Origin of the sequence: Paenibacillus sp. FSL R7-0198, from assembly GCF_038000415.1 — a bacterium.
In the GTDB taxonomy this organism is placed as follows: Bacteria; Bacillota; Bacilli; order Paenibacillales; family Paenibacillaceae; genus Paenibacillus.
Genome location: NZ_JBBOCB010000001.1, coordinates 3,056,587 through 3,114,257, shown reverse-complemented (window position 1 = coordinate 3,114,257; position 57,671 = coordinate 3,056,587). Strand labels below are relative to the sequence as shown.

Annotated in this window: 46 protein-coding genes (2 of these 46 only partly in view); 32 read left to right on the top strand and 14 right to left on the bottom strand. The window is 46.8% G+C overall.

Translation table 11 applies throughout. From position 1 onward, the window contains the following. The 4 genes from MKY87_RS13400 to MKY87_RS13385 form a co-directional block, all read left to right on the top strand. A protein-coding gene (locus MKY87_RS13400; RefSeq protein ID WP_340964851.1) for an ABC transporter substrate-binding protein crosses the window boundary here: on the top strand, positions 1-728 show its final stretch. The gene continues 922 nt to the left of window position 1, outside the view; 728 of the gene's 1,650 nt are visible here — the last part of the coding sequence; its start codon lies off the left edge, out of view; its stop codon occupies positions 726-728. Positions 729-820: 92 nt separating this feature from the next. Further along, complete coding sequence (locus tag MKY87_RS13395; protein WP_340964849.1) at positions 821-2,596, top strand: sensor histidine kinase; 1,776 nt, start codon at positions 821-823, stop codon at positions 2,594-2,596. Further along, a complete protein-coding gene (locus MKY87_RS13390) occupies positions 2,575-3,867 on the top strand; it encodes an ABC transporter substrate-binding protein (RefSeq protein ID WP_340964847.1) in 1,293 nt (430 codons plus the stop codon). Before MKY87_RS13395 ends, MKY87_RS13390 begins: the two co-directional genes overlap by 22 nt. Positions 3,868-4,063: 196 nt before the next feature. Continuing rightward, a complete protein-coding gene (locus MKY87_RS13385) occupies positions 4,064-5,644 on the top strand; it encodes a hypothetical protein (RefSeq protein ID WP_339788324.1) in 1,581 nt (526 codons plus the stop codon). Between the two features lie 52 nt (positions 5,645-5,696). On the opposite strand, the gene MKY87_RS13380 is transcribed toward MKY87_RS13385, so the two are convergent. The 3 genes from MKY87_RS13380 to MKY87_RS13370 form a co-directional block, all read right to left on the bottom strand. Beyond that, positions 5,697-7,409, bottom strand: a complete 1,713-nt coding sequence (locus MKY87_RS13380) for an ABC transporter ATP-binding protein (protein WP_340964844.1) — start codon at positions 7,407-7,409, stop codon at positions 5,697-5,699. 78 nt (positions 7,410-7,487) lie between these two features. After that, positions 7,488-8,516 carry an iron-hydroxamate ABC transporter substrate-binding protein gene (locus MKY87_RS13375; RefSeq protein WP_340964842.1) on the bottom strand — a complete coding sequence of 343 codons (1,029 nt, stop codon included), beginning with the start codon at positions 8,514-8,516 and terminating at the stop codon, positions 7,488-7,490. A 109-nt stretch (positions 8,517-8,625) separates the two neighbouring features. After that, positions 8,626-10,272, bottom strand: a complete 1,647-nt coding sequence (locus tag MKY87_RS13370; RefSeq protein ID WP_340964838.1) for an AraC family transcriptional regulator — start codon at positions 10,270-10,272, stop codon at positions 8,626-8,628. A gap of 720 nt (positions 10,273-10,992) precedes the next feature. Between MKY87_RS13370 and MKY87_RS13365 the strand changes: the two genes are divergently transcribed. Beyond that, entirely contained in the window at positions 10,993-11,982 is a 990-nt protein-coding gene (locus MKY87_RS13365) for a LacI family DNA-binding transcriptional regulator (RefSeq protein WP_340964836.1), read from the top strand. A 162-nt stretch (positions 11,983-12,144) separates the two neighbouring features. Beyond that, positions 12,145-15,537 (top strand): GH36-type glycosyl hydrolase domain-containing protein, encoded by a 3,393-nt coding sequence (locus MKY87_RS13360; RefSeq protein ID WP_340964834.1) that lies wholly within the window; start codon positions 12,145-12,147, stop codon positions 15,535-15,537. A gap of 82 nt (positions 15,538-15,619) precedes the next feature. Here MKY87_RS13360 and MKY87_RS13355 read toward each other — a convergent pair whose 3' ends face one another. Continuing rightward, positions 15,620-16,819 carry a methyltransferase domain-containing protein gene (locus MKY87_RS13355; protein ID WP_340964831.1) on the bottom strand — a complete coding sequence of 400 codons (1,200 nt, stop codon included), beginning with the start codon at positions 16,817-16,819 and terminating at the stop codon, positions 15,620-15,622. A 266-nt stretch (positions 16,820-17,085) separates the two neighbouring features. On the opposite strand from MKY87_RS13355, the gene MKY87_RS13350 reads away from it, so the two are divergent. After that, positions 17,086-17,577 (top strand): GNAT family N-acetyltransferase, encoded by a 492-nt coding sequence (locus MKY87_RS13350; RefSeq protein WP_338588820.1) that lies wholly within the window; start codon positions 17,086-17,088, stop codon positions 17,575-17,577. Between the two features lie 32 nt (positions 17,578-17,609). After that, positions 17,610-18,398: an SDR family oxidoreductase gene (locus MKY87_RS13345; protein WP_340964828.1), complete on the top strand. Its 789-nt coding sequence runs from the start codon at positions 17,610-17,612 to the stop codon at positions 18,396-18,398. 219 nt (positions 18,399-18,617) lie between these two features. Here MKY87_RS13345 and MKY87_RS13340 read toward each other — a convergent pair whose 3' ends face one another. The 3 genes from MKY87_RS13340 to MKY87_RS13330 all read right to left on the bottom strand — a co-directional run bounded on the left by MKY87_RS13340 (position 18,618) and on the right by MKY87_RS13330 (position 20,585). Beyond that, positions 18,618-19,532 carry a hypothetical protein gene (locus MKY87_RS13340; RefSeq protein WP_340964826.1) on the bottom strand — a complete coding sequence of 305 codons (915 nt, stop codon included), beginning with the start codon at positions 19,530-19,532 and terminating at the stop codon, positions 18,618-18,620. A 214-nt stretch (positions 19,533-19,746) separates the two neighbouring features. Then, positions 19,747-20,295 carry a GNAT family N-acetyltransferase gene (locus tag MKY87_RS13335; RefSeq protein ID WP_036612698.1) on the bottom strand — a complete coding sequence of 183 codons (549 nt, stop codon included), beginning with the start codon at positions 20,293-20,295 and terminating at the stop codon, positions 19,747-19,749. Positions 20,296-20,342: 47 nt separating this feature from the next. Beyond that, the gene (locus MKY87_RS13330; protein WP_340967438.1) at positions 20,343-20,585 is read right to left on the bottom strand and encodes a DUF2164 domain-containing protein; all 243 of its coding nucleotides are present in this window, start codon (positions 20,583-20,585) and stop codon (positions 20,343-20,345) included. Between the two features lie 280 nt (positions 20,586-20,865). Between MKY87_RS13330 and MKY87_RS13325 the strand changes: the two genes are divergently transcribed. Then, positions 20,866-22,599 (top strand): glutamine--tRNA ligase/YqeY domain fusion protein, encoded by a 1,734-nt coding sequence (locus MKY87_RS13325; protein ID WP_338588811.1) that lies wholly within the window; start codon positions 20,866-20,868, stop codon positions 22,597-22,599. Positions 22,600-22,721: 122 nt separating this feature from the next. Here the strand turns inward: MKY87_RS13325 and MKY87_RS13320 are convergent, their stop codons facing one another. Continuing rightward, entirely contained in the window at positions 22,722-23,444 is a 723-nt protein-coding gene (locus MKY87_RS13320) for a LytR/AlgR family response regulator transcription factor (protein ID WP_339788340.1), read from the bottom strand. Between the two features lie 496 nt (positions 23,445-23,940). On the opposite strand from MKY87_RS13320, the gene MKY87_RS13315 reads away from it, so the two are divergent. From MKY87_RS13315 to MKY87_RS13285, 8 genes are read left to right on the top strand one after another with little or no spacing between them, the layout of a single operon-like run. Beyond that, on the top strand, positions 23,941-24,372 hold the full coding sequence (locus tag MKY87_RS13315; protein ID WP_340964822.1) for a hypothetical protein: 432 nt from the start codon (positions 23,941-23,943) through the stop codon (positions 24,370-24,372). A gap of 5 nt (positions 24,373-24,377) precedes the next feature. Beyond that, positions 24,378-26,171: an ABC transporter ATP-binding protein gene (locus MKY87_RS13310; protein WP_339788345.1), complete on the top strand. Its 1,794-nt coding sequence runs from the start codon at positions 24,378-24,380 to the stop codon at positions 26,169-26,171. Next, on the top strand, positions 26,164-26,580 hold the full coding sequence (locus MKY87_RS13305) for a hypothetical protein (RefSeq protein WP_340964820.1): 417 nt from the start codon (positions 26,164-26,166) through the stop codon (positions 26,578-26,580). The genes MKY87_RS13310 and MKY87_RS13305 overlap by 8 nt, the downstream gene beginning before the upstream one ends. Further along, positions 26,577-26,975 (top strand): DUF6941 family protein, encoded by a 399-nt coding sequence (locus MKY87_RS30750; protein ID WP_445259862.1) that lies wholly within the window; start codon positions 26,577-26,579, stop codon positions 26,973-26,975. The genes MKY87_RS13305 and MKY87_RS30750 overlap by 4 nt, the downstream gene beginning before the upstream one ends. A 50-nt stretch (positions 26,976-27,025) precedes the next feature. Then, the gene (locus MKY87_RS13300; RefSeq protein WP_340964818.1) at positions 27,026-28,063 is read left to right on the top strand and encodes an ABC transporter permease; all 1,038 of its coding nucleotides are present in this window, start codon (positions 27,026-27,028) and stop codon (positions 28,061-28,063) included. Positions 28,064-28,065: 2 nt separating this feature from the next. Next, positions 28,066-29,058: a hypothetical protein gene (locus tag MKY87_RS13295; RefSeq protein ID WP_339788352.1), complete on the top strand. Its 993-nt coding sequence runs from the start codon at positions 28,066-28,068 to the stop codon at positions 29,056-29,058. Between the two features lie 9 nt (positions 29,059-29,067). Next, positions 29,068-29,772, top strand: coding sequence for an ABC transporter ATP-binding protein (locus MKY87_RS13290; RefSeq protein ID WP_211083982.1), 705 nt, complete (start codon positions 29,068-29,070; stop codon positions 29,770-29,772). Beyond that, complete coding sequence (locus MKY87_RS13285; RefSeq protein ID WP_340964815.1) at positions 29,753-30,928, top strand: cysteine desulfurase family protein; 1,176 nt, start codon at positions 29,753-29,755, stop codon at positions 30,926-30,928. The genes MKY87_RS13290 and MKY87_RS13285 overlap by 20 nt, the downstream gene beginning before the upstream one ends. Before the next feature lie 215 nt (positions 30,929-31,143). Here MKY87_RS13285 and MKY87_RS13280 read toward each other — a convergent pair whose 3' ends face one another. Further along, positions 31,144-32,370, bottom strand: a complete 1,227-nt coding sequence (locus tag MKY87_RS13280) for an MFS transporter (RefSeq protein WP_339788358.1) — start codon at positions 32,368-32,370, stop codon at positions 31,144-31,146. Positions 32,371-32,496: 126 nt separating this feature from the next. On the opposite strand from MKY87_RS13280, the gene mobA reads away from it, so the two are divergent. Then, the gene (gene mobA / locus MKY87_RS13275; protein ID WP_340964812.1) at positions 32,497-33,126 is read left to right on the top strand and encodes a molybdenum cofactor guanylyltransferase; all 630 of its coding nucleotides are present in this window, start codon (positions 32,497-32,499) and stop codon (positions 33,124-33,126) included. Here the strand turns inward: mobA and MKY87_RS13270 are convergent. After that, positions 33,096-34,070 (bottom strand): AraC family transcriptional regulator, encoded by a 975-nt coding sequence (locus MKY87_RS13270; RefSeq protein ID WP_340967436.1) that lies wholly within the window; start codon positions 34,068-34,070, stop codon positions 33,096-33,098. The two genes, mobA and MKY87_RS13270, sit on opposite strands and share 31 nt — an antisense overlap. Before the next feature lie 242 nt (positions 34,071-34,312). On the opposite strand from MKY87_RS13270, the gene MKY87_RS13265 reads away from it, so the two are divergent. From MKY87_RS13265 to MKY87_RS13240, 6 genes are all read left to right on the top strand, one after another. Next, positions 34,313-36,316 carry a beta-galactosidase gene (locus tag MKY87_RS13265; protein WP_340964810.1) on the top strand — a complete coding sequence of 668 codons (2,004 nt, stop codon included), beginning with the start codon at positions 34,313-34,315 and terminating at the stop codon, positions 36,314-36,316. Positions 36,317-36,625: 309 nt separating this feature from the next. Next, the gene (locus tag MKY87_RS13260; protein WP_340964807.1) at positions 36,626-38,416 is read left to right on the top strand and encodes a sensor histidine kinase; all 1,791 of its coding nucleotides are present in this window, start codon (positions 36,626-36,628) and stop codon (positions 38,414-38,416) included. Next, a complete protein-coding gene (locus MKY87_RS13255) occupies positions 38,413-39,495 on the top strand; it encodes a response regulator (RefSeq protein ID WP_340964805.1) in 1,083 nt (360 codons plus the stop codon). The genes MKY87_RS13260 and MKY87_RS13255 overlap by 4 nt, the downstream gene beginning before the upstream one ends. 174 nt (positions 39,496-39,669) lie before the next feature. Then, positions 39,670-40,950, top strand: coding sequence for an ABC transporter substrate-binding protein (locus MKY87_RS13250; protein WP_340964802.1), 1,281 nt, complete (start codon positions 39,670-39,672; stop codon positions 40,948-40,950). Positions 40,951-41,131: 181 nt separating this feature from the next. Beyond that, on the top strand, positions 41,132-42,016 hold the full coding sequence (locus tag MKY87_RS13245; protein WP_340964800.1) for a carbohydrate ABC transporter permease: 885 nt from the start codon (positions 41,132-41,134) through the stop codon (positions 42,014-42,016). Next, positions 42,013-42,840 (top strand): carbohydrate ABC transporter permease, encoded by an 828-nt coding sequence (locus MKY87_RS13240; RefSeq protein WP_133386124.1) that lies wholly within the window; start codon positions 42,013-42,015, stop codon positions 42,838-42,840. Before MKY87_RS13245 ends, MKY87_RS13240 begins: the two co-directional genes overlap by 4 nt. A gap of 134 nt (positions 42,841-42,974) precedes the next feature. On the opposite strand, the gene MKY87_RS13235 is transcribed toward MKY87_RS13240, so the two are convergent. Continuing rightward, positions 42,975-44,468 carry an aminotransferase-like domain-containing protein gene (locus tag MKY87_RS13235; protein ID WP_340964798.1) on the bottom strand — a complete coding sequence of 498 codons (1,494 nt, stop codon included), beginning with the start codon at positions 44,466-44,468 and terminating at the stop codon, positions 42,975-42,977. 135 nt (positions 44,469-44,603) lie between these two features. On the opposite strand from MKY87_RS13235, the gene MKY87_RS13230 reads away from it, so the two are divergent. Then, a complete protein-coding gene (locus MKY87_RS13230) occupies positions 44,604-45,212 on the top strand; it encodes a LysE/ArgO family amino acid transporter (protein WP_340964795.1) in 609 nt (202 codons plus the stop codon). Between the two features lie 210 nt (positions 45,213-45,422). Here the strand turns inward: MKY87_RS13230 and MKY87_RS13225 are convergent, their stop codons facing one another. The 3 genes from MKY87_RS13225 to MKY87_RS13215 all read right to left on the bottom strand — a co-directional run bounded on the left by MKY87_RS13225 (position 45,423) and on the right by MKY87_RS13215 (position 49,985). Continuing rightward, positions 45,423-46,259 (bottom strand): methyl-accepting chemotaxis protein, encoded by an 837-nt coding sequence (locus MKY87_RS13225; protein WP_124116569.1) that lies wholly within the window; start codon positions 46,257-46,259, stop codon positions 45,423-45,425. A 379-nt stretch (positions 46,260-46,638) separates the two neighbouring features. Next, positions 46,639-47,640: a GTP 3',8-cyclase MoaA gene (gene moaA, locus MKY87_RS13220; protein ID WP_339788389.1), complete on the bottom strand. Its 1,002-nt coding sequence runs from the start codon at positions 47,638-47,640 to the stop codon at positions 46,639-46,641. 119 nt (positions 47,641-47,759) lie between these two features. Continuing rightward, the gene (locus tag MKY87_RS13215) at positions 47,760-49,985 is read right to left on the bottom strand and encodes a methyl-accepting chemotaxis protein (RefSeq protein WP_339788391.1); all 2,226 of its coding nucleotides are present in this window, start codon (positions 49,983-49,985) and stop codon (positions 47,760-47,762) included. A 525-nt stretch (positions 49,986-50,510) separates the two neighbouring features. Here MKY87_RS13215 and MKY87_RS13210 point away from each other — a divergent pair. From MKY87_RS13210 to MKY87_RS13180, 7 genes are all read left to right on the top strand, one after another. Next, positions 50,511-51,335: an ABC transporter ATP-binding protein gene (locus MKY87_RS13210; protein WP_339788394.1), complete on the top strand. Its 825-nt coding sequence runs from the start codon at positions 50,511-50,513 to the stop codon at positions 51,333-51,335. Then, positions 51,316-52,128, top strand: coding sequence for an ABC transporter permease (locus MKY87_RS13205; RefSeq protein WP_340964792.1), 813 nt, complete (start codon positions 51,316-51,318; stop codon positions 52,126-52,128). The genes MKY87_RS13210 and MKY87_RS13205 overlap by 20 nt, the downstream gene beginning before the upstream one ends. Then, complete coding sequence (locus MKY87_RS13200) at positions 52,125-53,063, top strand: ABC transporter permease (protein ID WP_340964790.1); 939 nt, start codon at positions 52,125-52,127, stop codon at positions 53,061-53,063. Before MKY87_RS13205 ends, MKY87_RS13200 begins: the two co-directional genes overlap by 4 nt. 100 nt (positions 53,064-53,163) lie before the next feature. Next, positions 53,164-54,228: an ABC transporter substrate-binding protein gene (locus tag MKY87_RS13195; protein ID WP_339788403.1), complete on the top strand. Its 1,065-nt coding sequence runs from the start codon at positions 53,164-53,166 to the stop codon at positions 54,226-54,228. A gap of 199 nt (positions 54,229-54,427) precedes the next feature. Continuing rightward, positions 54,428-55,801, top strand: a complete 1,374-nt coding sequence (locus MKY87_RS13190; RefSeq protein ID WP_340964788.1) for an aspartate aminotransferase family protein — start codon at positions 54,428-54,430, stop codon at positions 55,799-55,801. Positions 55,802-55,899: 98 nt separating this feature from the next. Continuing rightward, positions 55,900-57,189, top strand: coding sequence for a M20 family metallo-hydrolase (locus MKY87_RS13185; RefSeq protein WP_340964786.1), 1,290 nt, complete (start codon positions 55,900-55,902; stop codon positions 57,187-57,189). Positions 57,190-57,193: 4 nt separating this feature from the next. Then, positions 57,194-57,671, top strand: partial view of a nitrilase-related carbon-nitrogen hydrolase gene (locus MKY87_RS13180; RefSeq protein ID WP_076332522.1) — the 5' portion only. It continues 404 nt past the right edge of the window; the window shows 478 of its 882 coding nt (coding positions 1-478); it begins with the start codon at positions 57,194-57,196; its stop codon lies beyond the right edge, outside the window.

Genomic DNA, 57,671 nt, shown 5'->3' with positions numbered 1-57,671 from the left:
ATAAGGTCACCAGCAATCTGGCAGGCGCATATCAGGGTGGTGTGTTCAGTGGCATGGGGAAATACTTCAATCTGATGAGAGATACGGATCCGAACTTTAATGTAACCGGCGTACCGTGGCCTGTATCTCCGGATGGAACTTCGTATGCGACATTTAATTTGGATGCTAAAGTGTTGACTTATGGTGAGGCCATTACGGCTTCCGCGGACGAAGACAAACTGAAATATATTGTACAGTGGATGGACTACAACTATAGCGAAGAGGGTAGTGATCTGTTCAACTTTGGTATCGAAAATGACAGTTATGTTCGTGACGGGGAAGGTGTCAAATTTACAGATACCATCATTAATAATCCGAACGGTCTGACGTATGATCAGGCACTGGCTTCTTATGCCTTATCCATTATGGACGGTCCGATCAATCAGGATAGTCGTTATTTGGATGCCTTACTATTTGACGACGGACAACGTGCCGCGAATGCGGAATGGATGAAAGCAAGCTCAGCTTTAACGCTTCCCCCAATTCGTTTGTCAACAGATGAGGTGACCACAAGTACGTCCATCATGAGCCAGGTAAATACGTATTTGAATGAAACGATGACTGCCATCATTAGCGGACAGAAGCCGATCACCGAATTTGACAAGATGGCCGAAACAATCAAGAGCATGGGCATTGACCGGGCGATTGAGGTTCATCAGGCGGCCTATGACCGATATCAGTCCAAATAATACGTGAGAAATCGAGCGCTAAAACTTTGGGAAAACCTTCCTGTATGTGATATACCTAGTAGTATCACGTGGTTCAAAGGAGCGCTTTGGTCATGACAGCCTACTGCAAACTCAGCATCAAAATGAAAATGTTTCTGATGATTATGTTCATGATGGCATTTATCATCATCCTGGCGTTTGGGTCCTTGTATTACACGTACTCCGTGTATGACAAACAGCTGTTTGATAAGTCTTCCCGACTTCTGAACCTTTCTTCGTCTACAGTGGATGTTGAACTTCAGAAGTTGGAAGCGTTATCATTAAACATGATCTCCGATACGCAGATTCAAAGAGCCTTGAAGTCGTTGCTGGATGACGATAGCGCATATTCAAGCTTTATTGAAAGGAAGAAGATCACCGATCGGCTTTGGGAGCATATTAGTGGGGCTGCACGTTATGTGCAGTCCGTTCATCTGATTGATTCCAGGGGAAGAGTGAATAAATATGGCGAGACGCTCACCGTATCCAAGGAAAAGTATGATCGGATGATTGCGGCTGCGGAGCAGGCCAATGGTGCAGTACGCTGGTTATACCCGGATGACGATGACCCGATGCTGGTTATGGTCCGTCAGGTGCGAGCCTACGAACCGATGACCCTGGAACCGGTAGGCATACTGTTTCTGCGTATTAATATCGAGCGACTCGTTGAGGAGTATGCGGGCATTGATAGCCAGGACAGTGACATTATTTTAAAAGCAGGCAGTGAGGTGGTTTATCCTTATCGTCAGCTTCCAGAAGCGGTGTCCGCGGGGCTGAATCCACTTCCAGGTAGTGGGGGATATGAGATCAAGAATCTGGATGGGAGGGAGATATTTCTTTCCCAGAAGAAATCCGCCTACACCGGCTGGGTTTACTATAATATGGCCTCTTATGATGAAATTTTTGAACGTATTATATGGTTGAAAAATAGTTTGATTGTCGTTTATCTTATCGCCATTCTGGTCGTTCTCGCGCTTGGTATGGTGTTCGCACGCAGTCTGACAAGGCCGATCAGGCAGCTCATCAGTCAGATGAAGGAGGTTCAGTATGGGGATCTGGAGAACATAGACGCCAATCTGTCCATTCCAACACATCAGCACATGGATGAACTGGGGTTATTACAGCGTACGTATCGACTGATGATTACACATATTAATACATTGATCAAAGAAAATTATGCAAGCCAGTTGGTCATTAAGGAAACAGAGTTCAAAGCGCTACAGGCGCAGATCAATCCTCACTTTCTGTATAATGCGCTGGATTCGATCCATTGGCTCGCCAAAAAGAACAGGCAGGAGCAAATCTCCAGTATGGTGTTATCACTCGGATATTTGCTGCGTTCCTCTATCAGCTTCAAGCAAAATATCATTACCATTGCCGAAGAACTGGAGATCGTCAATCATTACATCACCATTCAAACCTACCGTTTCCGGCAACGGCTGGATTTCCGTATGGATGTGCCTGCTTCTTATCTGGGTTGTGCCATTCCAAAGTTGACCCTACAGCCGCTACTGGAGAATGCCATTCAATACGGTTTGGAACCACAGGTTGGATCATGTCTGATTCGAGTGTATGCCGAGATATCAGGTGGCAAGCTGGCCCTTATCGTGGAGGATCACGGTCCCGGCATGGAACCCGAATATGTGGAACAGGTGCTGCGCGGTGAAGTGAAAACCAGAGGCACAGGTATTGGTCTGCTGAATATCAGGGAGCGGGTACGTCTGGCATTTGGCGAAGAATATGATGTTCTGCTGGAGAGCAAGCCGGGGCATGGAACGAGAGTAACGGTGCTGCTGCCACCCCCATCACCAGGTAAGGAGGAGAAGCTATGGGAAGATGGATGCGAATGATAGGTATGCTCTGTCTTATGCTGACTCTTCCTGGCTGCGTGAACCAGTTGGATCAAAGGCCAGGCATGATTGTGGAAGAAGAGCCGATAACACTGCGAATGGCTTGGTGGGGTGGGGAGTTCCGCAACAATGCAACGATAGCTGTTATCGACCTGTATGAGAAGTTGAATCCACATGTGAACATTGAATACGAATATAGCAGTTTCAACGAATACTGGAGAAAACTTGCCCCACATGCAGCAGGCAATGCGTTGCCCGACATTATCCAGATGGACATCTCCTATCTGTCCCAGTACAGCTCGTTGCAACTGTTGGAGGACATGACGCCGTACATGCAGAGCGGACTGATCGACACGACAGATATTGAGAAGGAACAGCTGGAGAGTGGTAGCCTGAATGGAAAGACCTATGGTCTCAGTTTGGGGGTTAACGCCATGCTCAGCATCTATGATCCGGAAGTGTTAAAGGCCAATGATATTGAATTGCCAACGGATACGTGGACATGGGCGGATTTTGACCGTATGGGCGAGCAATTGCTCGGGAAAGGCATCTATCTGGGAACCTATTTTACGCCGGAACAGTTTTTCGCGTACTACTTGAGACAGTATGGTTCCAAGCTGTACGCCGAGGATGGCAAAAGGTTGGGGTATGAGGATGATGGGTTGTTTATTGAGTACTTTGGCAGGATGCAGCAACTCGCAGAGAAGAAGCTTATTTTTGCACCGGATATCTGGACATCAGATATTGGCCAGCCTGATAACGACCCGTTTTATCTGGGAGAGGCTTTGTTTAGCTGGGGGTATTCCAACCAATTTATCAGCACCGCTCAGCGTTATGGCAAACCTTTAACCATCTCCCCGATGCCTGGGCCAAACAGCCAAGATGGATTGTTCTTGAAGCCAGGCATGTTTTTCTCCATGGCGGGCAATTCCAGACATAAGGAGGAGGCGGCCAAGTTCATCAGCTTTTTTGTGAATGATTTGGATGCCAATCTGCTTCTCAAAGGGGAGCGGGGGGTGCCCGTCTCATCCAGTGTCAAAGAGCGGATGAAGCTGGTGGTGGAACCGGAGCTGGCGCAAGTGTTTGACTATATTGATTGGGTTGCGGATAACAGCACTCAGATGGACCCGCCTGATCCTGTAGGTGCACCTGAGGTCACTGCGGTGCTACGTGAGTTGTATGATCTCCTGCTGTTTGGCAAAATTACGCCTGAGCAGGCGGCGGTGGAATTCCGTGAGCGGGCAAACACAATTTTGAATGGGAAGTTATAAGAATGGACTAGATCATATATGTATATAATGGGCTTGGGGCTGTTGTCGTTCACAAGCTCAACCTTCATTCTACTCGGGTGAGGGTTTTTGTTATGGAATGGTGTATATTTCCTCTAGTATAATAAAAATGGGTAGTCGTCTATCTGTAGATCAGATAGATTCTATCCATATATTATTGGATGAGGAGTGTCAGGACATGTCCATACATCAGATAGGTCACAAGGTGTCTTTTGCTGATATCAAAACGAAGTTGCCTCAGGAAAGTTGGATGTACACTCAGAATGAAGCGCACAACGGTGAATTTGAAGCCGAGGAAGTATGGTTACATTCTGGTGACCTTCATATCAGTGAACTGTTGTTGGATGAAGGACCTTTTTTGATCTTGGTTGAAGGAAATCTGACAGTGGATCGTTATATTGGAAATACAAGTTCCGACGCGGCCAGTTCAAATCTGGTTGTACTTGGGAATCTCATAACACCCTATATGATCGTGGGTGGGCAGGAAATATATATTACAGGTAATCTCTATGTGGAGGATATGTTCTGGGGGGATTATAACCATGGAGAATTGACAGTGAGAGGGAATGTAGAAGGTGGATTGCTGGTAAGTACCGAGCAATATATGATTCAGGTTCAAGGACAGCGTAATGTGAAGCGTCAGCTTGAAGAATGGGAGGATCTCGGACCATGGCGGGGCTTTGACATGTTGGCGTTATTGGTTCCTGAATGTGTGATTGATGAAGATACAGAGCCGTTTCCTTGGCGAGAAGAAATGTTAAAGAGGCTGCAGCAAGGACGACCTGTAATCAACCGAAAGTACATTCATGCTGATGAATCAGATCCAGATGTGCCGGATTGGTTCGAAGATCATCGTATTACCGCTGAGAATATAGAGCGTCTTACTCATCCATCTTTGTTGCCTGTAAGAGAGGAGGATGAGTTACTCAACAGCTATGAATTTTGGTTGAACGAGCAATTTTGCCGAGTATCGGTCTATGGAGATGAGCATACGGAGGGGTATTTCCGCAGTCTTTATTTTCAGGATGACCATAACTGTGCATTGTTGCTTAAGATGGAGCCATCAGATCAAGGTTTCAACTCTCCTGATAAACATATCCTACAACCGGGTAAACCTGTCTGGATGATCTCAGGTGCATATCGTTATCTGCACAATGAGAATTCGGAATGGAACGTATTTTCGGAGAACTCACCTGCTGATATTCAGCAGTTAAGCGAGCAAGGATGGAGCACCTTGTTGCAGTCTGTATCGAATTATCAGTATGCCCGTTCCTTAATTTCGCATCAACTGATCCGTGATTTATTAGCTTTGCCGATCGTGGAGCCATATGACGATTATTATGATGACGACCGGCATGGGCTGTGGATTGGAGACTTGTATTATGCATTTCGACAAGCAGGTCAGCTGAGTGATGGTGTTCCCCAGCCAGCTATGCTACGTATTGGAAGAGAGTATAAGGATACTCAAGGGGAGACGCAGGTGGAGAAATACTATTATACCCTGCACCAACATGAGGACGGCACGGAAAGTGTGTTGATCGAATATTCGGCTCAGAAGGACGCGGATGAGGAAGAAGAACCGGTGTTGCTTGAACTTCATTATATAGGCGGCTCTCAATTACTACATGCCGTTCAATTGCTCGAACGTGGACGCCAAGTGCTCATTCAAGCAAATGAGGACTTACTGAATGGGGAGCCGCCGTACGCTGCTGAATCATTTGCGAAGCGATTCTGGAAATCAAAAGGATACCTGAAATGAATAAAACAACCTTCACCTCTAGTTTTGAGGGAAGGTTGTTTTGTCGTTGTATTTACCCAAACTGGGCTTGATGTAGTCGGCTGTACGAGCCTTTACGTGCGAGCAGTTCTTCATGGCTTCCTTGTTCAGCGACACTGCCGTTCTCCACCACCACGATACGATCGGCGTGTCTTATGGTTGCCAGTCGATGGGCAATTACTAATGTCGTACGTCCTTGAGCGAGTTCGGATAAGGCCAGCTGGATGGCTGCTTCCGTTTCGGTATCAAGTGCGGAGGTGGCTTCATCCAGAATGAGAATTGGCGGATTTTTCAGGATCATTCTTGCGATGGAAAGACGTTGCTTCTGTCCGCCAGACAATTTCACGCCGCGTTCACCGATCATGGTATCGAGTCCATCTGGCTGGGACTGTACTAGCTCTTCCAATTGGGCCCGGCGAATGGCTTGCCAGATTTCTTCATCGGAAGCATTCAGTTTGCCGTATGCAATATTTTCACGAATCGTTCCGTCAAACAGGAAAATATCCTGCTGCACAATCCCGATATGGGAGCGCAGTGATTCCAGCGTCATGTCCTTCACCGGAATGCCATCAATGGAGATATGTCCCGCATCCACATCGTAGAAACGAGGGATCAGACTGCATAACGTCGTTTTACCTCCGCCCGAAGGTCCAACCAGAGCAACCGTCTGGCCTGCCTGAATATCCAGATTGACCTGAGACAGCGTAGGTTTGTGTTCTCCATAAGAAAAGGTAACGTTATGGAAGGTAATATCGCCTTTGACATTCGTAATCGGTTTCGCCTGAGGAGTATCTTCTACATCCGGTACAGCTTCAAGAAGCTCCAGGTAACGTCTGAATCCGGCGATGCCTTTGGGATACGTCTCGATGACGGAGTTAATCTTCTCAATTGGTCCAAGGAATACATTGGACAGCATCACAAAAGCGATGAATTCCCCGTAAGTCATACTGCCTTGAATGACAAACCAGGTTCCACACACCAGTACAAACAGTGATACAAATTTCATCAGGATAAAACTGAGTGAAGAGTTCCAGGCCATAATACGGTAGGTGATTAGTTTGGTGAGTCTGAAACGTTCGTTGTTCTCAACGAAACGTCCCACTTCATGTTTTTCATTGGCAAAAGCTTGTACCACACGGATGCCGCTCACATTGTTCTCAACCCGTGCATTATAATCGGCGATATCCGCAAACATGCGCTTGAACGCCTTGGACATTTTGCGACTGAAATACAGTGACAGGTAAATCATCAGCGGCACAATGATGAACGTCATCACAGCGAGTTGCCAGTTGATCCCCAGCATAATACCGAAAGCTCCGGCCAGTGTCATGAAGGCGATGAATAAGTCCTCGGGTCCGTGATGCGCGATCTCACCAATATCCATCAGATCGTTGGTCATGCGGGAGACCAGATGCCCGGTCTTATTGTTATCGAAGAAGCGGAAGGACTGCTTCTGTACTCGCTGGAACAGTTCACGCCGCATATCGGATTCGATGTTAATGCCGAGCTTGTGGCCCCAATAGGTGACTGCATAATGGAAAAAGGAACTGAGCAGGTAGATGCCGAGCAATCCGACACACGCTGCTAAGATCATGGACCAATTGCCAGCCGGAAGCAGTTGATCGACCACCCGGTTCACGGCGAGTGGAAAGGCCAGCTCCAGCAGAGCGGCAGCGATGGCACAGGAAAAGTCCAATATAAAGAGCCTTTTGTAAGGGCGATAATAAGACATAAAACGGCGAAGCATATGTAAGTCCTCCTCGATATGACATAAATGCCCGAGCAGGCTAATTAGCCTGTCCGGACACCTGTTTTCATGCTTATGTTATTTGCGGTTTTGCTCGGCACGTTCTACGATCATATCGGCGAATTCCTCAGCCTGACCTTGAATCGCAATCGGGTCGAAGTACCAGTAACGGTCTTCCAGCAACTCATACACCTGATTGTTTTTCACAGCCGGCAGGGATTGCCAGATGGCATCACCTTGGTAATTTTTATTGTTCTCTCCAACGGTTAAGAAAATATGATCCCCTGCATAATCACCAACAACTTCACGTGAAATTTCTTTCCATTGGGTATCACCCATCAGTTCTTTTTTGGTGATTTCGAGTGGGGCAAGTTGCAAAGCACTGTAGACCGCTTGTCCTCCTCGACCAAAATTGTCTCCATATCCATAATAACTCTTGTCGGATACTTCAAGGATGGAGAAGGTTTCCTCCGGTTTAATGACTGTTTTCACCTTAGCGCGAGCGGCTTCAATTCGCTCATCGTACGTTTTCAGCCAAGCTTCGGCTGCTTCGGATTTGTTCATCAACTCTCCGAATCCCCGGATTTCGTCATGTACATTGGTGAATGTACCATACGGAATGACCACGGTAGGTGCGATTTTTTGGTAACTCTCAATTTCGCTGGCCTGGTCGGAGTAAGTAATGATCAGATCCGGGTTCAAGGCAATAACCTTCTCCATGGATACAGCCGCCCGATCACCGATACCCTCTATGCCCGCCACCTGATCGGCATAGAACGGGTTTTCCAAATAATATTGAACGGCCCCAACGGGTTTCACACCCAGTGCGAGCAGATCACTTACGTACATATCCGTAACGATCCGTTTCGGTTCAGCCGGAATCTCAACATCCCCGCTTAATGATTTGTAGATTCGTGTAGCATTTGAATTATCCGAACCGGACGATGTGTCTGTGTTCGTCTCGGTAGAGCCGGTTGTCGCTTCGGTTCCCGTTGCCGATGTCTGTTCAGTGGCAGTCGAGCCTGTTCCGCTGCTGCAAGCAGCCAGAATCATAATAATGGCGAGCATAAGTAACAAGCCGGAAAAGCGTTTTTTTGCAGCAAACATATTTTGTTCCCCCTATGTATAATCAATAATGATTATTATTCTCATTAATAACATAGAGGAAGACGTGATATTTGTACATGGACAACTATGATCACTACTGCATGGACAATTATGATGTGAGGTGACGCATGATATGCTGCAACTGCTCTATAACGGACAAAGGATCAAATCCATAGAACATGTCGGCATCAATTTCATATACGCGTCCTTCACGAACGGCGGAGAGGTTGCCCCAAGATTCCTGATTCAGCAGGTTATCCAACACTTCTCGTTCGGCAGGTTCCTCAGGGTAGGCGACAAACATGTGATCTGCTGCATACAAGTGAATCTCAGACAACGGAACATGAACGTACCCCGTGAGTAATTGCCCATCCTGCTCCATGCGTGACGGCGGAGTGAAGCCCAGCGATTGATACAGCACATAAGAAGCTCTGCCCCAGCCATGACCATAGATATAAGCGCCGTCCTCTCCAATCATAAACATGCAAACGGCGGAACCACGTGTCCCTTCCATCCACTGATCTAATGTATGATTGGCCTCTTGCTCAAGTTGATGATATCGATTTAACAACGCCTGTGCATTGGACTCAAGCCCGGTAATTCGGCCGAGATGAAGAAGCTGCTCCTGCCAATCGAGTTCCTCAAAGGGCATCAGAATGGTCGGTGCGATCAGACGTAGTTCATCGGAAGCGGGATGCGGTGCATACCCGATAATGACATCGGGCTGAGCGTGTGCAATCAGATCCGTATGTTTAACCAGCTCATATTCGGAATGTTGCTCAAATGGTTCATGACCATCATGACCATGTTCCCCCAGTTTTTCTTCCATCCAGCTGGCAACGGCGCCCATGTGGGGAGTGAGGCCCAATGCCAGAAGTGAGGCCGTATAGTTGTAAGTCAAAGATACAATCTTCTTGGGCATTTTCCGGTAGTGTGTTGGTGCTGATCCAACCATCTGTTTGAATTTGCGGCTCAGATAGAAGGTGTCCCTGTAGCCTGTCAGTTGTGCAATCTCCTGTAGCGTAGGGTTCGCGAACAACAGATGTTCTTGAGCCATTCTGATTCTGAGACGAGTTACATATTCAACAAACGTAAGACCTGTATGTTTCTTGAACTCCCGTGAAAAATGCTCAGGACTCACATTTGCATCCCGTGCCAATTGTTCGCGGGTTAACGGATGGGTATACATCTGATGGATATGTCTGAGCACGGCATCGAGCCAGGAGTGATCTTCATGAGCAGAATGAGCCGCATGATCCCGCAAAATATCCAGTAACTCATAGAAAAGCATATGTGGCCTGAACGGACTGGAAACATGACCCTTTGAACTTGCTTGAACCAGCTCTACTGCCCTATCGGTGAGAGTACGACTCGCAATGGGACCTGGTATCCCGAACGGCCAGAACAGCTGTTCATTTTCAGTGGAATCAAAAGCAATAGCAATGCCCTGTACTGGCGACAGGGAGCCACGCTTGTTCTCGTGCTGAAGCAGGCTTCCAGCTTGTCGAACGACTGCACAGCCTGCATTTAGTGTCAGTTTACCCTCTGCACTGATCAACCTGGCCTGGCCAGCAGTAATGACGTATAGCACATGAAAAGTGCTCCACATCTCATCTATGCGGGAGAATGCCTCGCGGTCGTGAAGCTGCACCAGATGGCGCAGCTTGAACAGGGCATCGGGGATGGACTGAATTTTCTGCAAGGAAACGGGGCGGGACAGCGACTTTTTATGATAAATGGTCTTGGATATATTCATTGGATAACTGTCTCCTTACATAAGTCAGCAGGGGCATTATTCGTCTCATGCCCTTTGTATACTGGCGTAATTCTCGGATCTCGACTATTATGCAGTATATACTATAATTGAAGTGACGTGGATGGACAGATTGAACAAATCAACTTTTTCTATGAAAAATAGATAAAGTGGTTGAAATCGCTATCAACACCGACTATAATGAAAATGTCGAAACGTTTCAATCTAGCGTTTACTGCCAGTTTCACTGTATTAGGCACGAACTGTTTATAGAGCGCCAGATTGAAAGACGTGTCATGACCATCACTTATGGTATGGATTGGAACGGGACGCATTCAACCGTAGCCCCATAAGGATGGGAACGAGGATTTTTTTTGAGAACACCTCGAAACGTTTCGATTGACATCCATCGCTAGGATATGTATAAAGATTAATAAACGATAATACAGGATTTAGTGGTTGTTCTAACCATGTATCGTATAGAATGTAGATAACCTTGAATTTGTTCTTTATAAATTGAACTAACATTTACACAAAACGGAGAGGGCAGAAAGAACCTGAAGAAGCAAGGCGTTCGCCTTTATCCCCGGATTTTCACCCTTATAAAAGGGAAACAAAAAATCTGGGGATAACAGCGTTCGGAAGGTTGTTCTGTCATCGGAGTGGTCAGTGTAAATATTCTGTAGTTCAATTTATATATAGTTTAGAAGGAGCGAACGTGGAATGGCAACGATTAAGGATGTGGCAAAGCTGGCAGGTGTAGCACTCTCGACTGCTTCCTATGCGCTGAGCGGGGATAGCAAGGTTAGTGCCAAGACCAAGGCTAAAGTGCTTGAGGCAGCACGAGAACTGAATTACCGCAAGAACGGCTTTGCCATGGACCTGAAACGGAGCCGGACAAACACGATCGCTTTGATTCTGACCGATCTGTCGGGCCCGTATTACTCGGAGCTGATCCGTAGTGTACAGGATGTAGCCCTCGCGAACGGGTATGATCTGATTGCTTGCAGTTCCATGGGTGGACGGGATTCAACGGCAGTGCGATTTTTGCGTGAAAAAAGAGTAGATGGAGCCATCATCCTGGCCCATAACATCCATGATGATATTCTGGTAGAATCTGCCGGTCATCGTTTTCCGATTATTGTGATGGATCGTCAGCTGTCGAGTGACCATTTGGTCAACGTTCTGGTGGATGGAGAGCAGGGTGGTTACCTCGCTACCCGCCACCTGATTCAGGCAGGACATCAGAAGATTGCATATATTAGCGGTCCATCCAACTCGTACGACAATGCGCTGCGTTACCAAGGGTATCTGCGGGCGATGCGGGAAGCGGGACTTGAAGAAAAGTCCAAATGGCGTCTGAACGGTAACTTTGTGCGTGAGGGCGGATACAGTGCAACCAAGATGATGATCATGCAAGGTGATCTTCCCTCAGCTGTATTTTACGGTAACGATGAGATGGCGATTGGTGGCCTGAAAGCATTGGAAGAGCGTGGTGTATCGGTGCCGGATGACATTTCCGTGATCGGTTTTGACGATATTCAGTTGTCGGAATATGTTCGTCCACCACTGACAACGATACGCCAGCCGAAGCATGAAGCCGGGTCGCTCGCCGGACATCTGTTATTCCAGATGCTCAATGGCGAAGCGGTTGACCCTTCATATACGTTAACGATTAATATGATCGAGCGTAGCTCTGTACGTTCGGTTTAGGCCGAGTCTGACCAACCAAGAAATGCCTGCATGCTGAAGTGAAAGTTCAATGATGGGGTTATCGTCCGGACGGGCTGTAAAAAGTCGGTTTGAAGAGGCCCCTATTCTTTTTCAGATTAATCGAAACGTTTCGATTTTATACTAATTCAAGGAGTGAACCTTATGACAACGATGATTAATGCACCGATCCGGTTGAGCGCCGGGGAGTTATCTTTTACCTTTTTGAACAGTGGAGACCTGTATCAGGCCACATCCGGCACAACGATGTTGAACCAGTTGCTCAGCAACCAGATTGATGGATCTCTGAATAACCTGTACCTGCGTGTACACGAGGGAGAGAATATCAGCTCGTTCCCGTTGCTCGGTGTACGTTCGAACAGCAAGGTGATTACAAGCAAAGCACAGTCCAGCAACCAGTTGATCTGGGAGGGTACAGTCCAGCTGGAAGGCAAAGAACAAGGCATTGGCTACCAGGTTGTATTTACGGCTACACCGCAAGGTGTCTGGTTCTGGGATGTGAAGCTCACAGGACAACAAGATAACGTAGACGTGGTGTACGGACAGGATGTAGGGCTTGCTGATCCAGGTGCGGTACGCAGCAATGAAGCTTATCTGTCACAATACATTGACCATACGGTGTTTGAAGATGAAGCGAAAGGTTATGTCGTTTGTTCCCGTCAAAACCAGCCTCAGGGCGGTGCATTTCCATATATGCAACAAGGTTCCCTGACGAAAGCAATTGGTTACTCCACAGATGGATTCCAATTCTTCGGTCTGTCGTACAAGGAAACGAATCAACCAGAGAGCTTGAATCGCCCAACGCTGGCGAATGAGACGTATCAGTATGAATTTGCTTACACTGCATTGCAATCTGAACTGCTGAATCTGAACGGAGAAGCTCAGGTGGTCTTTTATGGACTGGCGAAGCCTAATCATGCCGAAGGAATCTCTGCACTGGAATTCGGAGATGAAGTTACCGCAGCATGGAATGAAGTACAGGCTCTGGCTGTGGAAAATGGTGACACGTTGGAACAGGTAAAACTATCCTCCTTCTTGGGTGAACCGCTGATTACGCTTGATCTGACGCAAGATGAGATTCATGATCTGTTCCCTGATCGTCATCAGGAAGAGCATAGCGGTGAGGAACTGTTATCCTTCTTCACAGGCAGCTATGAACATATCGTTCTGAAAGCAAAAGAATTGCTCGTAGAGCGTCCGCACGGGCACATTCTGATGAGTGGTGGCAATGTGCAGCTTGGGGCACAGGTTATTACGACGACATCGTATATGTACGGTATTTTCAACTCACAACTCGTTATTGGTAACACCAATTTTAATAAAATGATCAGTAATGCTCGCAATGCATTAAACGTGCCGAAAACGGCGGGACAACGCATCTATGTGGAAATGGACGGACAATATCGTCTACTGACGATGCCTTCCCTGTTCGAGATTGGCTTCAACTATGTACGTTGGATCTACAAAACGGAATCCGATACGTTCATCGTGACGAACTATACAGGGGCACATACTACCGAAGTGAGCATGAACGTACGCTCCACAAGTGGCACAGCATACCGTTACCTGGTAACAAACCAGATTACGATGAATGTGAATGAATACGAGTATCCACTGCATATGACGCAGGATGGCGATACTTTGATCTTCAAGGCTGATCCACAAGCGATTAGTGCAGGGACGTACCCAGATCTGCAATACCGCATGTCGGTGGACGGCGCAGCTGTGAATGTAGGGGATGAAACGTTGCTGGCAAGTGGTATCCGCAGTGGTTCCGCATCACTGGTTACGCTTAGTCTGGAAGCAAGTGCTGAATGGACGCTGAAGGTACAAGGGGTATTGGAAGGCCAAGCGGATAGCGCAGTGGCAGCAGGTTCAAGCCTGACGTTTGAAGAGGAAGTGCAGGCATACCGCGAGTTCTTCGCAGGTGTGATGAACGGGTTCCGTTTGTCCCGTGGAGAAGGTCAGAGTGCAGAGGATCTGTTCAAAGTAAATGCGCTGGCTTGGTGGTACACCCACAACATGCTGGTTCACTACTCCGTGCCTCACGGTTTGGAGCAGTATGGCGGTGCGGCTTGGGGTACACGGGATGTGTGCCAAGGTCCGGTGGAGTACTTTATGGCAACGCAAAAATATGAGCAAGTTCGCGATATCATCAAAATGGTTTATACCCACCAATATGAAGATGATGGCAACTGGCCGCAATGGTTCATGTTTGATAAATACTTTGCGATCCAACAGGAAGAGAGCCATGGCGACATCATTGTATGGCCGCTGAAAGTTCTGGCGGATTACCTGACAGCGACTCGCGACTATGCAATCCTGGATGAGAAAGTACCTTATACGGTTAAACATAGCTTCGGGTTCACGGAAGAAACGGCAACGGTACTGGATCACGCGAAAAAAGAAATCGAATATATCCGTTCGCACTTCCTGCACGATACGTTCCTGTCTTCCTACGGAGATGGCGACTGGGATGATACGCTCCAACCAGCCAATGCACAGCTGAAGCAATACATGGTGAGCAGTTGGACGGTGGCATTGACGTATCAGTCCGTGAATGTGCTCTCGCAAGCGCTGAAATTCAAGGATGCAGACTTTGCACAGGAGCTTGATGTGCTGGCTCAAGGCATTCGTGAGGACTTTAACCGTTACATGCTGGGCACAGATGTGATTCCAGGCTTTGTATACATGGAAGAAGCGGACCAAGCGAAGCTGATGCTTCATCCAACGGATACAGAGACAGGCATTCAATATCGCCTGTTGCCAATGACGCGCAGCATGATTGGTGAGTTGCTGAATGCGGAGCAAGCAGAGTCTCATTACGCATTGATCCGTGAACAGTTCCTGTGCCCGGATGGCGTGCGTCTGATGAATCGTCCGGCTCAATATGCTGGCGGAGTAAGCACACACTTCAAACGTGCAGAGCAAGCATCCAACTTCGGACGTGAGATTGGTTTGCAATATGTGCACGCACATATCCGTTACGTGGAAGCGATGGCGAAGCTGGGTAAGACAGATCAGGTATGGAATGGTCTCGCGATGATCAACCCGGTTGGTATCGGCGAGGTTGTACCTAACGCGGAGATTCGCCAAGCGAACTCATACTTCAGTAGTTCGGACGGCAAGTTTAATACACGTTACGAGGCACAGGAGCATTTTGACCAGCTTCGTAAAGGGACTGTACAAGTGAAAGGCGGATGGAGAATCTACTCCAGCGGCCCTGGAATCTATATGAACCAGCTGATCTCCAATGCACTTGGCATTCGTCAAGAGGGCGGCGATCTGGTCATTGACCCGGTATTGCCAGCTGAGCTGAACGGCATGCAATTCGAATTCGAGTATGCGGGTGAGCCAGTGACGTTCATTTATCACTTGAACGAAGGTGCTGTGAGCCGTGTAGCGGTGAATGGCAAGGACATTCCTACCGAGCGTACAGCGAACCGTTACCGTCAGGGCGGTGTAAGCATCTCGCTTGATGAGTTCAGACAAGCACGCAGTGCAACTGAGCGTACGGTTGTTGATATCTATATGTAATCTAATAGCATGATGTACACCAAGGTCATCCTCCTTTATTCAAAGGCGGGATGGCCTTTTTGCCATATGCTCTTACGATTGCTTACCGCAGTGGAACTGCCAGCAACGTATGCAACAGCTCATTATGCCGCACATGCTTGGTTACATAGCCCTGTTGCTCCAGCCAGCTGCATAGCTCACTGAGCAGAGGGAAGTGACGCTCGCGCAAGGCGCGCAGCTGTTCCTCGTGTCCTGTGGTTTCTGCCTGCCGAATATAGGAATCACGGTGAGTCACATCAACAAACATCAGATCGGTTAGGCCGATACGTCCGCGTGAGGTTAATACCCGTTGCATCTCCTGTAATGCCAATAGTTGCTGATCTGGACTCAGATGATGGAAAGCAAAGCTGGATACAACAAAGTCGAAGGAATGATCGGCAAAAGGCAGCGCCAGAAAATTACCAAGCTTCACATGCATCTCGGGATATTTGGTACGACATCTGCGTAGCATCTCCCGGGATTGGTCGATTGCAGTCATGTTTGCGCCGCGCTGTAGCAGTTTCCCAGCCAGATTACCTGTGCCTGTACCAATATCGAGTCCTTTCTCACCAAGGGCGGGAGAGATCCAATGAGCTGTCTGTTCGAGCGCTTCGTCATAGTTGTGATACAGATAAAAGGAAGACTGTACCGTATCATTGGAATCGCCTGGCGCGGAATGATCTGCATCCTGGTGTGGATGTGGAACTTCATTCTTGTCGCTTATAGGCGAGGCGTTGGTCGAATGATGCCTGCCCTCTGAAATGGGGTGTTCAGTACTGACTCTGCCTTCTGCCTGCACTCGTTGATCGTGGATGGCTGCCTGAGTGTCATAATTCCACCGATCATGCCAGTTCTGCCGTGCTTCGCGCAGGCGACGCGCACTGTCCGCGAGATCGTGTAGATGGCTGACATCCAGCGGACCGTCCTGACGATTCAGGTCAATCATGCGCTGGGTTGTATCCATCATACGTTTGAGCTCAATCCACTGGGCATACATGACGGCCTGTTGCAGTTCCAGATATTCTTCCAGCCGCTGCTGATTCCCTTGATCAATCTCTCCGAGCGCGTGTGTAATATCCTGTAGCGACATGCCAATCTCACGCAGCGCAGCAATGGTCTGAAGCCGCCAGATATCATTCTCGGTGTATGTGCGATAGCCGTTACTAGACTGTTTGGCGGGGAGAATTAATCCTTTTTCCTCATAAAAACGAATGGCTCTCGCCGATATACCAAGCCTGCTTGCTGCCTCTTTGATATTCATCATGCATCCCCTCCTTATCGAATCAGTATAAACCATGACGTTACGGCAAGGTTAAGTGTTTATTTCATTTATCGAAAAGGTTCAATACTGAGTGGAATTTTAGTCAAAGCTGAGGCTATGCTACAATATATAGAACAAAAAAACTTAAATAGTGAAGTAAAGAACAATGTCTTCCTATTCCTAAGTTTCTCAACGTTCTTAACTCTCTTAACTTTCCCGACGTTGTAGCGCACAGCGTTGTCGACTATAGCACGAAAGGTTGAATCATTATGCTTACCAGCCATACATTTACGATTCGTCCATCCGAAATTAAGGATGCAACACAGCTAATGGAGTTGGACACCCTGGTATGGGACCAATACACCTCTCCTGCACCGATGCATTGGCGCTCCAGACAGCAATACCTGCAGCATTGTCCGCCAGGCAGTCAATTGATTGCGGTGCAGGGAGAGCGGGTATGTGGTTATGTGGGCTTCCAGCCAGCCACAGGTATGCCTGTTAACCGTCATGTCTACGAGATCCATATTGCAGTTCATCCTCATGATCGGCGTTGTGGCATTGCCACAGCTTTGATGGATGCTATCAAGCAGCATGCGCTTGAACAAGGCGTTCGCAAGCTCAGGCTGCGCGTTCTCTCCAGCAATCCGGGAGCCATCACGTTTTATACACAGTGTGGATTTGTGACGGAAGGCAGGCTGGTGTCCGAGTTTTATATCGGAGGCAAGTATGTGGACGATATTCTTATGGGTTATTTTATCTAGACCAAATAGAAACTAGTTGAGGAGGAACAACGATGGATATGGGGCTTCAGGGTAAAAAAGCACTGGTTCTGGCTTCCAGTCGCGGGCTGGGCAAAGCGGTAGCCGCTCAATTGGCAGCAGAAGGTGCTGACGTCATGCTTGCCAGCCGGAGCGAAGAAAAGCTCGCAGCAGTGAAGCAGGAGCTTCTGGCGCTTGGTGGTGGCGGACGTGTGGAATATTGTGCAACCGATGTGACACGCAAGGAAGATATTGAGGTTCTGATTCACAAGACAGCAGAAATGTTCGGGCAGATTGATATTCTGGTGAACAATTCGGGTGGCCCGCCATCGGGTTCATTTGAGTCACTGACGGATGAGGATTGGGAGCGTGCATTTGAATTAAATGTTCTCAGTTATGTAAGGCTCATTCGTGGTGCCCTTCCTTATATGAAAGAAAGTGGAGGACACATTGTGAATATCGCTTCAACTTCAGTGAAGCAGCCCATTCCAGGTCTGGTTCTGTCCAACACGTTCCGTACTGGCGTGTTTGGATTGGCGAAGACGTTATCCCAGGAGCTGGCTCCATACGGAATTTTGATCAACACGGTGGCTCCGGGTCGTATTGCAACAGACCGCATCCGTGAGCTGGATGCCGCACGGGCAGAGCAGAACGGAGTAAGTGAGGACGAAGTCTCTGAACAGTTCCGCAAGGAGATTCCACTCGGCCGTTATGGTCAACCAGAGGAGTTTGCCAAAGCGGTGGTGTTCCTGTTATCCGGGGCCAATACGTACATTACCGGAACCTCATTGATCGTGGATGGTGGCATGGTCCGAGCCCTATAAGGGAGGAGTTTGATCAACAGATTCAAAGTTATAAGGAAACGGATTACGATATTATTAAAATTAAGCCCCTCCTTAATGTCCACTTGTTGTGGAGAAGGAGGGGCTTAATTTTGATTCATGCATTGTGTGGAAAAACGAGCTCCCTAACAACGTTAACAACAATAATACCGGGTGTATAGATAAACCGAGCTTGCCCAACGTTCTGGGCCTATTGCTTTGTTAAGATAAGTCTTTGCCGCTGTCATTAGTTGACGTGTCGACTTTGCTGGAATCCGGTTTCGGCATTGGCTTAGCCTCGCCGTCACGTTTTGCTCCATGACCATGGACGTGACCTGCTGGACCTTCTGGCAGTTTACCATTGACGAGGTCGGTAACTCGTTGAGTGATGTCTGCTTCACGCTCATCGAATTGGCTTTGTGTGATTTTGCCATCGGTCAACTCCTGTTGTAGTTCTGTTTTCTGGGCAGTAACGATTGTATCAATAACTGTCTGCACGTCCACGTTCTTGGTGGCTGCAATCTCGGCAATTGTACTGCCTGCTTCACGCGCTTCCTTTAGTTCATCTGTTGTAACCCCGAGGATGGCGGCCAGTTCCTTGGCATACCGTTCTGCTCCTGGTCCACCGAATCCACCCGGACCACGTCCACCTGCCCCAACTTCCTTCATATTACCGTTTACCAGGTCAGTCACACGTTGTGTAAGTGTAGCTGCACGCTCATCGTACTGGGTTTGCGTGATTTTGCCATCGGTCAACTGCTGTTGTAGTTCTGTTTTCTCCGCTGTGACCAGTTTATCAATGACGGTCTGCACGTCCACATTTTGGGTAGCTGCAATCTCGGCAATGGTGCTGCCTGCTTTGCGCGCTTCTTTCAGCTCATCGGCAGACACGCCAAGTACGGAGGTCAGTTCGTCCGAATGGCGCTGCAGCCCGGGTCCCCAACCTCTAACTCCGTCTTCTGGTTTTATTTTATGTGAATTTAATGTAGAAGAGCTGTCCGATTTGGTCTGGCCTGAAGGAGTAGCTGCCGGATCTGCATTAGCCACTGAATGTGCAAATATACCTCCGCCGAGTGCAATCGTCAAAGCCATTGCGCTGGTAACCACTACTGTTCTTGATGTTTTGGTTCTCTTCATCCTGGATCATCCTTCTTTCTTCTGTAGGTTGGTATGGGTGTACGCCCACAACGTTATATTAGAGAGCAAGAATGAAGGTAGGCTGAGTGGAACCTTAATTGGCAGTAAAAAATGGTGCTCTTACCAACAATGCCCCTCACCTATGTTTGAAATTCTCACAGGAAAGGGGCATATGGACGGTTTCAGTTAGATGTAACTCAATTATGTAAGCGAATTAGCGCAAAAGTTCCCATTCATGCTGAAGCATGCCGTATACTGCATGGTTCACGTAACCTTTAGGCAGCTTTTCTGCCTGGCGAATGACACCTTCGAGAACAAACCCGAGTCTTTCAGGGATGGCGCGACTCCGTTTGTTGTTTGTTGCCGAGCGAATCTCGACGCGATTCAGATCCAGGGTCACCAGTGCATAGTCTACCAGAACGCGACAAGCGCTTGTCATCAAGCCTTGACCCTCAAAACCTTTGCCAAGCCAGTATCCGATGCTTACGGAGCGGTTGGTCCAGTTAATCTCGTGGAATCCGATGACGCCAGCGAGATCCCCTTTTGACCATACTCCGGCGGTGAATCCGCCATTCTCGGCACCTTGTTTTAACGCGTTGGTAATGAAGTTTGAGGTGTGTTCCACTTCTGTGACATGATCCACCCACGGCAACCAATGTCGCAGTTGATCCCGCGAACGATCCGTCAGTTCGAACAGCGGTTTGGTATGTTCCATGGCCAGTGGCCGGAGTTCGGTATATTCATCCAATGAATAGGTAAACATGAATGCAACCTTCTTTCTTTTTATAGTATGGGTTTAGTTTTGGTGGATTAACGTGAGGTCTTGGGTAACTTTTGCTCCAGTGCAAACAGGTCTTCTTCCATTGAGGCCATGCGTTGACTGACTGTTGTGCGTGCGTCACGGAGTGCCTGATTATATATGTAGGGAGCGAGCTGTGTCATGAACAGGTCGAGGACACCCCAAGCGGCCAGATCGCCGAGTTCTTCGCCACGTTCCTCTTCGAAATACGACTGTATGGTGCGAATGGCTTCATCCTGTTGTTCTTTGGTCAGTTTAAGCGAGTTCGATGGAATGGGAAACCCTCCCTTTAATTTGTTTTTACTATCATGCTACATGATTCGAGCGAACCCGTCAAAATGGTTTTGGGCCTATTTATGCACGGCTGATCCTGACTTTGGTGCCGTTCTTTATTGAACTCCTCCCCCGTTAAAGGTATATTTAAATGAAACGCGTACGAAACTTTCCAAGAAAATAGATTTTTTCAGGAAATGACTTCGTTATTAAGGAATTATAGCCGGAATTGCTGCAATTCCCGAAGGCTCCAATCCATTCATGAAAGGTTTGATACCTGTGGACAATCGTACAACCCCACCTAACTTTATCAAAAATATTATTACCGAAGATCTCCGGTCTGGGAAAGTCCAGGAAGTTATTACCCGTTTTCCTCCGGAACCGAACGGTTATCTGCATATCGGCCATGCCAAGGCGATCTGGATTAACTTTACGCTGGGCGGCGAATTTGGCGGCAAAACGAATCTGCGCTTTGATGACACGAATCCGGTCAAGGAAGATGTAGAGTACGTTCAATCGATTCAGGAAGACGTGAAATGGCTCGGATACGAGTGGAACGAGAAACGTTTTGCCTCGGATTATTTTGACGAGATGTACAACCGTGCTGTCTTGTTGATTAAAAAGGGTAAAGCCTACATCGACGACCAAAGCGCCGACGAAATCCGTGCAATGCGCGGAACGCTGACGGAGCCGGGCAAGAACAGCCCGTACCGTGATCGTTCGGTGGAAGAGAATCTCGACCTGTTCACACGTATGCGTGCAGGTGAATTCAAGAACGGAGAGAAAGTGCTGCGTGCCAAGATCGATATGTCTGCACCGAATATCAATCTGCGCGATCCGGTGATTTACCGGATTTCACATGCACACCATCATAACACGGGCGACAAATGGTGTATCTATCCGATGTACGCCTTTGCTCACCCGCTCGAAGATGCAATTGAAGGTGTAACGCATTCCCTCTGTTCCCTGGAATTCGAGGATCAACGCCCGTTCTACGATTGGGTTATTGCCGAATGTGAGATGGAGAGCCAACCACGTCAATACGAATTTGGTCGCCTGAACTTGTCCCAGATGGTGACAAGCAAGCGGAAGTTGAAACTGCTCGTGGACGAAGGCCATGTGGATGGATGGGATGATCCACGTATGCCAACGATTTCGGGTCTGCGTCGCCGGGGATATACACCGGAAGCCATTCGTGATTTTGTATTCGAAACAGGCATTTCCAAGAGTCAAGGGGTTATCGACCTGCAAACGCTGGAGCACTTTGTACGTGAAGACTTGAAACTGAAAGCTCCGCGCACGATGGCTGTCCTGCACCCACTCAAAGTGGTTATTACCAACTATCCTGAAGGACAAGTGGAATGGCTTGAAGCAGAGAACAATGTGGAGAACCCAGAGATGGGTAATCGCCAAATTCCGTTTTCCCGTGAGATATATATTGAACAAGACGATTTCATGGAAAATCCGCCGAACAAATATTTCCGTTTGTTCCCTGGCAACGAAGTTCGTCTGAAACATGCATACTTCATCAAATGTAACGATGTGATTAAGGACGCAGAAGGCAATGTAACTGAGATTCATTGTACCTATGATGTAGAGACGAAGAGCGGCAGTGGATTCACTGGCCGTAAAGTCAAAGGAACAATCCACTGGGTAGAAGCGACTCAAGCGGTACCTGCTGAATTCCGTCTGTATGAGCCTTTGATCCTGGATGAAGCACCGGAAGCAGAGGTGGAAGTGGCAGTAGCTGGAGCTGAAACTGAGGTTGTGGAAGAGCAACCGGAGAAAACGTTCCTGGATCAACTGAACCCGAACTCCCTTGAGATTGTCCACGGGTATGTGGAGCAAGAGATGAAGGAAGCGAATGCTCAGGATAAATTCCAATTCTTCCGTCACGGTTACTTCAGTGTAGATCCAAAACATTCCGAGCCAGGACGTCCGGTATTTAACCGGGTCGTATCCCTGAAAAGCTCATTCCAACTGCCGAAGGCATAAGTATAGATTATATATTGTAAAAGGGCGTCCCCTGCGCAGCACTAGCTGTGAAGGGGACGCCCTTTTATTGTATTGCAAGATTTAAGTCAGTTAAATTTAAGGTAAATCTACTATTGCAGAGGTTAGGAGTAAGACAATGCAAGCTTTACTGTCTTGGATTTTGACTTTCCTATAGGAATCTCTTCGCCATTGTTCATTACTACATAGTTGGATCTAATTTTTAGTGCATGATTTATATTAATAATAAATGAACGATGAATGAGATAAAAGGGGTGTTGAAGTTCGGCTATACACTTCAGTAATGTACCTGTGAATAAAATAGTGCCTGACTTCGTTGTGATTTCAATATTGTTTGAGGAATTTTGGCATTTAATTGTTCTGATATAAATGATATCTGCGCACCTAACAAAAAGATAATCGCCATCAACTTTTACTGGAAAGAAAATAGACTTCAAGGAGCTTATATGCTTGCAAATGAGAAGCATTTTTTGTTCGAAAAAGGAGTAGTTTATTGGTTTTAGCCAGTATTGAAACGCTTGTACATCAAAGCTTCGCATTATGTATTCAATATAATTAGTATGGAAAACAATCAGAACTTCTTGATCATAGCATTTGCGAATCTTGGAAGCGATATCAATTCCATTACAGGCAGATAGCTTGATGTTCATTATAATGACTTGTGGTTTAATTTTGTCAGGATTCTTATAATGAGTAATCAGATCATCCTCTGAGGAAAAATTAATTAATTTAAAGCTGTAAGGCCCCTTATTCTCTAATCTTATAAAAAATTCATGTAGTTTTTTTAGATCTGTTTTATTTTCCTCATAAATACCTATCTGGAACAATTTAACTCAATCCCTTTCTTTTGAATTATAATAAGCCAATCTACTTTCCCTATATAGTACCATTAACATCAATAATTAAACAATAAACTCACTAATATCACAAAATTTTCCGTTTGACGCCATTTTTCCTCCATTCAACATGAATTTAAATTCAAATAAACGATAATATGTTACTCTACGGTTGTAGTTAATCAAACGAAAAGGTGGTGAGTCAACATGGCATGTCCAGGTGGAACAAGTTCTGTTGGTGTAGCTTACGGAACTGATTTCTGTACGCCAAATGGTTATTGTACTTGGGTACCTTGGGATAATAAATCTTCCCGAGTTCAGCATGTGTACGATGTCTGCAGAGACAGTTCAGGAAACACATCGCAATATTATACTCGTACTGATGACTTAGGATGTTGCTAGGCGGCAGTTCAAATGTGAATGGGACGGGTTCTTTCCGTCCCTTTTCTATTGTATCTCAGCATAAAGGAGAGAAGAGAAAATGAACATGGAGCACCGCAAGTTTTTCAAACATAATCATCGAACTTCATTAAGCATTGGGTCATACATAGACGATAACTTCATGTTAACCGAGACTTCAAGGGAGATGACATCTTTACCTAATGTGCTGTTTGTTGTGAGTTCAACTTGTTCATCGTGCAATATGGGTGCAATCGAAGAATTTATTCAAGATCAACAAGACCAATTCAAATTTACGCTGGTTACGGATAATTTGGAATCAACGTATATAAAAGAGCAGGAAAACATTCATATTTTAAAAAGAAATATTTTCGATTTTATTGACTCTATAGGCATACCTGGTGTTCCCTTTGTTGTTGGAATTAATAGAGTAAATCAAATTATAAGTGCAGGTCCTTCATCCACAATATCTGCCATTTACGATGTATTATCACCTTTTTTTGAGGTGGAGGAGAAATGAGGAGAATGCTGAACAGTAACTTAGAGTTGTTAAAAGTTGCTGATATAGTAAGAAAACACAATTGGAAAATTATAGTCATACACTTGGTGATGATGATTTTTCTTTCATTACAGGCCAACTTTAATGTGTATTTATCAGGGAAACTTCTGGATTTCTTAAACGAATCTGTTTTTAGTCAGGCCATTTTTATAATTATTTTAATTACGGTTTTTAATTTTCTTAAACAGTTTTTAAGCGAAGCGACGTCACTAATGGATGAAGAAGCGATGAATGAAATTATGATCAAACATGAGATGAAGATCTTGGACAAGATGCGATCATGCAATCTTATAGATCAAGAAAAGTCTGAATTCAAGAGCTCAATTAACATGGCCACCATGGGGATGGGAAAAATCTTCCCGCTGTTTTCCAATTCCTTTGGGGTACTTCAAAACGGTATAACCGCTATGATCGCGTTCTGGTATTTGGGTGTATCCTCCCTGTGGCTAGTCCTTTTTGTTGTTATTATTACGTGCAGCAAAACGTTTTTAATCTTTTATTTTACTCAGAAGAGAATTAGTACTAACCGGATTATTCAATCGAAATTAAGAGTGCCTCAGTATTTTTATAATGTATTAATAGATACCCAGACTCAAAAGGAATTGAAGGTATATGGTTCTTCGGATATACTTGTTAAAAAATGGAAAGATAGTTCGGAAGAAATCCAGAAAATCAGAAATTCTTTAAAAAAATACAGTATTAATTTTAATTTATTTAACTTTTCACTTTCCAATCTTGGTTTGGCTTTAGTTACCATACTTATTATCAATTATATGTCAAAAGGCCAACTATCTATTGGAGAGTATTTTGGATTGACTCTCTCACTTAATCTTGCAGACAACAGTATTTCCACATTATTAAGAAATATTTTTATGATCAAAGAAGACAAGAACTATGTTAAAAGTTACTTTTCATTCGTAGATGATAATCCAGATAGACAGGAAGCTGATCTAGGAGAGAATGAGAAAGTGGAATTTGTATTTGAGAATCAATTAACCATTAATAATTTGAGTTTTCGTTATACAAATTCGGAACGTTATGCGCTCCGAAATATCAATTTGTCTATTAACAAGGGGGATAAAGTTGTTATCTTCGGGGAAAACGGTTCGGGAAAAACGACATTTTTGAAACTTTTGTTGAAACTGTATGATTCTCCGGAGAAGACGATCGCTTTTGATAATATACCTTTGGAACAGATTCGCACGTCCTCACTTCATCAGGCTATGGTTGTTGTGTTTCAGGATTTCGTGAAATATATGATGACTATTCGTGAGAATGTGATCGTTTCCAATTCTAACAGAAGTGAAATAACGGATGCTCAGATCATTAAAGCATTAGGGGAATCGAGATTCCCAAAATTGGATAGATTCAGTAATCATATGGACACCAATCTTGGATATTTGACAGAACAATCTGTTTTTTTATCAGGTGGAGAGTGGCAGAAGCTTGCTCTTTCAAGGGTATATATTCGGGATGCAGAGCTACTTGTTTTTGATGAGCCGACCTCTGCACTTGATCCCAAGAGTGAGATTGAATTTTTTTCTTCCATTCTGACAGAGAAGGAAAAAACGGTTATTGTCGTTACTCATGATATAAACATTGCTGAACTGGCCGATACAATTGTTGTATTTAAAGATGGTGAAATTGCGGAAGTGGGTAATGCACAAGAACTTTACAAACGTGAAAATAGTGAATACAGAAACATCATTAATAAAAGAAATGAAATATTTAGTATGGAAAGGAAGTATGTATATGGATAATATTCCGGTAACAAAGGAGTACTTGAACTGGAATGGGGATCATGTTAGCTTTGAACCACAAGGGTCTAGGCTGTGTCTAATCTTCCTATCGCTTTATTGTCTTCGTTGCGTTGATCTGTTACCGCACATTGGAGATATTGTAACCACGCAATCCATGGATACCCGTTTTGTATTACTTGTTGACGGCGACTATGAAACGAATAAGGAAATGGTGGAATACTTTAATTGGAAAATGCCAGTAGTTCAAGTAGAATCTCAAGAGATGGGTACCCAGTTTGCAGTTTATGAAACACCTACTGTGCAAATTTATAGTGCAGATGGAATTCGGATTTCTTCGGGCATTGCAGATGAAGCCAAGGATGTACACTTTTATTTAGAAAGAGCCAGACTGGAGGGTGGAGTACTGTGATTACATCTCTAATCGTATGTGACACCATCCGGTTTAATCCAACAGAGCGATGCCATCACTTAGGCAAGTTAATCAATGAAACAGAAGTTCCAACGTTTCCGGCTATTTTGGAGTTACATATACTTGCGAGATTGTCCAAATCTGAAGTTAATCAACCGTACGAGCTTGAATTACAGTTTCTCGATGATAAAGGGCATATAAGGGGACTTACTGAAAAAAAGGTAGTCTATAATCACAGATCAGCCGAAAGGGTTCCAGGGGCAGACATCAATTTTATTATGAAAGGATTGGTTGTCAGAGGAGGGAATTACCAGGTTCGGCTATATATTAACGGCCATGCCAGTTACGATTATCCTATCCATGTGGCAATTACGGATATGAAAAGGAGTGGTTAACCATTTATTTCTATTTTAATATTGTAAAAAAATCAATTCAGAAAAACACAATGTTAACGGGGATACTTATTCTTAATCTGGCTATATCTTTGGCACTAGTTACTGTGATTTTCTCTTTTCTAAATACGGGTTATCAAAATATATCAGCAGGAGTAGAGCAATCCAAAAATCGGATTGTCGTGGATCTCAGAACACCGGTTTCTGTAAAGTCTCTTCCTGACTTGGAGAAAAAATGGAACGAAGTTCCTTCCCTTCAATGGACCTATCTCCTATCGAATGAAGATTATGTACAGACCAATGGGGCATCCGGACTGTATCACGTTTTTGGCGTTAACAAGGATTTTAAGTTACAAAAAGAACTTCCCGTGGATCAAATAGGACAAGATGAAGTGGTGATCTCCCGCAATGCTGCTGACAAGATGTTTTTAGGATTACAGGAAGAGGACATTATCGGACAAACGATTCAAATTGCTGATAAGCAATTGATGATTACTGCTATTGATCAATCCAGTTTGGTGGAGAACGTATATATTTCTATTGAAAACTTTTTTGAATTATATGGTAATAAAACGAATGTGGTTATGGGTGTTTTTATTTTTGGTCAAACGAGTGTAGAGACAGTTCAAGCAAAAGTTCTACCCACTCTTACTTCGTATAAGCCTAGTATTTCTAAACAGTCGCCAGAGGCAGAGAGACTTGGACAATTCTATAGCTTACTAATTTTGGCTATTGTTATCACAGCAGGTCTCATGCTTTATGTCGTGTTGAACTTTATTTATATTTTTTCCTTCAAAATAAGCAAAGACAAAAATAAGTGGGATATTTTGATGAAGTTAGGAGCTTCAAGAAAAGTATTGAAACGTGCAATATACGCTGAATCTGGGTTTGTAGTAATAGTGGCTTCATTACTGTCTGCTGTATTCACCTTTCTGGTATCCAAATATGTCGATATCGAAGGATTTCAACTAAAATTGAATTTACCCGTATTTATCATTCTAATTTTCACGGTCATATGCATCATTGTAATTACCGTTGAACAAACCTTGAAAAAAATATGGAACAATTTGTTTAAAGGAGCTGGAACCTGACGATGAGATACTTATTTGGTACAGCTTGGCGGATGGCAAGGAGAAGTTTAAAAACGACCCTGCTGATTAATATTCAATTTGTTTTCATATTTCTGTTCTTAATGATACTGATTGGCATGATTAGGGAACAGCAAAATGATTTGGATCAACTGGATCATGTCGTTGGTAAAAATACTTGGCTTATCCAGCCTACTGTTAGTAATGAGAAGGAAATTCCAAGTTGGAACATGGTGCAGGTGAGATGGCTTGAGGAACAATTTCCAGGGAAGATTGGTTTCTTAAATGCAGATTATTCAGAGATGGATAACGGAAGGATGACATATACAACGAATCAGTTATTATGGAATCTCATCAGCGATAATGAAGATTCGACTGAACTGCACCTAAATGCCGGAATTGCCGAGGAGATGGTGAAAATTATCAATCCTCCAAGTTGGCAAAATGCAAATGATGTTGTTTTCTTGAAGAGTACGGAACCAGTAGAGTCGACTCAATTGTCCGTATATTTATTCGATGTGAGTGATGAAGAAATTAGTGCTCATTCATTATCAACAAGGCTTTCCGAAATGGCTGACGGACAACACTTCAGAGTGGCACGTTTAATTGGAACAGAGAGACAAAATGTTGTCATAGAATCCATCTATACAAGTATCATTTTAGTGTTTGTTTCGTTATCTTCCATTCTTATTTTGACTTCTATGATGTCTTTTATCCTGGTCCGTTTCCTGAGCCAGTCAAGGAGTCTGACTATTTTTTATCTGTACGGTGCCACCCGGTGGGATTTGGCCATTATGGTGCTATTCTCTAATCTAATACTTATAGGACCTGCATTTTTAGTGGCTCTGTCAGTCCTATTATTGAGCTACTCCATTATACCAATAGCAGTAACTTCATCCTTAATTAGTGGCCTCCTATTATTTATATTTATCCTATTTTTCCTAACAGCTCCAGTTGTTCGGACAAATAGTAATTCGTTGAAAATAAATGAGATTTGAGGTGTTGATATGAAAGCTCTTATTGAAATGCAGAATGTCAGTAAAAGTTTTGTTGACCGGAATATAGATTCCCCTGTGTTCGAGAATGTAAATTTGACCCTTAATCATCGTGATTTTGTCTCTATATATGGAAGGTCCGGTTCTGGAAAAAGTACCCTCTTACATTTGGCAGGCTTGGTTGAGCATCCAACAAGTGGGATTATCAAATTAAATGGTCGCCAGATTAATGAGCTCAAGGAAAGTGAGTATGCACGAATACGCAATGAGAACATCGGGTTTGTATATCAGGATTTTAAATTGATAAACGATATGACGGTGCTGGAGAATGTTGAAATTCCACTTGCGTTATCTAAAGCAAAGCTTACTAAATCTCAGCGTAGAGAGCGCTGTCTTAGTATAATCAAGGAAGTTGAACTTTTGGGAAAAGAAAACGCCTACCCCTCTCAGTTGTCAGGTGGCCAAAAACAAAGAACGGCAATAGCCCGGGCTTTGGTGAATAATCCGACTCTGCTCTTGGCTGATGAGCCTACTGGTAATCTGGATTTTCAATCTGCCGAGAATATAATGAAACTTCTAAGTAAAATGTATGAAAAAGGGAATATGACTATTGTTATAGCAACACATGATGATTATGTGCAGCAATATACCACAAAGACAATTCGAATGGAAAATCTCGTTAGGGAGGGTGGTCCTTTTGAAGAATCTGTACTTTGACTATTGTTCTTCGACACCACTGTTTCCGTCAGTCCAAGAGGTTATACTTGATACGTATCAAAGAGTATATGCCAATTCTTCCTCAATGCATCTCCCTGGTAAAGAAGCTAATACATTAGTGAATGAATGCAGAGAGAGAATCGCGAAAATTTTAGGTGTAAAACAAAGAGAAGTGATTTTTACATCCGGAGCCACAGAGAGTAATAATCTTGCTTTGTTTGGTGTTGCCAATGTTGCTAAGAATAAGTTGTCCCATCCCATACACATCATTACGTCTTCTATCGAACATTCCTCCATATTTGAAAGTGCTGTTCATCTCAGTTCGGAAGGGGTGGAGGTGACTTTTCTACCAGTGAATAAATCAGGGATCGTGGAAGTGACAGACGTTCAGAGGGCGATTAAGAAAAATACTGTATTAGTTAGTATCATTCATGTAAACAACGAAACGGGTGCTATCCAGCCTGTCGAGGAAATCGGTTCTATGTTGAAATCAGAAGCACCTGGTGTATATTTTCATGTAGACGGGGTCCAGGCATTTGGAAAGTTAGATGTAAATCTAGAGAATATGGATTTGTATACTTTGTCTGGTCATAAAATAGGGGGACCAAAAGGAATAGGCATTCTCATGGTTAAAGACCATGTGGATATAGCTCCTATTCAGTATGGTGGAAAGCAGGAGTCAGGATTACGACCCGGAACAGTTAATGTGCCGGGTGTTACCGCAATTACAGAAGCAATGATCGTTACGATTTCCAAGCAAGCAAGCAGTATCGAAAAGTTAAAAAAGTTTCAAAATGAACTTCGTCATCATTTGAGTGATAACAGTGACATTATTATAAACAGTCCAGCAGGAGCGTTGTGCGCTCCCCATATTTTGAATTTGTCGTATCCAAAGTCTACTTCTGCCTTAATGTTGAATTTTTTAGGCAAAAACGGAATTCATCTTTCATCTCAATCCGCCTGTTCTTCAAAAGGAAATAAAATAAGTAGGGTGATCATGGAAATGTGTCAAGATCAACAAATTTCTTCCAGTAGCATAAGAATTAGCCTAAGTGCAGATCATTCGGAAGAGGACATTCAATATTTGCTTCAGTGTATTCTCGGAATGGTAAAAAGCATGTCAGAAAATAAAAAGTTCCCTACGATTCCTGTATAATTTAACTATATTTCATAAGACATCTCTACGCTGAGTCATCCTCTAGCAAAACAGCTTTTTAATGCGCAGTTCCCCAATCATCTGGATGATCTAGATTAAAATGAAGAGCGTATCCAAGGAATGACCGATTACGTGTAGCCAGTAACTGTGGCCTGTACATAAATCGGTCATTTGTCTAATGGATGACAAGTAGGGTGTGTCACAGTCTTACTCCGTTATTCCTCATCCATATTACCCATCTCCGTCAACACAACCGGCTGATAGCCGTTACGTCGATTCGACAACCACATGATACCGAATCCAACAGCGCCGATAAGCGAGAAGAATACGCCGATGCTATACATGATTTCCGCACCGAAGCTCTGGAACAACCAGCCGCCGAACAGACCGGCAATAACGCCCGAGAGACCGCCCCAGGCCATCGTATAGACCGCTTGACCGGAGGAACGGTAAGGCCTTGGAATGAACAGCATGGTCAGCTGCGTACCCACATAGAAGTACCCACCGAACGTAATGGAGTGCATCAGCTGAATGAATACAATCTCCATCGGGTTGATGGCCAGTGCCATGAGCTGCCAGCGCAGTGCAAACAGCAGACTGATCAAAATGAGAGATGCCAAGAGCATGCTCATCTTGCGTTTGAGTAGGCGGTCGAGCAGCAGGAATACGCCGACTTCAAGAATGGATGAGGTGAAGATGGCCCAGCCGACCATCTGTTTGTCGCCACCCATTTCTACAATATATAGTGACATAAAAGTACTGTTCATCGCATTAGGCACCGATACGAGTACACCCAGGCCGATAAATGCCATAAAATACGGATTGAACATGACTTTGCCAAACCGCCGAAAAGTAACCACGGGTGTATCCGAAGCAATCGGCTGTCTGGGTAAAAATACGGATAATACAAAGGCGGTGGCAATCATACACGCAAATATAATGGATACACTGCCGATGCCAAAACGGTCAATGAGCGGTCCGGCCGCGACGGCAGTCAGTGCCCAACCGAGTGAACCCCAGAGCCGGAATGACCCAAATTTCTGGGTTGTACCATCAATATATCCGAGAATCAGGCTATTGGTTTGAGCAAATAATGGACTTTGAAAAAAATAAAAGAAAATCATGGCTACATAGATCCATGTATACGTGGGCGCATAGAACACACCCTGGGCGAGCACAAATGTGCCTCCCATCATAATCATCAGAATGATGCGAATGTTGCGAGATTTATCGCTCCAGAAACCCCAGAACGGGTTGGCAAACAAGGATACAAAGGGTCCAATCGCCATCAGACTGCCAATCTCCAGTTTGGTCATGCCAATTTCTTGCAGATACAGCTGCAGGAATCCCGCAAAGATGGAGATGGCTCCATATATGAAAAAGTTATATAGTTTCAGAGAAACTAATGAGGTATTGCCTCTTGAAGGTACAGGTCTGTCCAATTAAGCCATTCCTTTCAAATGCATATTGTTCAATGTATCATTTGTTGAAAGGGGATTCAATCTATAGAAAATGTTGATCGATTGATATAACAAGCCCACATCGTTACCAGGAGGGAGCAAGACATCATGAACACAAGGGAATGGACAGGCATCATATTGGCAGGAGGTTTATCCAGCCGCATGGGGACCAACAAGGCCATGCTGGAACTGAACGGTTCCCTCGTACTACAACATGTCACGAAGGCCATGAGACCCGCCGTATCCCGTATCATCGTGGCTGCCGGACCCAATGTGACAACCTATGGTGCAATGGGCTACAACTGCGTTCAGGATCTCTATCCGGGGAAGGGGCCACTCGCCGGTCTTCACGCGGCACTGGAAGCTTCCGATACAGACTGGAATCTGGTATGCGCCTGCGATATGCCGCTCCTGCAAACGTCTTTCTTTGATGGAATAAAAAAACTGGTCGAATCGCATAACTCTTATTCTGCTATCGTTCCACGCGTGGATGGACATGTCCACCCTCTTGCAGGGGCTTACCACAAACGAGTGCTTCCTGATCTCGAGCAGCGTCTGATACAGGATCATCTTCGAGTTATGAGATGGCTTGAAGAGATCGGTTGCTGTTATGTCGAAGCGGAAGAGCTTGAGAGAGCTGGCGTTCATAAACTAGCGATGCAAATGAGTAATATGAACACGCCGGAAGAGTACGAACGTATCCGTAATCAAGATTCTGGACTCGATTCCGATCTGTAGGATACAGGATCACCTGATGCATCTGCATGATGATTGCGATATTGAAGCGGGCTTTGGCCTGTCCAACGTTTGAATTGTCTGCTGAAATGGGACAGATGGGTGTAACCGAGCTTCCACGCAATTTCCCCGAGCGACAGCTCTGGCTGTTCGATCAGTACTTTGGCCTCCTGCAACTTCAGGCTGGAAAGGTAAGCCCTGGGTGATCGCCCGTACACCTTGCGAAAGACCTGTAAACCATATCCCGGGCTGATGCCAAACGAGGATATAATCTGCTCTACTTTGACCGTGGATACACTGCTTTCCTTGGTACGAAGCTGGGCATGGAATGCCTGCTTGATCGCCTCCGCTATAGCTCCCGCATAATGCATGGCTGTTGGAGCTGGTGCATGTGAAGCAGCAACGGAAGTGGTGGTCTCCGGTTCATTGTCAGCGGCTTGGGACAACAGGGCGAACAGTTCAAACATGCGGGCCTGCATGATCATTTTGTCAGTGGACGTGTAGGCTTCAGATACGTTAATCATCCCCATCCAACTCTCCAGTACAACGCGCATCTTCTTATTATCAGCTGTATCTGCTGCGTAGATTTGACTATGCTGTGACATCAGCTTTAGGGTGAAGACGGGATCATCCACATTAAAATGAGCGCTAAAATAAGTCATGCCTTCCGTGGATACACATTGATTCGTATGTTTGAACCCGGGAGGAATGAGAAGAATGGAACCTGCCTCCACAGTATAGATATAACCATGAATCACACTCTCCTGCGTACCTTCGATGATCAACATAATCTCAAAGCCCGGATGTGATTCTTCCGGCATCGCCCATCCATAGGGTACTTGTTGGCTGTGCGCACCATAAAATTTGATGTTACAGTCGATAATAGGTAGCCAGTGGGCCAGCGTATGGTGAGGCATTTCTCGGAGCTGTGATCGGATATCCATCATATTCACCTCGGAAAAGGGTAAAAACAACTTGCCTTATACAATCGGCACTCGTAGTATACTTCATTATAATCAGTTTAACGCGGGCATGGATATTCCATGGAACACATCAGCGTTTGAAGTGGCTGAACAATCGAAGTTCTTCAACCGATAATAATGTAAACGCTACCATTGTGGATTGGAATATGTCAACTCTTGCACACGTCAAGATCATTAAATTTTCCACCTAAAAAGGAGATTAAATCATGGACAAATTATTATATGGTGTAGCCTACTATGATGAATATATGCCTTACGAAAGATTGGACAAGGACATTCAGATGATGAAGGATGCAGGGATCAATGTGGTCCGCATTGCAGAATCAACCTGGAGTACCCATGAACCGCAGAATGGCGTATTTGACTTCTCTTCCGTAGACCGTGTGCTGGATGCCATGCATGAGGCGGGGATTCAGGTCATCGTTGGCACACCAACGTATGCTGTTCCAACGTGGATGGTAAAGGAACACCCGGACGTTCTGGCTACAACCTCACAGGGACCTGGTAAATACGGCGCAAGACAGATCATGGATATTACCCATCCAACCTATCTATTCTATGCCGAGCGGATCATCCGCAAGCTGATCTCTCGGGTAAGCACACATCCAGCGGTAATTGGATATCAGACAGATAACGAGACGAAGCATTACAATACGGCCGGAGATAATGTACAACTGCAATTCGTCAAATATATGCGGAACAAGTTCAGTTCTCTGGATGAACTCAACAAGGAATTTGGCCTCGACTACTGGAGCAATCGAATCAATAGCTGGGAAGACTTCCCGTCTGTTGTAGGAACGATCAACGGTAGTCTGGGCGCTGAATTTGCCAAGTTCCAGCGACAGCTGGTAACCAACTTTTTGGCTTGGCAAGTGGGGATCGTGAATGAATACAAACAGGAAGGACAGTTTGTTACCCAGAACTTTGACTTCGATTGGCGTGGATATTCCTACGGTATTCAAGGGGATGTGGATCATTTTGCAGCATCGAAACCTTTTGACATCACTAGTGTGGACATCTACCATCCTTCCCAGGATGATCTGACGGGCATCGAGATTTCATTCGGCGGCGATGTGGCGCGTTCAACCAAACAATCGAACTATCTGGTACTGGAGACCGAAGCGCAGGCGTTCTGGCATTGGGTTCCGTATCCGGGACAGCTGCGTTTGCAGGCTTTCAGTCATCTGGCATCAGGAGCGAACATGGTCGCTTACTGGCACTGGCATTCGTTGCACAATTCGTTTGAGACGTATTGGAAGGGATTGCTCAGTCATGACTTTGAACCGAATCCGGTGTACAACGAAGCAAAGACGATTGGTAGGGATTTTGCCCGACTCAGTCCTAAGCTCGTGAATCTGAAGAAAAAGAATCGGGTGGCTGTGCTGTTCAGCAATGAGGCGCTGACATCAATTAAGTGGTTTGGGTTTAACTTCACCAGTGACAAGAACTACAATGACGTGGTGCGCTGGATGTACGATGAATTGTATAAAATGAATATTGGCTGTGACCTCATCGACCCATCGGTTGAGAGTTATGCGGAATATGATGTGCTCGTTGTACCTGCTTTGTATGCTGCTTCGGATGCATTGCTGGAAAAATTAAATCAATTCGTACAGGATGGCGGACATATCGTCTACTCGTTCAAAAGCGGATTCACAAATGAGCATATCAAGGTACGCTCTACCCGCCAGCCTGGCCTGATCAGTGAGGCATGTGGAATTAGCTACAACCTTTTTGTAGAACCAAAACATGTGTCACTGCGGGAGAATCCATTTGGAGTTGGTGAAGAGCAGAACCAGATTCATACCTGGATGGAACTGATTACACCAACAACGGCTGAAGTACTTGCTTGGTATGATCATCCACATTGGGGTGAATATGCGGCAATTACCCAGAATGCCTATGGAAAAGGCAAAGCAACCTATGTCGGCTGTTATACCAGTTCTGCGGTGATCCGTAAGGTATTGGAACGTGTCATGAAGGAAGCGGGCGTGTGGGGAGCTGATCAGGAGCTGGCTTTTCCTATCATTGTGAAGACAGGTGTGAACGATCAAGGGAACACAATTCGCTACTATTTCAATTATGCGGATGAGGCAACATCCTTTGTGAATGCTTATGGAGAAGGAACTGAACTTCTGGCAGGAACTCCGATTGCTGAAGGAGAGAAGATCGAACTGGAGCCATGGGGCATACGGATCATTGAACAATAATAGGAAATAATAAATATAGGTATATAAGTTGGATTTAACATGTGCACGTTAACGGAGAGGGCAGAAATAACCTGAGGAAGCGACGCGTTCGCCTTTATCAACGGATTTTTCCCTTAGAAAAAGGGAATCAAAAAAATCCGGTGATAACAGCGATCAGAAGGTTGTTCTGACCACGTAGTGATCTCGTGTAACCATTCAATCTATTGTATAACGTGATATTTTAACATTTCCAAACGAATATAAAGACCAAAGCGCCCTCGGCTTCCATGCTGGGGCGTTTGTCTATTTTAGCTCAGGAGTGGATGCGCTGTGTTTACCGAATGTTATCGGAAGCTGATAGATCCTTTTAAACGCAGCATTCGCAATAAATTAATTCTTACCATGACGCTGCTGGCTGTTCTGCCCGTCATTGCCATGACCGCTATGGCAGCCGAGAATACCCGCTCTTCCATGGAAGAGGAGATTATGGAGACCAACCGAGCCAATATGAATTGGGCCTCCATCTATCTGGGTGAACAGTTCGCCCGCATGAACAATATTATCTATTCGATTCAGATCAGTGACGAATTGCATCAATATCTGGCGTTGAACCAGGAAGCACCGGCAGCCAGCCGATTCGATGAACAGAAGGCCATGTTCAATATGCTGAACAGTGTATACTATTCTGCTGGCAATTATGTATTTGGCGTTGAATTGTATCTGAAGGAATTGGACACCTTGTTCACCTTCAACTCCATGGATTCTCGCATCAAGGCGGTATCGGAAATACCGGAAGGGTATCATGAGCTTTTTGCACAACATAAAGATTTTACGATTATCAATGATCCGGACGATCCGCAGAAGTTTCACATGACCCGCAGTATGAACCGCTTTGAGGATCAGGCACAGATCGGCGCCATCAGTTTGGAGGTCAAGTGGGCTGAGTTCAACCAGACCCTGGAGCTGCTGGATAGCCGGGGAGACTATGCGGTATACATTGCTGATAGCGCGGGTAGTCCGGTCTATCAGCCAAATCAAGAGATTCAGCCTTCTGCAGAAGCACTAGAGAAATTGGCAGGTACAAAAGAAAGTTCGGGGTTTATCCGTACAGCCAAGGAATACGTATTCTTTCATTCCATTGAGCCGTCAGGACTGCGTGTGATCAAGATTGTACCTGCCCATGTCATTAATGAAAGTGCCTTGGAAACGATGAAATACGGATTGGTTGTGGGTGGCCTGGCAACCGTCATTTCTGTGGGTCTGGCTGTATTCGTGGCCTGGCGCACATCAAAGCCCATTGTCAGACTGGCGAATTCCATGAAGGGTATTCAGCTGATCAAGGACAGGGAAGTGGTACGAAGCGGCCGGGTAGATGAGATTGGTCTGCTGGAGAAAAATCTGCACGGCATGGCTAGTCGTATTCGGGAACATATTCGCGACAACTACCTAATGAATCTTGAGAAGCAGACGGCCGAGCTCAAAGCACTGCAATCCCAGATCCATCCGCATTTCCTGCAAAATACGTTGCAGATGATTGGCGGCATGGTCTACTCGCAAAAACCGGCAGACAGTTACAAAGTCATTCGAGCCTTAAGCGAGATGTTTCGTTATATTGTGCGCGCGCCGGATGGACTTGTCCCTCTACAGTCTGAACTCGATCAGTTGGAGCATTATATGCTGATTCAGAAGCAACGTTTTGCCGGCAGGCTTGAATATACCCTGGAGATTACCGGGGAACTTCGGGCATGTTATATTCCCAAGTTGTCTTTGCAACCCATTGTGGAGAACGCATTTTTACATGGATTGGAGAAGAAACCGGGCGAGTGGAAGCTGGGCATTGAAGTCGTCTGTGAACCTACAGATGTAACCATTCGAATTCGTGATAACGGCGTGGGTATGGATGCTGAGAAACTAACGGAGATGCAATCCAGACTGGAGCGGCTTACCTTGCAGGCAGATCGGGTGTGGAGTTCAGGTACAAGTATTGGACTGGTCAATGCTGCCTCACGAATTATAATGCATTTTGGACCTGAATATGGGATGAGCATGGAAAGTGAATACGGACAGGGGACAAGCGTTACGGTACGAATCCCCTGCAATACAGGAGGCGAAGCCTTGTGAACAAAGAACTGTACAGAGTGCTGTTAGTGGACGATGAACCGTGGAACCGGGATATTTTGCGCAACCTGGGAGATTGGAATGAACTCGGCATGACCGTTGCAGGTGAGGCAGAGGATGGTGAGCAGGCCATACAACTGGTCAAGCAGCATCAGCCTCACATTATCATTACGGATATGCGCATGCCCGGTACAGACGGTGTGGAGCTGCTACAGACGCTGAGCGGACAGTACCCACAGATCAAGGTGATCGTGGTGAGTGGATATGACGACTTCAATTATGCAAAACATGCGATCCGCCATCGGGCTGCAGATTATCTGCTCAAACCGGTGAATCCGGATGAACTGAATGGTGTACTTGCCAAATGTGCAAAAGAGTTGGAAAAGGTTGAATCAGCGCCTGAATCATGGGAATCGTATCCTTCTACGTTCGCAGGTGAGTTCTCCCTGTTTCAGCAGCAGGCTCGCTTGCGGTTTAATGACCTGAACGTTCAGAGTCTGCGTGAGTGGTTCCAACAATTGCAGCAGAAGCTGGAACGATGCGAGATTAACAGACCTCGGCAGCTTGGAAGGGTGGCTAATGAACTACAGGCTTTGTTGGATGAACTGTGCGTCTCCAATGGCTTGTACGAGCGGCCCGAAGCAACGGCGCTACCTCCTTCAACAGCGCTGGCTTCCATCGAATCCACGATCACATGGATTTCGGCTCCGTACTATCAGGCTTTGGAGCAGCTGATTGCACAGCGTAAATTCAAAAACAAGCTGAACCTGAATGAGGTGAAGCAATACATTGAGCAGCACTGTATGGAGATGATCACGCTGGAGCAACTCGCCCAGATCTTTTTTGTCAGTAAGGAATATCTCAGCAAGGTGTTCAAGAAAGAGTACGATGTGAACGTGACCGACTATGTTGTCCAATTACGTATGACGCGAGCGAAGGAATGGGTGATGGACGAACAGATTCCGTTCAAGCATATTGCCGAGATGGCGGGTTATGAAGATGTGTCCTACTTCTATCGAGTGTTTAAGAAGCATTTCGGAGTTTCACCGGGAGAGATGCGGAAGGGACAACCTCGCATGTGAGGCAATTCAGGCAGTAGCACGGAATGAGCCGTTTGAGAGAGCATTTGCGGCTGGATTAAGGTTTAAAATAATCCAATACACAAGTCTAATTTTGTCCAATGAAGCGCTTTCATTTCTTGATATATAATGAGCCTATGAAAGACAAACCAGTTACACACCGGGAGGTCATAAGAGATGAAAGTATGGAAAAGCGTAGCAAGTGCGGTACTGGTCAGTGTTCTGCTCGCAGGTTGCGGTTCCAATGCAGGAACGGACAATGGGCAGGAGGAATCGGCGTCAGGCAGCACGGTATCACTCAAAGTATTCGTTGCACAACCTCGGCTGAAAGAACATTACGATAAATATATAGAACAGTTCAAAGCCAAGGAGAAAGCAGAGAAAAACATTGAGGTGAACGTGCAACTGGAGATGCCGCCAGCGGACAATGCCCCTCAGATTCTGAAGACTCGCCTCGCCTCCAATGATGCACCGGATGTGTTCGCCCTGCATGCAGTCAATGAGATTCCACCATTCAGCAAAGCTGGTTATCTGGAAGACCTGTCGGGCCAACCTTTTGTCGATAAGCTGCTGGATTCGGTTAAACCTTCCATAACGGATGCGGAGGGCAAAATCGTAGCTGTTCCATTGGAAACAGTATCATGGGGCTATCTGTACAATAAAGATATTTTTAAAGAGCAAGGGCTGGAAGTGCCAACGACTTTAACGGAAATGAAAGCGGTCGTGGAGAAACTCAAAGCAGCCAACATTACACCGTTTGAACTGTCCTACAAAGAAGCCTGGATTCCGCAATTATTCCTGCCACTTACCGTGGGTGCATTAACTCAGTCTGAGCACAAAGACTTCGTGGAGAAGATGAATCAGGATCAGGGCTCCTTCTCCGATATGAAAGCATTGTTCGATATCTTCGATCTCGTCAATGCCAATGGAACGGACAAAGCGCTGGAAGTGGGCGGAGATGATGGTTCAGCAGCCTTTGCATCAGGAAGCGCCGCGATGTGGATTCAGGGACCATGGTTTGCCGAAACGATTCTGAAGTCCAACCCGGACTTTAACTTTGGTGTAGCACCAATGCCGATCAATGACAATCCGGATGATACCAAAATCAATCTGAGCACCTCCACTTCACTGGCAGTATCGTCATCTAGCAAAAACAAAGAAGTGGCACTGGATTTCGTGAACTACATTCTCGATGACAAGGATTCAAGCGCATTCTACGAAGCACTCAAGTTTAATCCGATTGCCAAGATCCATGACTTCAAGAGCTTCCCGTGGGTAGACGATGCCCAGAAATATGTGAGTGAAGGTAAAGCTTATGAGGACCCATCTCTTCCTCAAGCGGTGAAAGACGAGTCAGGCAAAGCGTTGCAAGGCTACTACTCTGGGCAATTAAATCAACAGCAGGTTATCGATGCGCTCGACAAGGCGTGGAAATCCTACAATAAAGTCAACAAGTAAGGAGTTGCGAGAAATTTAGTACCTGCTTTTGTTGGCAAAATCTCAACGGTTTTGGGAGTTTTGTCAACAAATTAGCGGTACTTTATTTCGTCGCAGTCTCCAAGCAGATGATATGGCAGGCAGAACGTTCTTCGTTCCCTCGTTTACAATCATCCGCTTCGAGTGAAAAGGGGGAGAACCTATGGCTACGAATGTGTTCAAGAAGTATCTGTCACTGCTCGCGTTCACTGCGCCTGCCTTTGTCATCTATGCGATTTTCCTGCTGTATCCCACGTTTAGTGGCATGTTCTATAGTCTGACGGATTGGAACGGACTCAATCGGGATTACAGCTTTATCGGTCTGGGCAACTTTGTGGAATTGTTCAAAGAAGATCCCGACTTTCTGAACTCCCTGTGGTTCACGATGAAATATGTAGTATTTATGCTGATTCTGCAAAATGGAATTGCCTTGTTACTCGCCGTGTTGATTGAGTCACGGACGCGCAGCAAAGGGCTTTTCCGGACGCTGTTCTTCATGCCTAACATGATCAGTACAATCATCAGTGCTTTCATGTGGACATTCATCTTCTCTCAGGTGTTGCCACAGCTCGCACAGAAATTGGCTTTTTCGTTCCTGGATCAGCAATGGCTGGGTGATCCGAAGTTTTCATTTTACTCCATTCTGATCGTATCGCTCTGGAACGGTGTAGGGTATATGATGATCATCTATCTGGCCGCTCTTCAGGGTGTGCCAAAAAGTCTCAAGGAAGCGGCTGTTATTGATGGGGCCAACGCATTCCAGGTACTGCGCAATGTGGTGTTGCCGATGATTACTCATGCCGTGACCATCTGTTTCTTCCTGACGTTGAACGGAGCATTTAAAGTGTTCGAAGTGGTGTATGGACTGACTGGTGGTGGACCGGGCCGGGCCACGCAGGTTATTACGATGAACATCTATGAAGAAGCATTCTCCAACAACTTCAGATACGGCTATGCGAGTGCCAAATCGGTTGTATTGTTCATCATCGTACTCATCTTTACACTCATCCAGATCACCGTCATGAAGAAGAAAGAGGTGGAAGCATGAGGATGCAACGACTGAACAGTTATCTGATTCGACTGCTGCTGATTCTGGGTTCTCTTGTGGCCATGCTGCCGATCTACATGGCGGTGGTGAACTCTTTCAAAACACAGGGTGAGATGTTCGAATCTTTTATCGCGCTGCCGACAACGCTTCACTGGGAGAATTATTCGGACGCTTTCAACAAAATCAATCTGTTGGGCAGTTCGATGAACTCGGCAATTGTATCTTTTCTGGGGATCGGTGGTATCGTCTTCTGTGCATCACTTGCGGGATACAAGTTGTCACGTACCTCAGGCCGCTTGAGCAACCTGATCTTTTTCCTGTTTGTTGCTTCCATGCTGGTACCGTTTCACTCGATTATGATTCCGCTGACACGGGTAGCAAAAGGCATGGGTGTACAAGGAAGCACATACGGATTGGCCCTGATCTATATCGGACTTGGTGTGAACATGGCGATCTTCCTCTATCACGGGTTTGTGAAGTCCATTCCGCGTGAATTGGAGGAGTCGGCTCAGATTGACGGATGTAATGAGTTCCAGACGTTCTTCCAGATTATCTTCCCGCTGCTGCTTCCGATCACAGTCACCATCGCAATTCTGGACTTCCTGTGGATCTGGAATGACTTCTTGCTGCCACTGCTCATGTTGACCGATGTGAATCGTTATACGCTGATTCTGTCCACGAACATGCTGTTTGGTGAATATAACAAGGAATGGCCGTTGATTCTGTCCTCCCTGGTACTGACTGCGATTCCGGTTATTCTGATCTACGCGTTCTTCCAAAAGTTCATCATGGAGGGGATTGCGGAGGGTGCTGTAAAGGGGTAAAACATTCGAAGGAATTCTTAATTTCGCCGGTAGCTACGCGCTTCTGGTATTCGAACACACTTAGGAAACTTAAGCAAATAGCCTTGATCTGAAGGACATGGTCCTTTCAGGTCAAGGCTATGTGCGTTGTGAACTCAAGAGCCGAAAGTCAGGAGCTTACGGGCAGCTTCTGCGAGGCATTGTATTCCACGTTCCATCTCATCAGGTGAAGCATACGCATATGAGAGCCGAATGTGACTCGCGTCCAGCCGGTCATACAGATAGCCCGGGTGGATTAGTACATTCTGCTCCAGACAGGTATGGAACAATTGGCGGATGGAGAGAGGGGATACAGTGAATTGCAGCCAGATGTAAAATCCACCAGCGGGTATGTTCCACTCCGCCATGCCGTGAAAGTGACGTTGCAACAGATCCAGCATGAAGTCTCTGCGTCTGCGTAACTCAGGGCGAAGGCGTTCCATATGTCCTGCATGATGACCTTCGGCGAACCATAGGGCAGCAGCTTCTTGCGCAAGTGAGCTGGTACCATAATCGGTCTGCATCTTGATATCTGCGAGTCGGCGTATAACCGGTTCTGGCCCGACCAGCCATCCGAGGCGCAGACCGGGGCTGACCGCCTTTGACAGGGTGCCCATATGCAGCACCCGTCCTTCCTGGTCACGCGCCTTCAGCGATGACGGAGGAGGAGTATCTAGCCACAGATCACTGTAGGCAGCATCCTCCAGTATGGAGATGCCTAATGTCCGAGCGGTTGTCATCAGTTCTTCCCGGCGGTGATCACTCATCACAGAGCCGGTGGGATTATGAAAGCTCGGGATCGTGTAGAGAAGCGAGATGTGATCTTGATCTTTGACATGCTGCGCAGCATCCTCCAGACGTGCAATGTGTAGGCCTTCGTCATCCATCGGGATACCACTCATTTTCAACCCTGCCGATTGAAAGGCGTGAATGGAATAGAGGTACGACGGTTTTTCCAGCAGAACCGCTGATCCGCGAGGGAGCAGTCCGACCGAAATCAAGTGCAGCGCCTGAAGAGAGCCGGATACGATCAGTATGGAATCTGGAGAGGCCTGAATGCCATTCGTCTGCAAATGGGCGGATAAAGCCTTACGAAGCTCCAGGCTTCCCTGAGGTTCCAGGTAGTTCAGTGTACGAGAACGATGGGACAGTTCATACAGAATGTCGTTAAAAGCATCCTGAGGCATCAGCTCCGGGGCAAGCTCCCCTGTACCAAGCCGTATGATGCCAGGTCGGAATTCAGCCTGATTAATCTGCTGAATCTCTGGCAGGTTGGGATAATACCAACCCTCCTCGATGGCTTCATTCCAGTTGGGTATCGCTCCATGAGCCATGCCATGCCAACCGGAGCCGGAAATATAAGTTCCCCCGCCATGTCTGCCTTCAAGCAGACCCGCGGCGGCCAGATTATCAAGGGCAGTGACCAATGTACTGCGGTTTACCCCCATGGACTCAGCCCATATTCGCTGTGATGGGAGACGGTATCCTGCGGACCATTCGCCCGTTGTGATTTTCTGCCGGATATAGGCTTCAATCTGGCGATACAAGGGCAAGTCGAGAGAAGGATTTGGCTTCCAACCCATGTTTAGCCGGGAATCAGAGCGTTCCATAACCGGGAGAATCACCTCCGTTTTTCTTTGTAACAAACACTATATCATTTGGTTGGGTCTGATGCCATCCAAGTGGTTGGTTACGTCAGTTATCATCTGCCCTAATATGGAGGACAGAGATAAGGGGGAAGAACGATGGAGGTTGTTATTCATGCAGTGGTTCTGGCGTTTGGCCTGATCTTGCCACTGGGTGTGCAGAATGTATTTATTTTTAACCAGGGCATGAGCCAGAGGCGTTATATACATGCACTGCCTGCTGTAATAACGGCAGGGGTCAGTGATACGCTGTTGATCGGGGCAGCCGTTGGAGGAGTATCACTCATTTTGCTGCAATGGCCATTGCTGGCGAATGTGTTGTATGGCGCAGGAAGCTTGTTTTTGCTGTATATGGCTTGGAGTATCTGGAGGTCATCCGAATCTGTGGAAGGTTCGCAGACGGTAATGTCAGCGGGGCGCCAGATTGCGTTTGCTGCATCGGTGTCTTTACTCAATCCGCATGCTCTGCTGGACACGGTTGCTGTGATTGGCACCAGTTCACTTCAGTATGAAGGGGTGGAGCGCGTCTATTTTGCCCTGACAGCGGCAGCTGTGTCGTGGATATGGTTCTTGGGACTTGCAGGCGCAGGCAGGGTGGTTGGGAGAACGGATCGAACTGGACGCATCAGTCTGGTGTTTAATCGGTTGTCCGCTGTGGTCATGGTTGTACTGGCGGTTATGATGCTGTGGAAGCTCATCTATTCATAGAAGGACCGTGATCTGGCTCGTCTTGTTTAAAATAAAAAAACTCCCCGTGACGTTAATCGCGCAGGGAGTTCAATATGAGTGCTGAATTTGGTGATCAGCATAACCTGCTGATCTAGTTATTGAGTTGAAACATGTAGTGCTCGATAACGCTTTGGTGTAGCGTCTCTTATATATGGTTAGTCATTTGAGTTAAGGTCATCGTAATCGGATCTATTCTGCCTTCAGCAGCATGGATTCAATAAACACTTTCAGATCACGGCTTACACTGTTCAACTGATCAATGACCTCGCTGAACTCGGTTACCATCACAGCCTGTTGGCTGCTAGACTGTGAGATGGATGTGATCTCTTGCTCCATCTGCTGGATGGAATGCTGAACATCCTTCAAGGAACGTTCGATATTCACCGTAGCTTCTTTGGTACCCGTTGAAAGTTTACGCACTTCAGATGCAACGACGCTAAATCCGGCGCCTGCTTCACCTGCTCTGGCCGCTTCGATGGCTGCATTCAGGCCTAACAGATTGGTCTGTTCTGAGATTTCACGGATGAATGCGGCAACTTTATTCACTTCGCCTGAGTTCTGTACAGCCATGCGGGTATTATCCAAAATCTGCGTGGAAGATGCCGTCAACTGCTCGGATTGGGCAGCTACCGTCTGCACCATATCTGTTAATTTTCCGCTGATACCGCCGATCAATTCAGTGAAGTACTCCAGTTTTTCCTCATTCTGAAGAGAGAAACCAATGGCAAGTGTGCCCACGATATTTCCTTGCTCATCCCGAAGTGGGGTAGCCGCCGAGTTGATTGATGTGCCATAGAATTTTGCATCAATTCGGTTCGCTGAAGTTTCCCCATGTATAAGTGCCCGGCGGAGTGTAGGGTCATCGAGGGAAACGGGGTCTCCTGCCTTGATGCCCAGATCGAGTTCGTTGCTGGGAACATAATACCAGAACTTCTCGGTATCGGTTACCGCAATCATGATATCGTGTTCTTTGAGCATAATTTTAAAATACGGACTCGCTGCAACGAGTGCTTCAACAATGTTCAATAAGGTTCAGCTCCTATAGTGTATGTGTGCATATTATCTAGATGTATGTATATACATCGTCAGAATTATCGCAATCTTGAAGACCCAACAAGGGCAATAAGGTATATTAATAAAATTTTTAACAAATGAAACAGGAGAATTGATGATTTTCAGGAATTTATGAAAACATAACGAAAAAGCAGGCGAGAACAATCAAGTTCTCGTCTGCTTTGCTATCCACTTATTCTATGGAATGCTCCATGTCTCGTGATCCATGTTGATTTACGTAAGGGTTCACCGCGCCAGCGTTATCTCATCCGTTGTGTGAAGAGGTCATCCTGACGGTACAAATATGTAACCGTACGAAGGAATGCGCGGTTGTGTTATATGCGTACTGTTGCTATCCGCCAATCTGGGACATGCGCCGTACCGTCGGCGTGTGAGATTGCATTTTTTGTTCCAAAGCCAGAGCCATCTCATGGTTCTTTGGTTTCGTACCCAGCGCTTTGAGGAAAAGCGCCGCCATGGCATCCGGATCATCCACGAAGCGGCGAACATTATACTCATCCGACCAGTACAGGCAGGCTTTGATATGTCCGTCAGCGGTCAGCCGAAGTCGGTTGCAATTGTCACAGAAGTGATCACTCACGGGATGAATCAATCCAAATGTGCCTTCGGAGCCCGCAATTTTCATATTGCGTGATGGGCCATTGCCCGCAGGGCCTGTTGTATTTTCTACCGTCCAGCCTGCTTCAGCACATACATCTGTCACGGCTTCCAGCGGCAAATAAGATTTGCGCCATGAATCCGAAGCCTGTCCAATCGGCATATATTCAATAAAACGCACATGAAGAGGTTGATCAATCGTCATTGCAATAAAATCCTTGATCTCATCATCGTTAATGCCCTTCATCAGCACGACATTTAGCTTGATCGGAGCAAGGCCAGCGGCTGTTGCAGCTTCAATGCCTTTCAGTACCTTGTTCACATCTCCGCCCCGGGTAATCATGGAGAAGCGATCAGCGCGCAGGGAGTCCAGACTGATGTTAATCCGGTTTAATCCAGCATCTTTCAACGCCTGAGCTTGTTTATCCAGTAGAAGAGCGTTGGTAGTCAGTGCAATATCGTCAATCCCCTCAATCGCCGAGATCATGCCAACGAGCTTGTGAAGATCCTTGCGTACCAGCGGTTCGCCCCCAGTGAGCCGAACTTTACGCATGCCCATCGGAGCAAGCACCTTCAGCACCTGTGCGATCTCTTCGTAGCTCATAATCTCATCATGTGGAGCAAACTCCATGCCCTCCGCGGGCATGCAATACACACAGCGTAAATTACAGCGGTCCGTAACAGAAATACGGATGTAGTCATGTATCCGGCCAAATGAATCCTGAAGCAGTTCCATGCAGACCACCCTTTCATCGGTTCAGATTGGAAATCTTCTATTATAAATGATACGACAATTTCAAAAGGAACAGTTGCATCAAATTTTAGCTATTTCTCCAATCCGCGTCAACGATAACGTCAGATGACAGCATTTTTGGCGGGGTGGTTCAGGTGGAATTGTCCCACGAGTTGTTGCAGAAAGACCGTGATGGCTTCCACGTTATGCGAAGAATGCTGAACCTGTAACATATCACGGATCAGCTCCATCATCTCTGCTTCTACCTCAGCAGAAGTCGCCCGATTTTGATGGCTGATTGCAGCAATATTCTCCATTAGCATGACCACTTGATCCACAACTTGTGTGCGCTCAGGCTCTTCAGCGGTAGCGTTTTTCAGAAGTTGCGAAGCGGCCTGAACCAGTGTCGTTCCCTCAGCAAGTACCTGGTCACCCTCAGTAATCAATTGGGATGCAGCTCCTGCTGCCGTTGAGATTCGGTCCAGAATCTGATGAATATTTTCCGTAGAAGAGCGGGATAAATCGGCCAGCTTACGGATTTCCCCCGCCACAACCGAGAAGCCTTGGCCATGTTCGCCCACGCGTGCAGCCTCAATGGTAGCATTGAGAGCCAGCAGGTTGGTCTGAGCTGAAATTTCATCAATGACAGCCAGTGCACGGTAAATCTCTTTCATCGTATCCATGAAGGACAGGATGGTACGGTTGGTATCGGATACCGCTCCTGAGATTTGGGTCATTTTGTCGCCGATTCGTTCCACTTCCTGCTGGGCCACGCCGATCTGTTCGGTTGCAGAGGTCTCGAGTTGTTGCAGCGTTATGCGCATGTGATCAGCAGCGATCCTGGCCTGGTCGAGATCTTCCAGTTGGGTGCGAATAGCCTGAATCATCGATCCAAGCTTGTGGTTCACACGCTCAGTCGTACCCTGGGTTGTCTCTGTTGAAGTTCGCATCTGATACTGGTTGTCCATAACGTCTACCGTGGCAAGTTGTACCTTCAGCATAATGCCTTCCAGAGAGTCAATCATGTTGTTGATCCACTTCGCCAGTTCACCCGATTCGTCTTGGGCAAAAGCAGACGTGTCCAGGCGCTGGGTCAGATCCCCCCTGCCTTCGGCGTTAATTCGAATAAATCGGCTGATGCGACGTAAGTCTTCATGCACCCGTCGATATTGGCTACGATGCAGCTGTAATGCAGTGAAGAATCCGAATAACACATTAAAAGCGCCCATTGCTGCCGCACCCCAACCACTACCAGTGAGGGCATAGACAAGAGCGGCTCCTGCAACGCCTGACAAAAGCGTGAAGAGACTGTGCTGCTTGAACTGGCGCCAGCCGATGCTTCGTATCCGATACACTTCCTCCAGATCCCCTTCACACATCATGCCCCAGCGATCAGGACAGTGTGGCAGCTGGAAGGTGATGCCTTTGCCGATCACAGAAATATGGCGGTAATCCGAGTAGCCGGGAAAAGCTACGAACAGATTGGAACCATTCTGAATGGTGTTTGCTACCCCGGGGTGTAGTTCTCCGGTCGACGGATCAGTGAACATGAGTTCCAGCTCGGTATGTTCCTTAACGGATACGATACCCCATTCGGTGGTGACACCATCTTTGAGGTTTTCCCCATGCGTAAAGGTGCGGTCTTCGAATCGACTTCGGGATAAGGCGGTGCCGGGTTGCAGATGGGGCCGTAAAATCGACTCAGCCATAAAGAGATAATTGTCACCAGAATCGGGATAGATATGACCTGATTCTCGTTGGATCAGGTCACCGAGTACATCCCCGGGTACACGGCTGCATAATGAACCGACATATCGACCTTCCTGCAGGATTGGGGAGATAAACAGCAAGGTGACATCATCGTGAAAATTGGACGAGCGTGGACCAATGTCCAACGTCAGTGGATCAGAATATGGACCATACAAGCATTTTTTGCCATGACGATCTGCTCTGGAGTATTTCAATCCTGGTCCAATTAAAGCTTCGTAATCTTTATAAATCTGTCCAATATGTTTCTTATATGTAGAGAATACCACCTGATTCTGTTCGTTCAGCATGAATAGCTCCGTACTGTCTACGGCTCGAATATAACTGGATTGAAACCATGCATCTAGTTTGCTTAGTTGCTGTGAACCTTGTAATACATCCTGTAATTGGACCGACTGTATCTGTTGAAGCAAACGATCCAGGTGATTCCATTGTTCATCTGCCCAGTCCATCATAAGCTGCCGTCTCGTTTCGGCAATTCCCTCAAAAATCTGTTCCACATCTTCTTTCATATGTGCGTTCAACCGATACGATCGCCACAGCGGCAATCCTTTTTTCCATCCCAGCCAATCAAACATCATGACCACCCCGATTTCTGGATTTGAAAGCTTCGTTCTACTGATCTTTGGATAGACCTATATATGTGATTTTCAAAGTGATATGTGACAGAGGAATCCAACCTGCGTGGTGATTGATCCAGAACAGTGATACCGCCTTCATCATTCAGGATCGTTGACTCACGTTGAGGTGGAAGCCCTTGTACGTCTATTCAATCTTTATACAAGAAAACGAACAAGAATACGAGGGGATATGTCATATTTTCCGAATATTTAATCAATAAATACAAATGATTGTGCGCTTGTTGTTAGGTGAATTGAATGTTAGCTATCTACGAAGAAAACTCACATGGATGTATCTGAGAATCCATCTCATTTTACATTGTGTAACATGAACAGGCCCATACTCAAAACACACTGTATAATGTAATCCCCGCCCAAAGCGATATAGTATTATCTAACAAGCAAAACCTGTTACGTTCGTGTATATAAACCTCCCATTCAGCCTTGGTGTGCAATGAAAACAACTTCCCACAAAGGAGAATGCCCATGTCCTCCATATCCTCAGCTACAGTCCCCGAAGCCTGCCATATTGATGTAGATCATGTGTCCGTTGTTTTTGGCACAGGTACACAACAGGTCACTGCCTTGTCGGATGTTACATTCCAGATCCAGTCCAATGAGTTTGTCTCTCTGCTGGGCCCTTCCGGCTGCGGCAAGTCGACCTTGCTCCGGCTGGTGGGTGATCTACTTCAACCTACCTCAGGCAACGTACGCATTGCAGGTCAGGAGCCTGAGCGGGCCCGGCTACTGCGACAGTTCGGCATTGTCTTCCAGACACCAGCCTTGTTCGATTGGCGCACCGTTCGTCACAATGTGGAATTGCCCTTGGAACTGCTGGGTACCCGCCGTAAGGAGTGCCGCCGCATTAGTAGTGAACTGCTTGAAATGGTAGGACTAACTCGCTTCGCCGACCATTATCCATGGCAACTCAGTGGAGGGATGCAGCAACGTGTATCCATTGCACGAGCCCTTGCGCTTGATCCACCATTGCTGCTCATGGATGAACCCTTTTCCGCCCTGGACGAATTCACCAAAGAAAAACTTCAATTGGAGCTGCTTGAGATCAAGCGCTCAACAGGCAAGACCTTCCTCTTTGTCACACACAGCATCCCCGAAGCCGTATTTCTGTCCGACCGGATCATCGTACTCTCGGCGCATCCGGGGCAAGTGCACTCCATTCATTCTGTTAATCTGCCTTCTGACCGCCATAGTGAACTGAGAGAAACGGAAGCTTTCTACCACATGATCACAACCATTCGCAATTGCTTCTACGAGGAGCGTGATGAATCTCATGTCCCTGAGGTTCTTTAAACCAGGATATCGATCTTGGATCGTCATCTGGATTATGGCCGTATTGGTGCTGTGGGAAGGAATCGCCTGGACGCTCCAACTGTTCCTGTCACCCCAGCAGGCGGCGTCTCGCCTTCCTTATCTGCATGATGTCCTTGCAGCCTTGTTTCGTTACTCGGGTACGCTGGCAGAGCAGGGGGCTGTCACCTTTGGCAATGCCGCGATTGGTTTTACAGGGGGAACGCTGCTTGGTCTGGGTCTGGCTCTACTCATGAGTGGGGCTATCTGGCTGGAGCGCACGTTATCGCCATATGTTGTCTCCTCACAGATGGTTCCGGTTATTGGTCTCGCACCAATCGTGTACGGCATCATCCACAACGCGGAGTGGGCCCGAATTGTTATGGCGGCGTATGTCACCTTCTTCCCGATCATTATCCATACGTTAAAAGGATTGAAAAGTGCAGCACCAGAGCATCTGGAACTTATGCGTTCCTGTGGAGCTTCACTGACCGCACGATATATCAAATGTCTGCTGCCCTCAGCACTACCGGGACTATTTTCTGGTATGAAAATAGCTGCTCCGCTCGCGGTGACTTCCTCCATCGTTGTGGAATTGATGGGCGCTCCCGACGGACTCGGCGTCCTGATGGTCAGTTCGTTATATTACGGCCATGCCCAAGTTGGCATGTTCTGGGCCACCATCATGCTTAGCATTGGCATTGGCCTGATCTCGTATCTGGTCATCAGTCTGGCTGAACGTTGGCTAACCCCCTGGCAGCCTGAGTTCAGGGCCAAAGGAGGTGATGCCACATGAGTGAAGGTAGAGTTTTGCAACGGAAGCGTGATGAAGGTGTGGCAATTGCTGCTGTAACTGGAACAGCTACGCCCCTCACTGGTTCACAGATGACATCTGCTCCCGGATCGGAAATTCATGGACTACAGGGACAAGCCGAAAAGGCCGGATCAGGCACCAGCGTTAGCGGACGCTCAATTGCACTAAGTATGCTTCCTTGGGGTGCAGGCGTGATGTTTCTCGCTCTCTGGCAGCTCAGGTTGTTTCATTGGATATTCTCGCTGGAAAGCTACCAACTGCCTGTGCCTTCTGCGATTGCGATATCCATTCAGGAAAATGCCAATATGCTCTTTCGTTACGCGATGTACAGCGGAACGGAAATGCTGGGTGGTTTCCTGCTAGGTTCCCTGCTAGGCGCTCTGGCGGCTGCGGGTGCGTCTTTCTTTCCAACAAGCGGCAAGGCGGCGGTTACAGTTCTGTCTGCATTGAACGCCGTTCCGATCGTGGCTCTTGCCCCAATTATGAACAATTGGTTTGGTGATGGGATCTGGTCGCGTATTGCAGTCGTCACGGTGATTACGATGGCTGCCATGGCCGTCAGCCTGTTCAAAGGGCTGACTTCCATTCAGCCGCAGTACAGTGATCTGCTAAGTGGCCTTGCTGCAAGCAGGATGCAGTTTTTTTGGAAACTAAGACTGCCTCACGCGCTGCCTTCCCTCTTTGCCGGTCTGAAGATCAATATGTCGACCAGTATTATCGGGGCCATTGTGGGTGAATTTTTTATCGCTTCCCAGGGACTGGGGTACTTGCTCTCGGATCAGATTCGACTGGCGAACATGCCTTTGGCCTGGTCCTGTATTGTCATCGCTGCCGCGCTTGGCATTGTGCTGTATGAAGCTGTTGTCCTGGCAGAAAAGCGACTCATTCCTTGGAATCGTGCACGCACAGATCACTAACGTACATCAGGATAGCAACCATAGATTGATAGAGCTGGTGAAGTAGAGCCTCACACTATCAGATTGAAAAATCGTATATACACAGGGGGTTGTTCTGTACATGTACAAAACGTTGAAGCCGGGTTTGCTGGTATTGGTCCTGTTGGTTGTTACGATGCTGAGCGCATGTTCTACGAAGTCCGAGCCAGCGGCTGAGCCTGTAGCTGCGAGTTCAGGAGGGGCGGGAGAAGCAGATCAACCGTTAACCAAAGTGAAAATTCAGCTGAAATGGGTGCCGCAGGCGCAATTTGCCGGGATCTACGCAGCGAAGGAAAAAGGTTTTTTTGCAGATGAAGGCATTGATGCCGAGATTATTCCAGGTGGGCCGGATATCGTGATAGAGCAGCAGGTAGTCAATGGTGCGGCCGATGTGGGCATTACGGGTGTAGACAGTTTGCTGGTCAGCCGGGATAACGGTCTACCGCTCGTCTCGCTTGCCCAGATCTCACAGAAGAGCAGTTATCGCTTGATTGCCAAGAAGTCTCTAGGTATTACCGATCCCGCTCAGATGAAAGGCAAAAAGGTCAGTACCTGGTTTGGCAGTCAGCAGTTTCAGGTGCTTGCATTTATGGAGAAGAACGGCCTGGATCCGAAGAAAGACATTGAACTGGTGAAGCAGGGGTTCACAATGGATCAGTTTTTTAATGATCAGGTAGATGTGGCGACGGCAACGATCTATAACGAATATCACGTGGTGCTGGAAAGTGGAACAAAAGAATCCGATCTGGATGTCTTCAACATTGAAGATGCCGGTGTTGGCATGTTGGAGGATACGCTGATTGCCAAGAAGGAGTGGGTAGACAACAACCGTGAGCTTGCGGTTAAAGTGACCCGTGCCATTCTGAAAGGCTGGAATTACGCCATCGACAATCAGGATGAGACGGTGGATATCGTGATGAGTAATGTGACGGAGGGTAGCACCACTCGTGAACACCAGGTCACGATGCTCGAAGAGATTGCCAAGCTGATTCGCCCGGAAGGATTTACGGAGCAGCAGGTCGGTAGCTTTGTGGATGAGTCATTTACCCGGACTGCGGATATTGCACTGAATTATGGTTTGATCAAAAAAGCGGCCAACCTGGATGAAGCGCTGGAGAAAAGCATCTATGAAGAAGCGGTGAAATAAGCGTGGACCAACATTACACGAGAACGAAGAGTGCAGAACCAATCTGAGGAAGCGAAGCGTGCGCCTTTATCCCCGGATTTTTCCTTAAGGAAAAATGAATCTAGAAAATCTGGGGATAACAGCGATCGGAAGATGGTACTGCAATCGGAGTGGGCATGTGTAAAGCATATTGGATCAGCTTATAGAAGGAGGATGACGAATGAGTTCTGTAGATCAGCAGCCGCAGCCGCTTGGCGGTACGAAGGAAGAATGGCTGGAGAAGGATCGCAAATACGTGTGGCATCACATCTCGCCTCATAACGATCATCCAATGATTGCGGTAAGTGGAGAAGGAAGCTGGATTACTGATCAGGATGGTACACGTTATCTGGATGCGATGTCCGGACTGTGGTGTGTGAATGTGGGGCATGGCCGTGAGGAGATTGCGAGAAGTGCCTACGAACAAATGAAAGCACTCGCTTATGTCCCGATGACGCAGAGTCACGAACCGGCGATTTTGCTGGCGGAGAAGCTGAATGACTGGCTGGAGGGGGAATATCGAATATTCTTCTCCAACTCGGGTTCAGATGCAAATGAGGTGGCTTTCAAAATAGCCCGTCAGTATCATCATCAGAATGGTGAGCCTACTCGGCACAAATTCATCTCCCGTCACCGTGCCTATCACGGCAACTCCATGGGCGCGCTGGGCGCGACCGGGCAAGCCGCCCGTAAGATCAAGTACGAGCCGCTCGGCGTAGGTTTCTCTCATGTTCCTCCACCGTATTGTTATCGCTGTCCGTTTGGACGGAACAAAGATGGATGCGGACTCGAATGTGCAACCATCTATGAAGAGGTGATTCGTTGGGAAGGTCCTGAGACGGTTGCCGCAGTAATTATGGAGCCGGTGATCACAGGAGGCGGCATGATTGTGCCCCCGCCGGATTATATGCGCACCGTGCAAGAGATCTGTCAGCGCTATGGAGTGCTGCTCATTGTAGATGAGGTCATCTGTGGTTTTGGCCGCTCTGGGCAGAAGTTTGGTCATCAGAACTATGGTGTACAGCCAGATATTGTGACGATGGCAAAAGGCATGACCAGCGCCTATTCGCCATTATCAGCAACGGCCGTGCGAGCCGATCTGTATGACACGTTCCGCGAACCCGGACCGGATGCCCATTTTCGCCATGTGAATACATTTGGCGGGAATCCGGTGTCCTGCCGGGTGGCACTGGCGAATCTGGAGATTCTGGAACGAGAGAATCTGGTCAGCCGCGCGGAGGAACTGGGATACCTGCTTCGTGAGAAGTTGGAACCTTTGCTAGAGCTGTCCATTGTGGGGGATATCCGTTCATTCGGATTCGCCTGTGGAGTGGAATTGATTGAATCAGATGGTTCTCCTGCGGAAGCAGATAAAGTGATGAAGGTACTCGCCAGTTGTAAAAGGGACGGCATTCTGATTGGCAAGAACGGTGATACCGTGCCGGGGTTTGCAAACATTTTGACAATCTCACCACCGTTTGTCACCACCGAGGAAGAGCTGGATCTGATCGCTGGAAGTTTGCTCGTTGTACTCCGTAGTCTGGACGCGGGTTAGTTGCCATACACAGGTACGACAGACGTTTACGGTTTAGCAAGCGAGCTGGAGATTTTCATATCATTACTCGATAAATATGCGCAAGGAGGCGAGGGAGGATGCAGACCACAACAGGCACACTCATTAATCATCTTCGGTTGAATGAACGAATTGAGCAGTTATCACGCATTGGCCGAATCGCAGAGACGGGTGTCTGCCGACTTGCCCTGACCCCGGAAGATATGGATGGCATCATTCAGGTTCGTCTCTGGATGGAAAGTGCTGGTCTTACGACGCGACTTGACCCCTTTGGCAATCTGATTGGTCGTCTGGAAGGCGCGGATCAGGCTCTGCCGATCCTCATGATTGGTTCCCATATCGACTCTCAGCCCTATGGCGGTCGATATGATGGAGCGATTGGTGTGCTCGGCGCACTCGAAGCGGTGCAATGCTTGATCGAAAATGGCATTCAGCCACGTATGCCAATTGAGGTAGTTGCCTTTTGTGATGAAGAGGGTTCCCGTTTTAACAAAGGCTTGTTCGGCTCGCGTGGCATAACCGGTCAGTTGGAAGAAGGCGAACTGGAGCGTCAGGATAAAAACGGAGTGACCCGTCGGGAGGCGCTGGAAGCCTTCGGCTGTTCTCCTTCGGATTTTGAAGAAGCGATCTATCCGCCAGGTTCCATAGGTAGTTATCTGGAGCTGCACATTGAGCAGGGGCCGGTGCTGGAAGCACTGAATGCTCCTGTGGGTCTGGTGACGGGCATCTCGGGCCCGTTATGGCTTACGGTGACGATGAAAGGCATGGCGGGTCATGCTGGCTCCGTTCCGATGGGGATGCGGCATGATGCTTTAGTAGGCAGCGCCAAAGTCATTGCGGCTTTTGACGATATGGTGAGAGAAGACCCCGAAGCCCCAACCGTAGGTACGGTGGGTAGTCTGAGGGTGTTTCCAGACTCCCGGAATATCATTCCGGAGGAAGTCAGCTTCACCGTTGATTTGCGAGACATGGAGATGGAGCGCAGGAACCGGCTTGAAGCCCGATTGATGAACATTTTGGATGACGTGAGTTTCCGATATGGTCTAACTTATTCGCTGACAGAGGATACGAACAGTGAGCCGAGGTATTGTGCAGAGCCAATCATGTCGGTAATACGTTCATCCGCGGAAGAGATTGGGGTTCCTTTGCCAGAACTGATGAGTGGTCCGTTCCATGATGCGTTGGCCCTTTCGCTTGTGTGTGATTATGGCATGATCTTTGTCCGCAGCAAAGACGGCATCAGTCATCATCCCAGCGAATATTCTTCGCCGGAGGATATTGGACTGGGTACGGAAGTGTTGTATCGCGCCATTCGGAGGATGTGCAGTGGAGAGAATGAACCAACCATTTTACCTGAGGAGGCGTTGTGACGTTATGGGCAAAATCAGCATCGGATTAATCCAGGCTTCTCATGAGATTGAAGGTTCGGCTCCCGTTGAAGTTCACAAAGAGGCTGCGGTTCAGAAGCACATTGCGCTGGTCCGTGAAGCTGCTGCAAGAGGCGCCAAGATCATCGGGTTGCAGGAAGTTTTCTATGGGCCGTACTTTTGTACAGAGCAAAGTCCCAAATGGTATGCATCCGCCGAACCGGTGCCGGAAGGGCCAACGACCAGACGTTTTCAAGAGCTGGCGAAGGAGCTTGCGGTGGTGATTATTTTACCTGTGTACGAGGTGGAGGGCATTGCTTCGTATTACAATACGGCAGCTGTCATTGATGCAGATGGTTCATATCTGGGCAAATATCGCAAACATCATATCCCGCATGTGGAAGCAGGTGAGGGTACGAATGGGTTCTGGGAAAAGTATTATTTCAAACCAGGTAACCTTGGGTTCCCGGTATTTGATACGGCCT

What these genes read in the sequence shown, in the direction of transcription:
- MKY87_RS13395 (WP_340964849.1), top strand. Translation starts at nt 821, where the DNA reads ATGACAGCCTACTGCAAACTCAGCATCAAAATGAAAATGTTTCTGATG.
- MKY87_RS13390 (WP_340964847.1), top strand. Translation starts at nt 2,575, where the DNA reads ATGGGAAGATGGATGCGAATGATAGGTATGCTCTGTCTTATGCTGACT.
- MKY87_RS13385 (WP_339788324.1), top strand. Translation starts at nt 4,064, where the DNA reads ATGTCCATACATCAGATAGGTCACAAGGTGTCTTTTGCTGATATCAAA.
- MKY87_RS13380 (WP_340964844.1), bottom strand. Translation starts at nt 7,409, where the DNA reads ATGCTTCGCCGTTTTATGTCTTATTATCGCCCTTACAAAAGGCTCTTT.
- MKY87_RS13375 (WP_340964842.1), bottom strand. Translation starts at nt 8,516, where the DNA reads ATGTTTGCTGCAAAAAAACGCTTTTCCGGCTTGTTACTTATGCTCGCC.
- MKY87_RS13370 (WP_340964838.1), bottom strand. Translation starts at nt 10,272, where the DNA reads ATGAATATATCCAAGACCATTTATCATAAAAAGTCGCTGTCCCGCCCC.
- MKY87_RS13365 (WP_340964836.1), top strand. Translation starts at nt 10,993, where the DNA reads ATGGCAACGATTAAGGATGTGGCAAAGCTGGCAGGTGTAGCACTCTCG.
- MKY87_RS13360 (WP_340964834.1), top strand. Translation starts at nt 12,145, where the DNA reads ATGACAACGATGATTAATGCACCGATCCGGTTGAGCGCCGGGGAGTTA.
- MKY87_RS13355 (WP_340964831.1), bottom strand. Translation starts at nt 16,819, where the DNA reads ATGATGAATATCAAAGAGGCAGCAAGCAGGCTTGGTATATCGGCGAGA.
- MKY87_RS13350 (WP_338588820.1), top strand. Translation starts at nt 17,086, where the DNA reads ATGCTTACCAGCCATACATTTACGATTCGTCCATCCGAAATTAAGGAT.
- MKY87_RS13345 (WP_340964828.1), top strand. Translation starts at nt 17,610, where the DNA reads ATGGATATGGGGCTTCAGGGTAAAAAAGCACTGGTTCTGGCTTCCAGT.
- MKY87_RS13340 (WP_340964826.1), bottom strand. Translation starts at nt 19,532, where the DNA reads ATGAAGAGAACCAAAACATCAAGAACAGTAGTGGTTACCAGCGCAATG.
- MKY87_RS13335 (WP_036612698.1), bottom strand. Translation starts at nt 20,295, where the DNA reads ATGTTTACCTATTCATTGGATGAATATACCGAACTCCGGCCACTGGCC.
- MKY87_RS13325 (WP_338588811.1), top strand. Translation starts at nt 20,866, where the DNA reads ATGAAAGGTTTGATACCTGTGGACAATCGTACAACCCCACCTAACTTT.
- MKY87_RS13315 (WP_340964822.1), top strand. Translation starts at nt 23,941, where the DNA reads ATGGAGCACCGCAAGTTTTTCAAACATAATCATCGAACTTCATTAAGC.
- MKY87_RS13310 (WP_339788345.1), top strand. Translation starts at nt 24,378, where the DNA reads ATGCTGAACAGTAACTTAGAGTTGTTAAAAGTTGCTGATATAGTAAGA.
- MKY87_RS13305 (WP_340964820.1), top strand. Translation starts at nt 26,164, where the DNA reads ATGGATAATATTCCGGTAACAAAGGAGTACTTGAACTGGAATGGGGAT.
- MKY87_RS13300 (WP_340964818.1), top strand. Translation starts at nt 27,026, where the DNA reads ATGTTAACGGGGATACTTATTCTTAATCTGGCTATATCTTTGGCACTA.
- MKY87_RS13295 (WP_339788352.1), top strand. Translation starts at nt 28,066, where the DNA reads ATGAGATACTTATTTGGTACAGCTTGGCGGATGGCAAGGAGAAGTTTA.
- MKY87_RS13290 (WP_211083982.1), top strand. Translation starts at nt 29,068, where the DNA reads ATGAAAGCTCTTATTGAAATGCAGAATGTCAGTAAAAGTTTTGTTGAC.
- mobA (WP_340964812.1), top strand. Translation starts at nt 32,497, where the DNA reads ATGAACACAAGGGAATGGACAGGCATCATATTGGCAGGAGGTTTATCC.
- MKY87_RS13270 (WP_340967436.1), bottom strand. Translation starts at nt 34,070, where the DNA reads ATGATGGATATCCGATCACAGCTCCGAGAAATGCCTCACCATACGCTG.
- MKY87_RS13265 (WP_340964810.1), top strand. Translation starts at nt 34,313, where the DNA reads ATGGACAAATTATTATATGGTGTAGCCTACTATGATGAATATATGCCT.
- MKY87_RS13250 (WP_340964802.1), top strand. Translation starts at nt 39,670, where the DNA reads ATGAAAGTATGGAAAAGCGTAGCAAGTGCGGTACTGGTCAGTGTTCTG.
- MKY87_RS13245 (WP_340964800.1), top strand. Translation starts at nt 41,132, where the DNA reads ATGGCTACGAATGTGTTCAAGAAGTATCTGTCACTGCTCGCGTTCACT.
- MKY87_RS13240 (WP_133386124.1), top strand. Translation starts at nt 42,013, where the DNA reads ATGAGGATGCAACGACTGAACAGTTATCTGATTCGACTGCTGCTGATT.
- MKY87_RS13235 (WP_340964798.1), bottom strand. Translation starts at nt 44,468, where the DNA reads ATGGAACGCTCTGATTCCCGGCTAAACATGGGTTGGAAGCCAAATCCT.
- MKY87_RS13230 (WP_340964795.1), top strand. Translation starts at nt 44,604, where the DNA reads ATGGAGGTTGTTATTCATGCAGTGGTTCTGGCGTTTGGCCTGATCTTG.
- moaA (WP_339788389.1), bottom strand. Translation starts at nt 47,640, where the DNA reads ATGGAACTGCTTCAGGATTCATTTGGCCGGATACATGACTACATCCGT.
- MKY87_RS13215 (WP_339788391.1), bottom strand. Translation starts at nt 49,985, where the DNA reads ATGATGTTTGATTGGCTGGGATGGAAAAAAGGATTGCCGCTGTGGCGA.
- MKY87_RS13210 (WP_339788394.1), top strand. Translation starts at nt 50,511, where the DNA reads ATGTCCTCCATATCCTCAGCTACAGTCCCCGAAGCCTGCCATATTGAT.
- MKY87_RS13205 (WP_340964792.1), top strand. Translation starts at nt 51,316, where the DNA reads ATGTCCCTGAGGTTCTTTAAACCAGGATATCGATCTTGGATCGTCATC.
- MKY87_RS13200 (WP_340964790.1), top strand. Translation starts at nt 52,125, where the DNA reads ATGAGTGAAGGTAGAGTTTTGCAACGGAAGCGTGATGAAGGTGTGGCA.
- MKY87_RS13195 (WP_339788403.1), top strand. Translation starts at nt 53,164, where the DNA reads ATGTACAAAACGTTGAAGCCGGGTTTGCTGGTATTGGTCCTGTTGGTT.
- MKY87_RS13190 (WP_340964788.1), top strand. Translation starts at nt 54,428, where the DNA reads ATGAGTTCTGTAGATCAGCAGCCGCAGCCGCTTGGCGGTACGAAGGAA.
- MKY87_RS13185 (WP_340964786.1), top strand. Translation starts at nt 55,900, where the DNA reads ATGCAGACCACAACAGGCACACTCATTAATCATCTTCGGTTGAATGAA.